The 55,688-nt window shown below is 72.1% G+C and carries 51 protein-coding genes and 1 tRNA gene (1 of these 52 running past the window's edge); 20 read left to right on the forward strand and 32 right to left on the reverse strand.

What is annotated here, in order from left to right:
* The 3 genes from ACTJK8_RS13265 to ACTJK8_RS13275 form a co-directional block, all read right to left on the reverse strand.
* The coding region (locus ACTJK8_RS13265; RefSeq protein WP_440762057.1) for a polysaccharide biosynthesis/export family protein at positions 1-1,129 on the reverse strand (1,129 nt) is incomplete at its 3' end.
* Positions 1,130-1,322: 193 nt separating this feature from the next.
* Positions 1,323-2,813, reverse strand: a complete 1,491-nt coding sequence (locus tag ACTJK8_RS13270) for an LTA synthase family protein (protein WP_076730137.1) — start codon at positions 2,811-2,813, stop codon at positions 1,323-1,325.
* A 229-nt stretch (positions 2,814-3,042) separates the two neighbouring features.
* Positions 3,043-4,545, reverse strand: coding sequence for a capsular polysaccharide export protein, LipB/KpsS family (locus ACTJK8_RS13275; RefSeq protein WP_440762058.1), 1,503 nt, complete (start codon positions 4,543-4,545; stop codon positions 3,043-3,045).
* A gap of 337 nt (positions 4,546-4,882) precedes the next feature.
* On the opposite strand from ACTJK8_RS13275, the gene ACTJK8_RS13280 reads away from it, so the two are divergent.
* From ACTJK8_RS13280 to ACTJK8_RS13295, 4 genes are all read left to right on the forward strand, one after another.
* Entirely contained in the window at positions 4,883-6,190 is a 1,308-nt protein-coding gene (locus tag ACTJK8_RS13280; protein ID WP_012317950.1) for a capsule biosynthesis protein, read from the forward strand.
* A 115-nt stretch (positions 6,191-6,305) separates the two neighbouring features.
* On the forward strand, positions 6,306-7,073 hold the full coding sequence (locus ACTJK8_RS13285) for an SDR family NAD(P)-dependent oxidoreductase (protein ID WP_012317949.1): 768 nt from the start codon (positions 6,306-6,308) through the stop codon (positions 7,071-7,073).
* Entirely contained in the window at positions 7,073-7,933 is an 861-nt protein-coding gene (locus ACTJK8_RS13290; RefSeq protein WP_440762059.1) for a formyltransferase family protein, read from the forward strand. The genes ACTJK8_RS13285 and ACTJK8_RS13290 overlap by 1 nt, the downstream gene beginning before the upstream one ends.
* Before the next feature lie 62 nt (positions 7,934-7,995).
* Positions 7,996-8,406 (forward strand): flagellar basal body rod protein FlgC, encoded by a 411-nt coding sequence (locus ACTJK8_RS13295; protein WP_012317947.1) that lies wholly within the window; start codon positions 7,996-7,998, stop codon positions 8,404-8,406.
* On the opposite strand, the gene ACTJK8_RS13300 is transcribed toward ACTJK8_RS13295, so the two are convergent.
* From ACTJK8_RS13300 to ACTJK8_RS13310, 3 genes are all read right to left on the reverse strand, one after another.
* Entirely contained in the window at positions 8,399-9,793 is a 1,395-nt protein-coding gene (locus tag ACTJK8_RS13300) for an amino acid permease (protein WP_012317946.1), read from the reverse strand. The two genes, ACTJK8_RS13295 and ACTJK8_RS13300, sit on opposite strands and share 8 nt — an antisense overlap.
* Before the next feature lie 114 nt (positions 9,794-9,907).
* Positions 9,908-10,582: a hypothetical protein gene (locus ACTJK8_RS13305; protein WP_053620703.1), complete on the reverse strand. Its 675-nt coding sequence runs from the start codon at positions 10,580-10,582 to the stop codon at positions 9,908-9,910.
* On the reverse strand, positions 10,575-12,575 hold the full coding sequence (locus ACTJK8_RS13310) for a hypothetical protein (RefSeq protein ID WP_440762060.1): 2,001 nt from the start codon (positions 12,573-12,575) through the stop codon (positions 10,575-10,577). Before ACTJK8_RS13310 ends, ACTJK8_RS13305 begins: the two co-directional genes overlap by 8 nt.
* Before the next feature lie 302 nt (positions 12,576-12,877).
* Between ACTJK8_RS13310 and rpsO the strand changes: the two genes are divergently transcribed.
* The 3 genes from rpsO to ACTJK8_RS13325 all read left to right on the forward strand — a co-directional run bounded on the left by rpsO (position 12,878) and on the right by ACTJK8_RS13325 (position 15,983).
* Positions 12,878-13,147 (forward strand): 30S ribosomal protein S15, encoded by a 270-nt coding sequence (rpsO, locus tag ACTJK8_RS13315; protein WP_012317943.1) that lies wholly within the window; start codon positions 12,878-12,880, stop codon positions 13,145-13,147.
* Between the two features lie 221 nt (positions 13,148-13,368).
* The gene (gene pnp, locus ACTJK8_RS13320; RefSeq protein ID WP_012317942.1) at positions 13,369-15,588 is read left to right on the forward strand and encodes a polyribonucleotide nucleotidyltransferase; all 2,220 of its coding nucleotides are present in this window, start codon (positions 13,369-13,371) and stop codon (positions 15,586-15,588) included.
* Between the two features lie 173 nt (positions 15,589-15,761).
* Positions 15,762-15,983 carry a YgaP-like transmembrane domain gene (locus tag ACTJK8_RS13325; protein WP_020093742.1) on the forward strand — a complete coding sequence of 74 codons (222 nt, stop codon included), beginning with the start codon at positions 15,762-15,764 and terminating at the stop codon, positions 15,981-15,983.
* A gap of 78 nt (positions 15,984-16,061) precedes the next feature.
* Here ACTJK8_RS13325 and ACTJK8_RS13330 read toward each other — a convergent pair whose 3' ends face one another.
* Positions 16,062-16,325 (reverse strand): GlsB/YeaQ/YmgE family stress response membrane protein, encoded by a 264-nt coding sequence (locus tag ACTJK8_RS13330; RefSeq protein ID WP_012317940.1) that lies wholly within the window; start codon positions 16,323-16,325, stop codon positions 16,062-16,064.
* A 182-nt stretch (positions 16,326-16,507) separates the two neighbouring features.
* On the opposite strand from ACTJK8_RS13330, the gene ACTJK8_RS13335 reads away from it, so the two are divergent.
* Both ACTJK8_RS13335 and ACTJK8_RS13340 read left to right on the forward strand, forming a co-directional pair.
* Positions 16,508-16,864, forward strand: coding sequence for a RidA family protein (locus ACTJK8_RS13335; RefSeq protein ID WP_024830885.1), 357 nt, complete (start codon positions 16,508-16,510; stop codon positions 16,862-16,864).
* On the forward strand, positions 16,861-17,988 hold the full coding sequence (locus ACTJK8_RS13340) for a polyamine ABC transporter substrate-binding protein (protein ID WP_012317938.1): 1,128 nt from the start codon (positions 16,861-16,863) through the stop codon (positions 17,986-17,988). Before ACTJK8_RS13335 ends, ACTJK8_RS13340 begins: the two co-directional genes overlap by 4 nt.
* Positions 17,989-18,010: 22 nt before the next feature.
* On the opposite strand, the gene ACTJK8_RS13345 is transcribed toward ACTJK8_RS13340, so the two are convergent.
* The 4 genes from ACTJK8_RS13345 to ACTJK8_RS13360 all read right to left on the reverse strand — a co-directional run bounded on the left by ACTJK8_RS13345 (position 18,011) and on the right by ACTJK8_RS13360 (position 21,619).
* Complete coding sequence (locus tag ACTJK8_RS13345) at positions 18,011-18,682, reverse strand: ankyrin repeat domain-containing protein (RefSeq protein ID WP_440762061.1); 672 nt, start codon at positions 18,680-18,682, stop codon at positions 18,011-18,013.
* Between the two features lie 205 nt (positions 18,683-18,887).
* Positions 18,888-19,301, reverse strand: a complete 414-nt coding sequence (locus tag ACTJK8_RS13350) for a DUF3597 domain-containing protein (RefSeq protein ID WP_012317936.1) — start codon at positions 19,299-19,301, stop codon at positions 18,888-18,890.
* Between the two features lie 121 nt (positions 19,302-19,422).
* Complete coding sequence (locus ACTJK8_RS13355) at positions 19,423-19,746, reverse strand: hypothetical protein (protein ID WP_024830887.1); 324 nt, start codon at positions 19,744-19,746, stop codon at positions 19,423-19,425.
* 22 nt (positions 19,747-19,768) lie between these two features.
* Positions 19,769-21,619, reverse strand: coding sequence for a DEAD/DEAH box helicase (locus ACTJK8_RS13360; RefSeq protein ID WP_083460928.1), 1,851 nt, complete (start codon positions 21,617-21,619; stop codon positions 19,769-19,771).
* 240 nt (positions 21,620-21,859) lie between these two features.
* Between ACTJK8_RS13360 and ACTJK8_RS13365 the strand changes: the two genes are divergently transcribed.
* Positions 21,860-21,943, forward strand: a tRNA-Tyr gene (locus ACTJK8_RS13365).
* Positions 21,944-21,960: 17 nt separating this feature from the next.
* On the opposite strand, the gene ruvC is transcribed toward ACTJK8_RS13365, so the two are convergent.
* Together ruvC and ACTJK8_RS13375 are read right to left on the reverse strand one after the other, a co-directional pair.
* Positions 21,961-22,584 carry a crossover junction endodeoxyribonuclease RuvC gene (gene ruvC / locus ACTJK8_RS13370; protein WP_012317933.1) on the reverse strand — a complete coding sequence of 208 codons (624 nt, stop codon included), beginning with the start codon at positions 22,582-22,584 and terminating at the stop codon, positions 21,961-21,963.
* Between the two features lie 128 nt (positions 22,585-22,712).
* Complete coding sequence (locus ACTJK8_RS13375) at positions 22,713-23,033, reverse strand: YnfA family protein (protein ID WP_012317932.1); 321 nt, start codon at positions 23,031-23,033, stop codon at positions 22,713-22,715.
* Between the two features lie 104 nt (positions 23,034-23,137).
* Between ACTJK8_RS13375 and ACTJK8_RS13380 the strand changes: the two genes are divergently transcribed.
* On the forward strand, positions 23,138-24,118 hold the full coding sequence (locus ACTJK8_RS13380; protein WP_440762062.1) for a tyrosine recombinase XerC: 981 nt from the start codon (positions 23,138-23,140) through the stop codon (positions 24,116-24,118).
* A gap of 153 nt (positions 24,119-24,271) precedes the next feature.
* Positions 24,272-25,129 carry a response regulator gene (locus tag ACTJK8_RS13385; protein WP_012317930.1) on the forward strand — a complete coding sequence of 286 codons (858 nt, stop codon included), beginning with the start codon at positions 24,272-24,274 and terminating at the stop codon, positions 25,127-25,129.
* Between the two features lie 156 nt (positions 25,130-25,285).
* On the opposite strand, the gene lpdA is transcribed toward ACTJK8_RS13385, so the two are convergent.
* The 10 genes from lpdA to gloB form a co-directional block, all read right to left on the reverse strand.
* Positions 25,286-26,689 (reverse strand): dihydrolipoyl dehydrogenase, encoded by a 1,404-nt coding sequence (lpdA, locus tag ACTJK8_RS13390; RefSeq protein ID WP_012317929.1) that lies wholly within the window; start codon positions 26,687-26,689, stop codon positions 25,286-25,288.
* Between the two features lie 67 nt (positions 26,690-26,756).
* The gene (locus ACTJK8_RS13395; RefSeq protein ID WP_012317928.1) at positions 26,757-27,512 is read right to left on the reverse strand and encodes an SDR family oxidoreductase; all 756 of its coding nucleotides are present in this window, start codon (positions 27,510-27,512) and stop codon (positions 26,757-26,759) included.
* Positions 27,513-27,519: 7 nt separating this feature from the next.
* A complete protein-coding gene (gene odhB, locus ACTJK8_RS13400; protein WP_209649985.1) occupies positions 27,520-28,839 on the reverse strand; it encodes a 2-oxoglutarate dehydrogenase complex dihydrolipoyllysine-residue succinyltransferase in 1,320 nt (439 codons plus the stop codon).
* Between the two features lie 47 nt (positions 28,840-28,886).
* Complete coding sequence (locus ACTJK8_RS13405; RefSeq protein WP_440762063.1) at positions 28,887-29,186, reverse strand: YciI family protein; 300 nt, start codon at positions 29,184-29,186, stop codon at positions 28,887-28,889.
* 10 nt (positions 29,187-29,196) lie between these two features.
* Complete coding sequence (locus ACTJK8_RS13410) at positions 29,197-32,184, reverse strand: 2-oxoglutarate dehydrogenase E1 component (protein ID WP_012317925.1); 2,988 nt, start codon at positions 32,182-32,184, stop codon at positions 29,197-29,199.
* A gap of 172 nt (positions 32,185-32,356) precedes the next feature.
* Positions 32,357-33,241 (reverse strand): succinate--CoA ligase subunit alpha, encoded by an 885-nt coding sequence (gene sucD / locus ACTJK8_RS13415; protein ID WP_012317924.1) that lies wholly within the window; start codon positions 33,239-33,241, stop codon positions 32,357-32,359.
* Positions 33,242-33,243: 2 nt separating this feature from the next.
* A complete protein-coding gene (gene sucC / locus ACTJK8_RS13420) occupies positions 33,244-34,440 on the reverse strand; it encodes an ADP-forming succinate--CoA ligase subunit beta (RefSeq protein ID WP_012317923.1) in 1,197 nt (398 codons plus the stop codon).
* A gap of 112 nt (positions 34,441-34,552) precedes the next feature.
* Entirely contained in the window at positions 34,553-35,515 is a 963-nt protein-coding gene (gene mdh, locus ACTJK8_RS13425; RefSeq protein ID WP_012317922.1) for a malate dehydrogenase, read from the reverse strand.
* Between the two features lie 402 nt (positions 35,516-35,917).
* Positions 35,918-36,493 carry a TetR family transcriptional regulator gene (locus ACTJK8_RS13430; protein ID WP_012317921.1) on the reverse strand — a complete coding sequence of 192 codons (576 nt, stop codon included), beginning with the start codon at positions 36,491-36,493 and terminating at the stop codon, positions 35,918-35,920.
* 348 nt (positions 36,494-36,841) lie between these two features.
* Positions 36,842-37,618, reverse strand: a complete 777-nt coding sequence (gene gloB / locus ACTJK8_RS13435) for a hydroxyacylglutathione hydrolase (protein ID WP_024830893.1) — start codon at positions 37,616-37,618, stop codon at positions 36,842-36,844.
* A 160-nt stretch (positions 37,619-37,778) separates the two neighbouring features.
* On the opposite strand from gloB, the gene ACTJK8_RS13440 reads away from it, so the two are divergent.
* From ACTJK8_RS13440 to ACTJK8_RS13455, 4 genes are all read left to right on the forward strand, one after another.
* On the forward strand, positions 37,779-38,513 hold the full coding sequence (locus ACTJK8_RS13440) for a class I SAM-dependent methyltransferase (RefSeq protein WP_012317919.1): 735 nt from the start codon (positions 37,779-37,781) through the stop codon (positions 38,511-38,513).
* 5 nt (positions 38,514-38,518) lie between these two features.
* The gene (locus tag ACTJK8_RS13445) at positions 38,519-39,232 is read left to right on the forward strand and encodes a MarC family protein (RefSeq protein WP_012317918.1); all 714 of its coding nucleotides are present in this window, start codon (positions 38,519-38,521) and stop codon (positions 39,230-39,232) included.
* Positions 39,233-39,919: 687 nt separating this feature from the next.
* The gene (locus ACTJK8_RS13450; protein WP_012317917.1) at positions 39,920-40,753 is read left to right on the forward strand and encodes a nucleotide-binding protein; all 834 of its coding nucleotides are present in this window, start codon (positions 39,920-39,922) and stop codon (positions 40,751-40,753) included.
* Positions 40,750-41,193, forward strand: a complete 444-nt coding sequence (locus ACTJK8_RS13455) for a hypothetical protein (RefSeq protein ID WP_012317916.1) — start codon at positions 40,750-40,752, stop codon at positions 41,191-41,193. Before ACTJK8_RS13450 ends, ACTJK8_RS13455 begins: the two co-directional genes overlap by 4 nt.
* A 22-nt stretch (positions 41,194-41,215) precedes the next feature.
* Here the strand turns inward: ACTJK8_RS13455 and pbpC are convergent, their stop codons facing one another.
* From pbpC to ACTJK8_RS13475, 4 genes are all read right to left on the reverse strand, one after another.
* Complete coding sequence (gene pbpC / locus ACTJK8_RS13460; protein ID WP_440762064.1) at positions 41,216-43,348, reverse strand: penicillin-binding protein 1C; 2,133 nt, start codon at positions 43,346-43,348, stop codon at positions 41,216-41,218.
* Positions 43,349-43,457: 109 nt separating this feature from the next.
* Positions 43,458-43,673: a hypothetical protein gene (locus tag ACTJK8_RS13465; RefSeq protein ID WP_012317914.1), complete on the reverse strand. Its 216-nt coding sequence runs from the start codon at positions 43,671-43,673 to the stop codon at positions 43,458-43,460.
* 151 nt (positions 43,674-43,824) lie between these two features.
* On the reverse strand, positions 43,825-47,238 hold the full coding sequence (locus tag ACTJK8_RS13470) for an acyl-[ACP]--phospholipid O-acyltransferase (RefSeq protein ID WP_012317913.1): 3,414 nt from the start codon (positions 47,236-47,238) through the stop codon (positions 43,825-43,827).
* A 160-nt stretch (positions 47,239-47,398) separates the two neighbouring features.
* Positions 47,399-47,668: a hypothetical protein gene (locus ACTJK8_RS13475; protein ID WP_012317912.1), complete on the reverse strand. Its 270-nt coding sequence runs from the start codon at positions 47,666-47,668 to the stop codon at positions 47,399-47,401.
* A gap of 179 nt (positions 47,669-47,847) precedes the next feature.
* Between ACTJK8_RS13475 and ACTJK8_RS13480 the strand changes: the two genes are divergently transcribed.
* Positions 47,848-48,858 carry an SDR family oxidoreductase gene (locus tag ACTJK8_RS13480; protein WP_012317911.1) on the forward strand — a complete coding sequence of 337 codons (1,011 nt, stop codon included), beginning with the start codon at positions 47,848-47,850 and terminating at the stop codon, positions 48,856-48,858.
* A gap of 206 nt (positions 48,859-49,064) precedes the next feature.
* Positions 49,065-49,940: an MBL fold metallo-hydrolase gene (locus tag ACTJK8_RS13485; protein WP_012317910.1), complete on the forward strand. Its 876-nt coding sequence runs from the start codon at positions 49,065-49,067 to the stop codon at positions 49,938-49,940.
* Here the strand turns inward: ACTJK8_RS13485 and ACTJK8_RS13490 are convergent.
* From ACTJK8_RS13490 to nthA, 3 genes are read right to left on the reverse strand one after another with little or no spacing between them, the layout of a single operon-like run.
* Positions 49,928-50,251 carry a nitrile hydratase accessory protein gene (locus ACTJK8_RS13490; protein ID WP_012317909.1) on the reverse strand — a complete coding sequence of 108 codons (324 nt, stop codon included), beginning with the start codon at positions 50,249-50,251 and terminating at the stop codon, positions 49,928-49,930. The two genes, ACTJK8_RS13485 and ACTJK8_RS13490, sit on opposite strands and share 13 nt — an antisense overlap.
* Positions 50,248-50,907 (reverse strand): nitrile hydratase subunit beta, encoded by a 660-nt coding sequence (gene nthB / locus ACTJK8_RS13495; RefSeq protein ID WP_012317908.1) that lies wholly within the window; start codon positions 50,905-50,907, stop codon positions 50,248-50,250. The genes ACTJK8_RS13490 and nthB overlap by 4 nt, the downstream gene beginning before the upstream one ends.
* Positions 50,904-51,563, reverse strand: coding sequence for a nitrile hydratase subunit alpha (gene nthA / locus ACTJK8_RS13500; RefSeq protein WP_024830902.1), 660 nt, complete (start codon positions 51,561-51,563; stop codon positions 50,904-50,906). The genes nthB and nthA overlap by 4 nt, the downstream gene beginning before the upstream one ends.
* Positions 51,564-51,765: 202 nt before the next feature.
* Between nthA and ACTJK8_RS13505 the strand changes: the two genes are divergently transcribed.
* Positions 51,766-52,470: a sigma-70 family RNA polymerase sigma factor gene (locus ACTJK8_RS13505; RefSeq protein WP_012317906.1), complete on the forward strand. Its 705-nt coding sequence runs from the start codon at positions 51,766-51,768 to the stop codon at positions 52,468-52,470.
* Between the two features lie 188 nt (positions 52,471-52,658).
* The gene (locus ACTJK8_RS13510; protein ID WP_024830903.1) at positions 52,659-52,946 is read left to right on the forward strand and encodes a hypothetical protein; all 288 of its coding nucleotides are present in this window, start codon (positions 52,659-52,661) and stop codon (positions 52,944-52,946) included.
* Positions 52,947-53,005: 59 nt separating this feature from the next.
* On the opposite strand, the gene ACTJK8_RS13515 is transcribed toward ACTJK8_RS13510, so the two are convergent.
* A complete protein-coding gene (locus tag ACTJK8_RS13515) occupies positions 53,006-54,397 on the reverse strand; it encodes an amidase (protein WP_024830904.1) in 1,392 nt (463 codons plus the stop codon).
* A gap of 5 nt (positions 54,398-54,402) precedes the next feature.
* Positions 54,403-55,688, reverse strand: the 3' portion of a protein-coding gene (locus tag ACTJK8_RS13520) for an ABC transporter substrate-binding protein (protein WP_012317903.1). 316 nt of this gene lie beyond the right edge of the window; the window shows 1,286 of its 1,602 coding nt (coding positions 317-1,602); its start codon lies beyond the right edge, outside the window; its stop codon occupies positions 54,403-54,405.

The raw sequence follows: 55,688 nt of genomic DNA on the forward strand, positions 1-55,688 counted from the left end.
TGAAGGCGGTGAGGACCTTCTGGACCTCGGTGAAGGGCGCGTTCGACACGTAGATCAGGTCGCGGTTGCGCATCCGGAACGCCTGCGACACAAACAGGCTGTTGGGGTCGCGCATGTCGATCCGGTAGACCACCGGCACCAGAGGCGTGCCGAGCAGCTTCGAGCCGGGGCTGAGACGACGCACGACGCTGGCCGGCTCGAACCGGAAGATGAAGGTGCCGGCCGGGTCGGCGGCGAAGTCCGACAGGCCGCGCGCCTTGGCCAGCGCCTGCGCCAGCGTGATCCCGTCGGCCTGGAACGGCAGCTCGGTGCTGTTGCCCAGCGCGCCCACCGCGATGAAGGTCTGCGGGTCGCGCACCAGGGTCAGCACGTCGTTGGGCCGCAGGTAGATGTTCTCACGCGGGTTCGACACCACCGTGGTCAGCGGCACGGTCGCGGTCACCGGCCCGCGCGAGAGCCGCACGAAGGTCTCGTTGACCGGCGCGCGGTTGCCGCCGGCGGCGGCGATGACGTCGAGGATGCGGTCGCCGTGGCCCGAGAGCGGCAGGCGGGCGCCGGCGGCGCCCTCGCCGGTGACGGTGACGGCCTGGGAGATCGGGCGTGTGACCGAGACCAGCACCTGCGGCTGGATGGCCTTGCCGGCGAGCTCGTTCTCGATGAGCGCCTGGACGTCCTGGGTGCGGCGGCCGGCGACCTTGATGCGGCCGGCGTAGGGCACCGAGATGGCGCCGTCGCGCCCGACGGGCTGCTCCGGGATGAGGGCGGACTTGGAACCTGCGGAGAAGCGGTCGGCGACGAGGGGCCCGGAGAACAGGCCGCCGGACCCGGCTTCCCAGACGGAGACCGAGACCATGTCGCCGATGCCGATGACCGGCTCGGAGGAGGGGCGGTGGTCGCCGAAGGAGGCGAGCAGGCTGTCCAGCGGCCGGCCGCGCAGGGCCTCGACCACGGAGGGAGTGACGTCGATGATCTCGTAGCGGGCGAGCAGGCCTCCGTCGGCCGTGGCGACCTCAGCCCCGGCCTGAATCGCGCTCGCCGTCGGACCCGCCGCGGGCAGGTACGTGCAACCGCCGGCAGATCCAGCCGCCAGGGCGGCCATCAGGGCGGTGCACGCCGTCTTACGCAGCATCACAAAGATTTCTCCTCGCCGAGCCCGCGCCATCGCTGGCCCGGGCCGGGACACCCAGTTTGACCGCCAAACGCTGCGATCGCTTTAACGGCCGCGCCGGAGCGGCGGCCGTCGCGTGGCCGGTCGCGCTATCCGCGGGCAATGCGTCACCAGCGTGGCACGGCCACGCTTATGCCGCGCAAGCTTAACCTTATCATGTCCCCGCGGCGATGTCCGCGGGCGCGGTCGCGAGACTCGCACGCAGCGCCCGCCCGAGCTCGTCGGCGGCGATGTCGGCGCGCTGCGGGGCCTCGTGCGGGCGGCCGAAGCGGAACAGGGCGTACTCGGTGGTCCGCCCGCCGAAACCGGGTTTGCAACTCGGCAGCGACGGTGCGTGGTCGCCGAACACGCAGAGCGTGATGGTCTGGCCCCGCTCGCGGGCGATGGCGTCCAGGCCGGCGACGAGATCCTCGACCATCTGCCCGGTATGGGCGACGTGATGGAGATACTGCGCCTGCGGGTCGTCGATCCCCGGCAGCCGCCCCGGCTTCCAGGGACCGTGGTTCTCCATGGTCACGCAGAACAGGAACAGGGGCGCGCGGCGGGCCCGCACTTCCGCGAGGAGGCGCGCGCCGAGGGCGACGTCCCCGACATAGGGCCCGACGCGCGGCGCCTCCGCGAAGGCCTCCCCCATCACGAGATCGGCGAAGCCGAAGGCCTCCATCACGCGCGCCCGCCGGAAGAAGTCGCGGTGGAACGGGTGCAGGAACAGGGTCCCGTAGCCCTGCCCCCCGGCCAGCCGGGCGAGGCTCGTCGGCTCGTCGCCGCTGCGGGACGTGTAGGGGTCGAAGCGGCCGAAGCCGAGGCTCTCGGACGGTCGGCCGGTGAGCACCGCGTGCTCGCTGCGCATCGTGTAGGCGCCGTGCGCCGGCACCCGCAGGCGCCCGTACTGCGCGGCCCGGGTGCGGAACAGGTCCATCGCCGGCAGTTTCGGGCCGCCGAGCCGCTCCGGATCGACGAAGGATTCGAGCTGGATCACCACGACGACGTCGTCGCCCGGGCCCTCCGGCAGCGCCGGCGCCGCCGGCACCGGCACGCCGCCGGCCATCGCCCGGGCGGTGTAGCCCAGGAGGCTAGCCGGGAGGCCGACCCGGGTGACATCCGCCTCCAGATCGGGTTCGGGGAACCAGCGGGCGATCAGCCGGGCGAGCGGCGGGCGCGGGGCCGCCCGGACCAGCAGCCAGAGCGCGAGCGGGAGGCCGAGCAGGCACAGCACCCGCGGCAGGGTCGCGACGGGCAGCACGCTCGGCTCGATCCAGTACCACAGCGCGGTGACCGCCAGGGTGAGCAGGACCGGCACGGAGATGCGCGGGTCCCACAGGGGCGGGATGTAGTAGAGCTGCGGATGCCGCGGCACCTGGGGCAGCAGGGCGAAATCGCTGAACAGCAGCGGCTCGCCGATCACCGAGCGCTTCGCGCGGCTGACGACGATCAGGATCGCCACGGTGATCACGCAGGTCAGCCCGGCGAGCCAGGGCCGCCAGGAGAACTCGAACCAGAACAGCAGGATCAGCAGGTAGCCGAGCAACCGCAGGCCGAGATCCCGCGGCGCGAGGCTCGCCCGCGCGATCGAGTCGCCCGCGAACACCTCCAGGGCGAGGCACGCGGCGAGCGCGAGACCGGTGGCGATGAGGAACGTCGTCAAGACACGGACACTCGGCGTGGGGCGGGCCTGCTCGCCGCCGGGATCCGGTCCGGCGGGAAACAGCGCGCGGGAGCAAGGCGTTACGGGCCGTTCCTGATCCAGAACGATCGGAATCGGCCCGGGGACGGGCGGCTGCGGGCGGACTCTAGCAGCGCGCGCTATCGCTTTGGTGTCACATCAGGGTCTCGCGGAACGGGATTCGCGCCGCGCGCCCCGCCCTAGCGCCGCCCTAGCGCGGCCCGCCGCCGGCCTCGCGGCCGACGCCGCGCCGGCTGCGCAGGGCCCGCACGACGGGATTGAGGAGGCCGTAGCGGGCGCGCATCACCAGATGGGCCGTCCGGCCGAGGGAGAGGGCGTTGCGCGGCGCCGCCGCCCGGGCCGCGCTGAGGCGGTCGAGGAGCTGCTCCGGGGTGCACGGCTTCATCGCCACCGGGTCGAGGTAGCGCGCGTAGAGGATCATGGCGCCGGCCACCAGCTCGTCGAGGCTCAGCCGGCGGCCGCGGTCGGCCCCCGGCGCGAGATCCTCCGACAGGCCCCAGCCGGAGTAGAACGGCCGGCCGTGGGTCGCCACGGTGAGGCCGCGGATCAGGGCCTCGAACCCGGCCAGCGACGTCATGGTCTCGACGTGATGCACCCGGTCGAGGAGGTCGACGATGCTGATGCCGCCCACGATCCGGTCGGCAAGAGTCAGGGCCTCCGCCTCCGGGATGATGCCGGGACGGAACCCGGCCTCCACGTCGGGATGCGGTTTGTAGAGCAGGAACGCGTCCGGGTTGCGCCGCCGCGCCGCTTCCAGCAGCGCCCGGTTCGAGCGGACCAGCGGCGAGCCGTGGCGCACTGAGGCGTCGTCCTCGACCTGGCCGGGCACGAGCACGATCCGCCGGCCCGGCGGCCAGTCGAGCGCGGCGGCGTCGAGGCCGACATTGTACTTGCTGAGCCGACGCGCCACGACCTCCTCGCGCAGGCGCCGCGCCCGGGCGACGAGGTCCGGGGTGAAGTCGGCCTCGGCGAGCAGCCGCTGCAGGCGGCTCTCCCGCCGCGGGTCGTAGTAGATGCCGAGGTCGTCCACCACGATGGAGGCGCCGGGCTGCAGGCTGGCGCCGAGCCCCACGGAGCGCAGGAACCCGTCCTCGACCCGGGCCAGCGGCAGGCCGGCCCGCGCGCAAGCCTCCTCGAGCTGGCCCGGTGCCCGCGTCGCCCAGGCCAGGATGCGGCCGCCGTGGCGCTGCCCCGCGGCGATCGCGGCCTCGGTGGTCATGGTGTGGATCGGCCGGCCGGCGGGCCCGGCGCCCAGGACGTCGAGGGAGGGCCGCTTCCAGCGCGACATCCCGACATAGATCACCCGCCGGTCGTTCTCGGCGAAGCGCGCGGCGAGCCACGCCACCCGCTCGGCGCAGGCCGCGCGGTCGATCGGCGCCCGGCTCCAGGGATCGAGGTAGTGGACGCCGCCCTCCCCGCCCAGGGGCGCGCCGTCGAGGCTGATCCGGAGGGACGCGAAGCCGGTCTCCGGCGAGTCGTAGGGGCTCAGGACCGGCCCGGGCGCGACCACGAGCCGGCGCCGCCCCGTCAGCGCCAGCAGGCGCCCCGCGAGGCTGCCCGCGCCCCAGGCCGCGCCGACGGCGCCGGGGCGTGCCGGACCGAAGGCGAGGCCCGTCGCGGCCTCGATCTCCGCCCGCAGGCGGCGGATCGTGCGGCCGGTCGCGTAGAGCGACGGGGTCGGGTCAGCGGGCATGGTCGGTGCGTCCGGCTCCGGTCGGGTCGAGGTGCGGAAGCTGCCTGTAGCGCATTTTCGTCGGCATGGGATGGTGATGCAACGCGGGGACAACCTGAGCGCGCGTCGCCGTCGCCACGTCCTGGAAAGGATTTGGACATATCGTCGCCGCGATTGCCCGCCTAATCCGGAGGCTGAGCCGCAGGCGCGGGACCGTTGCAGACGGGCCACGCTGGCGCGGAAATGCCATGCCGCGGCGTGGCTTCGGATTGCGGGGCCGCCGGGCACCGTGCCACCTCAAGAGTCTCTCGCCGGTGCGGTTCATCCGGCCCAGGGTCAAGGACAGAAGCGCCGCGGAATGCAACAGCCCGCCCCCGACGCCCTCCGCGACCGCCCCGCGACCTTCCTCTTCCTGCAGGGCATCGCGACGCCGTTCTTCTCCGATCTCGGAAAGGCGCTGCGCGCGCGGGGACACAGCGTCCGGCGCATCAATCTCTGCCCCGGCGACTGGCTGTTCTGGAGCGGCGAGGCCGACAATTACCGCGGCCGCCGCGAGGCCTGGGGCGAGTATCTCGAGGCCTATCTGGACCGCGAGAGCGTGACCGACATCGTGCTGTTCGGCGATTGCCGGCCGTTCCACAAGGCGGCCCGCATGATCGCCGAGTATCGCGGCCTGCGGGTGCACGTGTTCGAGGAGGGCTATATCCGCCCGAACTGGATCACCTGCGAGCTGGGCGGCGTGAACGGCTTCTCGTCGCTTCCCCGGACGGCCGCCGAGATCCGGGCCCTGGCGCGGCGCCTGCCGCAGCCCGGCCGGGCGATGCCCTCCACGGGCGACATGGCCCGCCGCAGCGTCTGGGACGTCGGCTACAACCTCGCCAACGTGCTGTTCCCCTACCTCTTCCCGCATTTCCGCAGCCACCGGCCGACCCATATCGCGGCCGAGTATGCCGGCTGGATCAAGAAGTTCGCGCGCCGCGCCCATACCCGCCGCGAGGCGGCCCGCTGCGACGAGATCTACCGCGCGGTCGGCTGCGACTACTTCCTGCTGCCGCTGCAGCTCGACAGCGACTACCAGATCCGGGTCCACTCGCCGTTCCTCGGCGTCGAGGGCTTCATGGACCGGGTGATCAAGTCCTTCGCGGACGGCTCGTCGGCGCCGACCCGGCTGCTGGTGAAGCTGCACCCGCTCGACAGCGGACTGATCAACTGGCGCAAGTTCGCCCGCGCCTCGGCCCGGCGCCACGGCGTCAGCGACCGGCTCGACTTCATCGACGGCGGCGACCTCCCGGCCCTGATCAAGGGCGCGCGCGGCGTGGTGATCGTCAACTCCACGGTGGGGATGCTGTCCCTCGAGATGGGCTGCCCGACCCACGCGGTCGGCACCGCGATCTACAACATGGCCGGCCTGACCCATCAGGGCGATCTCGACAGCTTCTGGAAGAATCCGACGCCGCCGGAGATGGACCTGATGGCGGATTTCCGCCGCGTGGTCCTGCACCGGACCCAGGTCAACGGCGGCTTCTTCTCCAAGGAGGCGATCGACCGCGCGGTGGCCGGCTCGGTGCCGCGGATGGAGGCGGCCCTGCCCGACGCGATGCTGGCGGCGGCGCGGGCGGTCAGCGAGGTGGCCGAGCGCGACGGCGAGCTCGCGCCGGTCTACTGACCGGACTCGCCGAACTCCGGGACCGTCGCCGTTCGGCGGCCTTTGAAGCGCGTTTCACCGCCGGTGAGCCTTTCCCGGCCTTGATCTTTCCCCGCGCGGCGGCGTAACCCGCCCCATGCCCCGTATCCTGATCACCGGCGCGTCGAGCGGCATCGGCGCCGCGCTGGCGCGCCACTACGCGCAATCCGGCACCAGCCTCATCCTGGTCGGCCGCAACGCCGAGCGGCTGGAGATCGTCGCCCGCGACTGCCGCGCCGGCGGCGCGACCGTCGAGACCGCCCGCCTCGACACCCGCGACCGGGCCGCCACCGTGGCGCTGGTGCACCGGTCGGATGCCGAGGCCCCCCTCGACCTCGTCATCGCCAACGCGGCGGTGAACGGCGGCAATCAGGAGGGGCAGGTGGAGGCCGAGGACGTGGCCTTCGAGACCGCCGACATCAACTACACCGGCACGCTCAACGTGATGCTGCCCACCCTGACGCTGATGCTCCAGCGCGGGCGCGGTCAGATCGTGCTGCTGTCGTCGCTCGCGGCCTACGCGCCGCTCCAGGACGCGCCGGCCTACAGCGGCGCCAAGGCGGCCCTGGTCGCCCACGGCCTCGCCCTGCGCCAGAAGGTCGCGCCCCGGGGCGTGAAGGTCAACGTCGTCACCCCGGGCTACGTGAAGACGCCGATGGGCGGCGAGCTCAAGGGCTGGCGGCCGCTGGAGATCAGCGCCGAGGAGGCGGCCGTGCGGATCGCCAAGGGCATCGCGGCCAACCGCGACGTGATCGCCTTCCCGTTCATCCTCACGGCGCTCGCCCGCACCGTGCTGCTCCTGCCCGAGAACGTCCGCAAGGCCGGCCTCTACGCCTTCCGGTTCCAGCGGCGGAAGCGGCGCTGATGGCGCGGCCCCGGATCGCGCTGTTCGTCCTGGAGGCGCTGCCGAACGCCCGCGCGGTGCGCCGGCTCGTCGCCGATCTCCGGGCCGACATCGCGCTGGTGGGGCTCTCGAACGCCGAGCGGCCGTCGAGCGGCGGTCTGACGGGGCAGATCCGGCGGCACCTCGCGCGCTCGGGCACCGGGATCCTGCCCTACCTCGCGGTCAATTTCGGCCTGCCGGACCTGCTGCGGCCCCTGGCGCCCCTGACCCAGGCGGCGTCCGGAAGCGGCGACGCGCCGGAGGCGACGCCGCTCAGGACCCTGTGCCGCCGCCTGGGCATCCCGACCCTGACGGTCGACAACGTCAACGGCCCGGACGTCGCGCGGGCATTGCGGGACGCCGCACCGGACCTGATCCTCACCTACCATTTCGATCAGATCCTGAAGCCCGAGATCATCGGCCTGGCGCGGCTCGGCGGCGTCAACGGGCATCCCGGCCTGCTGCCGCGCCACCGGGGCCCTGTGCCGACGATCCATGCCCTGGCCGACGGGCCCGGGCAGTTCGGCATGACCCTGCACCGGCTGGCCGCCACGATCGACACCGGCGCGATCCTCGCCCAGGAGGCCGTGCCGCTGCCCGAGGGCACGACCGCGACCCGGGCCTCGGTGGCGCTCCACGCCCACGGGCGCGCGATGCTCGACCGGCTCCTCGACGAGGTCGCCCGGACCGGGGCGCTGCCGGAGGGGCGGACCGCGCCGGTTCTGCCGTACTGTCCGTTCCCCGACCGCGCGCTGCTCTCCGCCCTCCGCCGCCGCGGCCTGCGCCTCACCGATGGCCAGGATCTCCGGGACGCGCTGAGCCTGTCCGCGCGGCCCTCTTAACCCCCGGTTAAGGCTGTTCGGCGAGGACTCGGTCAGATCGTCGCCGTCGACAGGGCCCGCGCATGCCGGACACCAGCGCCCTCCACTCGGCCTCCGCCGCCCTGGCCGCCGGCCGGCAGGTGCAGAGCGGACGGATCCGCGCGATCTCCGAGAACCTCGCCAACGCCGATTCGGTCCCGACCACCCCGGGTGGGGCCCCCTACGCCCGCAAGATCGCGGTGTTCGCCCCCGTGGCGGCGGACAGCCCCCGCGACCCGGTCGGTCGGATCGCCCGCGACACCACCGGCTTCCGCACCCGCTACGACCCGACCAGTCCCGGGGCCGACCCGAGCGGCTATGTCCGCCTGCCGAACGTGAACAGCGCGGTCGAATCGGCCGACCTGCAGCGGGTGGTCCGGAACTACGAGCTGAGCCTGAGCGCCTCGGCCTCGATCAAGACGCTCGCGCAGGCCACCATCAACCTGATCAGCTGAGCCGACCGTGCCGCCGGCCGTAGCCGGCGTAGATCGCGAGGCCGATCGCCAGCCAGACCGCGAGGCGGATCCAGGTGTCGGCCGGCAGCGAGGCCATCAGCGCGAGGCAGGACAGGATCCCGAACCCCGCCGTGAGCGTCACCGCCGGCACGCGGAACGGGCGCGCCCGGTCCGGATCGGTCCGGCGCAGGATCAGCACCGTCGCGCAGACGAGGCAGAACGCCAGGAGCGTGCCGATGCTGACGATCTCGCCCAGGACGTCGATGGGCACGAGCCCCGCCACGGCCGCCGTGAACAGGCCGATCACCAGTTGGCTCGCCACGGGCACCCGCGTCACCGGATGGACCCGGCAGAAGATCCCCGGGAGGAGCCCGTCGCGGGCAATGGCGAAGAAGATCCGGCTCTGCCCGTAGAGGGCTGTCAGCGCCGAGGTGGTCAGGCCGATCAGGGCGCCGGCCTTGATGATCGTCGAGAAGCCCGGCAGGCCGATCACGTCGACCGCCTTGGCCACCGGGTCGGCGACGTCGAGGTCGCGGTAGGGCACGAGGCCGGTGAGGACGGCCGCCACGGCGACGTACAGGATCGTGGTGATCAGCAGGGACCCGATCAGGCCCACCGGCGCGTCGCGCTGCGGTGCCCGGCACTCGCCCGCGGCCGTCGCCACGGTCTCGAAGCCCACGAAGGCGAAGAACACCACCGCGGCGCCGCGGAACACGCCGCTCCAGCCGTAGGCGCCGAAGGTCCCGGCATTCTCCGGCACGAACGGGTGCCAGAGGTCCGGCCGGAGATGGGCCACGCCGACGCCCACGAAGGCCAGGATGATCGCGACCTTGCAGGCGACCAGCAGCCCGTTGACCAGGGAGGCCTCCTCGGTGGCGCGCATCAGCAGGGCGCTGAGCAGCAGCACGATCCCGGCCGCCGGGAGGTTGACGAGGCCGCCGTCGCCGGGCGCCCCGGCCAGGGCCCGCGGCAGATGCAGGCCGAACTCCGCCGCGAGGGACTGCGCGTAGCCCGACCAGCCCACCGCCACGGTCGCCGCCGCCACGGCGAATTCGAGGACGAGGTCCCAGCCGATGATCCAGGCGGGAAACCGCCCGAGGCTCGCGCGGGTGTAGGTGTAGGTGGATCCCGGCTCCGGGATCATGGCGGCCAGCTCGGCGTAGCACAGGCCCACGAGGCCGCAGGCGATGCCGCCGATCACGAAGGAGAGGCTGAGCGCCGGGCCCGCGTACTGCGCCGCCGCCGTTCCGGTGAGCACGAAGATGCCGGCGCCGATCGTGGCGCCGAGGCCGATGGCGACGAGGCCCGGCGCGGTGAGGCTCCGGGCGAGGTCGCGCCCTGCCCCCGCACCCGCCCGCTCACCCGTGGTCACCGCGGACTCCGCCATCGCGTCCGTTCCCCTCGCCCGGATCGTCACCCGGCATATTCCATGCCCGGACGGCGGCCTCCGGGAAACCGTCCCGGCCGCTGCCGCACCGCTCGGCGCCCGAAACGGTACCGCCTACCGCCGCACCGCACCGCCCCCGTCGGGCGCTCCCGGATCGACCGCGCCCGGCGGGGGCGGTGCGGCGGCCGCGCCGATCATCCGGGTGTCGGTCCGGAACGCCCGGGCGACGAGGCCGCAGAAGCGGATGAAGGCGCTGCCCTGCGGGGTGATGACGTAGCCGTCACCCGCCCGCGCGACGTTGCCGGAGGCCTGCTGCTCGGTCAGGCGCCGCTCCATCTGCCGGAACTCGCCGAGATAGACCCGCTCGAACACCGCCCGCGCCCGCTCCGGGGTGAAGCGCTCCCCGGGATGGGCGGCCATCTGGCCGAGCAGGAACACGCTGATCGAGCGGTCGACCGTCACCGGCAGGATCACGAAGGCGCTCAGGTTCAGGGACAGCGACAGGACGCAGGCGCCGAGGGCGTCCCGCCGGCGCAGCCCCCAGGACCGGCCGAGCCCGGCCAGGGCCGCCGTGACTGACAGCGTCAGCAGGAAGGCGACCGCGAGCAGGATCAGGCCGCGGTAGAACAGGATCGTCACCCCGGACCAGAGATCCGTCTGGAACAGCAGCACGAAGCAGCCGAAGCCGAGGAGGACGGCGCCGGCCTGCAGCAGCGCCTGGGCGCAGAGCCAGCGCAGGGCCTGCGCGGCGCGCGGGTGGGCGGGTGCCCTAGGACCGGCTTCAGTCATGGAGATCCTCGACCCGCAGGATCCGGACGAGCGGATCGGCGTAGACCGCTTGGCTGCGCCAGACCCAGGAATCCGGGCCGCTCCAGGGCGCGTCCTGCGCGGTGACGACCAGGGCGCCGATCCCGGCCGCCTCGGCGCGCCGCCGCACCTCCGCGCCGTCCAGGCGGTCGCGGAAGATCGGCGCGACGTCGGCGAGCCGCGACGCCACGGCCTCCGGCGGGGCGCCGAACAGCCGGGCCTCCGCGTCGGCCACCCCCGTCGGCTGGAGGCCGTAGAGCCCGAAATCGAACACCCGCCGCGGCACGGGCGATTGCTGCAGCACCAGGTCCCGGGGCAGGTGCGTGCCGGCCCAGGCGTAGGCCGCACGCAGCGCCCGGTCGATGTCGGGACGGCCGGCGAGGCGGGCGAAGGCGGGCCGGTCGGAGGCCGTATAGGCGCGCATGCCGACGAAGCCGTAGAGGGTCGTCGCGTAACCGAGGGCGAGCAGCGCGGCGAGGAGGCCGGGGAACCGGAGCCGCCGCGCCTCGCTGAGGCGGGTCAGGGCCACCACGGTCCAGACCAGGGTCGCGACCTGCGCGAGCAGGACCACGCGCGCGCCGAGGTCGTTGTTGAGGATCGCCGAGCGCAGGACGCCGCCGAGGAGCAGGCTGGCCGCCGCGCAGAGGGTGAGCAGCCGCCCGGCCTCGCGGCCGTGGGCCTCGCGGCGGGGCACGAGGCGCCAGAACAGCAGCGCACCGGCGGCGCAGACGCCCAGGGCCGCGTAGTAGTTCAGCGGCAGGAGGACCAGGCGGAGCGCGCTCAGGGCCGGCTCGTCGACGAGGCCGTCGAGCGGCCCGAATCGCCGGATCGAGAACCGGATCGGCGCGCCGCCGTCGGTCCGGTTGGCCAGCACGCTGAGGAGGTAGGGGGCGGCCAGCGCGGCGCTGAGCAGGCCGGCAGCCGCCAGCCGGGCCGCGGCGCGCCAGCGGCGCTCCAGGCCGAGCAGCGTCAGCCAGATCCCCGCGGCGCCCGCCGTGCCGAGGCAGACCCAGACGGACAGGCCCGCACAGGCCGCGAAGGCCAGCCCCGCGACGCCGACCGCCGCCGCCTCCGCGCGCCGGTCCGGTCGCGTCCGGTCCGCGACCTCCGCCAGGGCCAGGAGACCGAGCCACCCGGCCAGGGCGCCGGCGACGTGGTGCGGCACCCAGACCAGCGAGGCGGGCCAGTTGAGGACCTGCTCGTTCAGCCATTCCGGGATCGGCAGCCACGTCCCGGAGGTGGCCCGGTCCGCGACGACCAGCAGGATGTCGAGGCTTCCGGCCGGCAGCAGCAGGAGCACCGCGCGGCGCACGAGCCGGGGGGCGGCGTCCGCGACGAGGCCGGTCGCGGCGAGGAGCCGGTCGAGCAGGCCGAGGAGCGCGAGGCCGGTCCAGAAGGCCAGGCCCGCGAAGGCGCTCCGGCCGTCGACCAGCCGGCCGCCCGCCCAGTCGACCAGGGCAGTGAGGGTGTAGAAGCCGTAATAGTAGCCCGCCCGCTCGGGCCGGGCGAAGAACGGGTCCACCGGCGGCAATCCGTGCTCGACGATCGCGCGCGTGAGGGCGGCGTGCTTGACGAGGTCGATGACCGTCACGGGCCGGTAGAGGGCGGTGCCGGTGTCGACGTCGATCAGCGCGTAGGCCACGACGCCGAGCCAGAGCAGCGCGAGGGCCAGCGCCGCCCGGTCGCGGGAATCCCGCAGGTCGCGCAGGGCCGGCCGCAGCGCGACGAGCCCCGCGGCGCCGGCGGCGAGCGCCGCGGCCGGGACGCCGGCCGCCTCGATCAGAAGGCTGTCGAGGGCCGGCAGGAGCCCGATTCCGAGGAGCGCCCCGCACAGGAGGCGGTCGCCGGGCACGAGCGCGCGGAATCCGAGGATGCCGGTCAGCCTGCCCAGGGCGTAGCCCGGGAGGAGAACGAGGGGGATGCCGAGCAGCGTCGCGACGACGACGCCGCACGCATCCGAGAAGGTGCCGTTCATCGCCGGGCCGCGTCGCGTGAGCGGCTCCGGGTAGCACGGGGGCGTTAACCGTTCTTTCGGGCGACTCGGGGTGAGGCCGGACCGCCGCGACGCGCAGCCGCCGCGGCTCGCCCGGCTCGGGACTGGCATAACCGTCGGTTTCGTGTATGGATCGCGCGGCCTCGACCCGGGTTTCCGGGCGGGGCTTGAGCCGCTTGGCGCTGTGACCGTGCTGGACGACATCCCGGCACCGGCCGAACGCCGAGCCCGCGCGCGCCCGTTGGGGGCGCCGCATCCGACCAGCACAACCCGAGAGGCACGCGATGTCGATCACGGCAGAGCGCAAGACCGCGCTCATCAAGGAACACCGCAAGGACGCCAAGGACACCGGCTCCCCCGAGGTCCAGGTGGCGATCCTCACCGAGCGGATCACCAACCTGACCGGCCACTTCAAGACCCACGGCAAGGACAACCATTCCCGCCGCGGCCTCCTGAAGCTGGTCTCGCAGCGCCGCTCGCTGCTCGACTACGTCAAGCGCAAGGACGAGGCCCGCTACCGCGCCCTCATCGAGCGTCTCGGCATCCGCCGCTAAGGCGCACTCCGCGCGGTTCCGGGCCCGGCCCGGGGCCGCGTTTCACCATCGCGGGCTGCCGGAATGGGTCCGGCCTCCCGGCAAACGGGCCGCTTCGAGGCGCCAGCGTCGGGGCAGGATCGCGAGACACTTCGCCGAGGGTTCTCAGGCGCAGTGTCTCGCCGTCTTGCCCCCGGGCGGCGCCGGGCTTGGGCCCGCCGCAGGCAAGGAAGAGATTGAGAATGTTCGACGTTCAACGCGAAGAGCTGATGTGGGGCGACCGCAAGCTCGTCCTGGAGACCGGCAAGGTCGCCCGCCAGGCCGACGGCGCCGTCATCGCCACCTACGGTGAGACCTCGGTGCTCGCGACCGTGGTCGCGGCCAAGGAGCCGAAGCCCGGCATCGACTTCATGCCGCTCACCGTGAACTACCAGGAGCGCGCCTACGCCGCCGGCCGCATCCCGGGCGGCTACTTCAAGCGCGAGGGCCGTCCCTCCGAGAAGGAGACCCTGGTCTCCCGCCTGATCGACCGCCCGATCCGCCCGCTCTTCATCGAGGGCTGGCGCAACGACACGCAGGTCGTCGTCACCGTCCTGACCCACGATCTCGAGAACGATCCCGACATCGTCGCGATGGTCGCGGCCTCCGCGGCCCTGACCCTGTCGGGCGTGCCGTTCATGGGCCCGATCGGCGGCGCCCGCGTCGGCTACATCAACGGCGGCTACCGGCTGAACCCGCTGGTCACCGAGACCAAGGAAGAGTCCAGCCTCGACCTCGTCGTCGCCGGCACGCAGGACGCGGTGCTGATGGTCGAGTCGGAGGCCAAGGAGCTCTCCGAGGACGTGATGCTCGGCGCCGTGATGTTCGGCCACAAGCACTTCCAGCCGGTGATCGAGGCGATCATCCGCCTCGCCGAGAAGGCCGCCAAGGAGCCGCGCGACTTCAAGGCCCCCGAGAACGCCGACGTCGAGAAGGCCGTCCTGGAGGTCTGCGAGGCCGAGCTGCGCGCCGCCTACACCAAGACCGTCAAGCAGGAGCGCTACGCCGCCGTCGACGCCGTGAAGGCGAAGGTGATGGCCGCCCTCTGCCCCGAGGGCGCCGAGAAGTTCCCGGCCGAGAAGGTCAAGGCCGCCTTCAAGGAGGCCCAGTCGAAGGTGGTCCGCTGGAACATCCTCGACAGCGGCGCCCGCATCGACGGCCGCGACGTGAAGACGGTCCGCTCGATCCTCTCCGAGGTCGGCGTTCTGCCCCGCGCCCACGGCTCGGCCCTGTTCACCCGCGGCGAGACCCAGGCGCTGGTCGTGGCGACGCTGGGCACCGGCGAGGACGAGCAGTTCATCGACGCGCTGGAAGGCACCTACAAGGAGCGCTTCCTGCTTCACTACAACTTCCCTCCCTACAGCGTCGGTGAGACCGGCCGGATGGGCTCGCCGGGCCGTCGCGAGATCGGCCACGGCAAGCTCGCCTGGCGGGCGATCCGTCCGGTCCTGCCGCCGGCCCACGAGTTCCCCTACACGATCCGCGTCGTGTCGGAGATCACCGAGTCCAACGGCTCGTCCTCGATGGCCTCGGTCTGCGGCGGCTCGCTGTCGCTGATGGATGCCGGCGTGCCGCTGCGCCGTCCGGTGGCGGGCATCGCCATGGGCCTCATCCTCGAGGGTGAGCGCTTCGCGGTCCTGTCCGACATCCTCGGCGACGAGGATCACCTCGGCGACATGGACTTCAAGGTGGCCGGCACGGACGAGGGCGTGACCTCGCTCCAGATGGACATCAAGATCGCCGGCATCACCGAGGAGATCATGAAGATCGCCCTCGCCCAAGCGAAGGACGGCCGCGCCCACATCCTGGCCGAGATGGCCAAGGCCCTGACGGCGGCCCGTCCGGAACTCGGCGAGTACGCGCCGCGCATCGAGACGATGCAGATCCCGACGGACAAGATCCGCGACGTGATCGGCACCGGCGGCAAGGTGATCCGCGAGATCGTCGAGAAGACCGGCGCCAAGATCAACATCGAGGATACCGGCGTCGTGAAGATCGCCTCGGCCGACGGCAAGGCGATCAAGGCGGCCTACAACTGGATCCGCTCGATCGTGGCGGAGCCGGAGGTCGGCGTGATCTACGACGGCACGATCGTGAAGTGCATGGAGTTCGGCGCCTTCGTGAACTTCTTCGGCGCGAAGGACGGCCTGGTCCACATCTCGGAGCTCGCCGCCCAGCGGGTCGCCAAGGTTCAGGACGTCGTCAAGGAAGGCGACAAGGTCAAGGTGAAGTTCCTCGGTCAGGACGACCGCGGCAAGATCCGCCTGTCCATGAAGGTCGTCGACCAGCAGACGGGCGAGGACATCACCGACAAGATCAAGGCGCAGCGCGACGCCGAGCGGGCCGAGCGCGGCGACGAGCCGCGCGAGCCCCGCGAGGGCGGCCGCCACCGCGGCGAGCGCCGCCGCGAGGCCGGCGAGTAAGCAGGGGAACACCCGCGCCGGCTGCGGTCGGCGCGGGGTGACTCAGACGGGCGCGGTCCTCCGGGGCCGCGCCCGTTTTCGTTCCGTCGCGGGAAGGGGCCCGCGCCGGCCGCCGGCCGGGAACGGGGCGCCCGATGCCGCGTTCCCCCGCGACTTCCCAACCGGAGACCCTCATGGCCAACGACATGATGCACGACATCTTCAGCGGGCAACCGAACCTGTCGACGACGGAGCGCGCCGTCTCGGTCGCGCTGGGCCTCGGCATCGCCGCCGCGGCCGCGCAGCCCCGGCCGAACAAGCTCCTGAGCCTGCTGGCCCTCGTGGTCGGAGTCGGCCTCGCGGTGCGCGGCGCCACCGGTCACTGCGCCGTGAAGGCCGCGTCGGAGCATCTCTGAGATCCACGGCCGGTCGCGGCCACGAAAAAGGGGCGCCCCTCGGGGCGCCCCTCGTCGTTTCCGGACCGGCCGGAGAGGTCAGTAGGTCGTGGTGCGGCGGCCGGCGATCAGGCCGTAGATGAACAGCACGACCACGGCGCCCACGATGGCGCCGATGAAGCCCGCGCCCTGGTTCGGCCCGTACCAGCCGATGGCTTGGCCCAGGAAGGTCGCCACGAAGGCGCCGACGATGCCGAGGATCGTGGTCAGGATGAAGCCGGCGGGCTCGTTCGGGCCCGGCATGAGGAACTTGGCGATGACGCCGGCGAGAAACCCGATGATGATGGTCCAGAGAATACCCATGACTGACCCCAAGGCGTGATTGTCGATGGCGGCAGAACGCTTCGAGACCCGCGACGGTTGCCCGCACCCTGGCCGCCGATGACGATTTTCCTCGGGTTCAAGCCTCGCGTGCGCGCGCGGCCCTTTACGGCCAGGCCGGTGCGGCGGCAGATACGCCGGTTCTCGAGGATGTGGAGACGGGTATGGACATTCAGCGTATCGAGCCGGGCAAGCGGATGTCGCAGGCCGTCACCTTCGGCGACATGGTCTACCTCGCCGGGCAGGTCGCGTCCGACACGGTCGGCACCGGGGTCACGATCCAGACCCAGCAGATCCTGTCGGAGATCGACCGGCTCCTGGCCGCGGCCGGCAGCGACAAGGCGCGGATCCTCTCGGCCACCGTCTATCTCGCCGATATCGCGACCTTCGCGGAGATGAACGCCGCCTGGGACGCGTGGGTCTCCCCGGAGAACCCGCCGGCCCGCGCCACGGTCGAGGCCAAGCTCGCCGCGCCCGAGTACCTGGTCGAGATCGTGGTCGTGGCCGCGAGGAGCCGGTGAACGGCGCGCGCCGGACCGTCCTGGCGGCCGCTGCGGCCGTTCTCGCGGGAGGGCTCCTGGCGGCCCTGCCCCTCGTGCGGCCGGCACCGGCCGCCGAGGAGCGGGTCGTCAACATCTACAACTGGTCGGACTATATCGACCCCACGGTGCTCGAGGCCTTCACCCGCGAGACCGGGATCAAGGTCGTCTACGACACCTACGACAACAACGAGATCCTGGAGACCAAGCTGCTCGCCGGCCGGTCGGGCTACGACATCGTCGTGCCGTCAGGGCCCTACCTGCAGCGCCTGATCCGGGCCGGCGCCTTCCTGCCCCTCGACAAGTCCAGGCTGAAGAACCTCGGCAATCTCTGGCCCGAGGTGACCAGCCGGCTGGCGGCCTACGATCCCGGCAACACCTACGCCGTCGACTACATGTGGGGCACGACCGGCATCGGCTACAACGTCGCCGCCGTCCGCGAGCGCCTGGGCGCCAACGCGACGGTGAACTCGTGGTCCGTCGTCCTCAACCCCGCCTCGGCGAACAAGCTGAAGGAGTGCGGGATCATGATGCTCGACAGCCCCGAGGACCTGATCCCCAGCATGCTCCCGGCCTTCGGCGCGAAGGCGGATTCCAAGCGCTGGGACGACATGACCCTGGTGACCGACGCCCTCTACAAGGTGCGCGGCGCCGTGCGGAAGTTCCACTCGTCGGAGTACATCCAGGCGCTGGCGAACGGCGATATCTGCCTGGCCGTCGGCTACTCGGGCGACATCATGCAGGCGAAGCGCCGCGCCGAGGAGGCCAAGAACGGGATCGACATCGCCTACGTCGTGCCGAAGGAGGGCGCGCTGATGTGGTTCGACACCTTCGCGATCCCGAAGGATGCCGCCCACCCGGCCGAGGCGCTGGCCTTCATCGACTACATGATGCGGCCCGAGGTGGCGGCGGCCAACACCAACTTCGTCTCCTACGCCAGCGGCAACCTCGCGGCGAAGAAGTTCGTGAAGCCCGAGATCCTGAGCAATCCCGGCATCTACCCGGACGAGGCGACGATGCAGCGCCTGTCCATCAACACCGCCTGGGACGACCGCACCCAGCGCTTCGTCACCCGCCTCTGGACTCGGGTCCGCACCGGGCGCTGACGCGGAGCCCGGCCGGGTCTCGTCAGCGCCCCGCCTCCGCGGGGACGCCGTGCCGGACGAGCCACGCGCGGACCGCCGCGCGGGTCTCGCGCGCTTCGTCGTTGAGCAGGCGATCCGGCGTCGCGAAGAAGTACGGCTGGAAGGTCTTTCGCTGCGCGTTGCGCAGGGTCGGGTCGATCCCGGCCTCGAGCAGCCGCAGCACCCAGGGATTGGCCGCGCCGACCTGGGCGGCCACGTGCAGCAGCGAGTTGCCGGTAGCGTCGACCCGGCTCAAATCCGCGCCGGCTCGCAGCAGCAGCACGATCTGCGCCTCGCGGCGGTTCTGGACGGCGCGGAACAGCGGCGTCCACCGAGCGCGCGGGCTCACCGGGTCGACCGGCGCGCCGTGCCGCAGCAGGATCTCCAGGTAGGTCGGCTCCTCGACCATCGCCGCCATGTGCAGCGCGGATTCCTGATCGAGCCCCGGCACGGACGGGTCCGCGCCCGCGTCGAGCAGGGCCGACACCGCGCGCGGCCGCGCGTTCCAAATCGCCCATTCGAGCAGCGTGAGGTTCCGGTCGCCGCGGAAGGAGAGATCCAGGCCGGGCGCCAGCGCGGCGATGCGTGCCACGTCACCGCGGGCGACCGCCGCGGCGATCGCGGCGAGAGGGGACGCCTCGAAGGCGCCGCTGCGGTCCCCGGTCGGGCTGTCCATGACCGTTCGCTCCTCGGCGCCGCCTGATTCGGCGCTGCGTGACGCGGGCCATGTGACCGAGAAAGACCGGGGCGCTGCAAGGGCTCGTCTGCAGGTGTCGCCGTCGGCGTGAACCGCCGGCGCCCGACGGGCCCGAGAAGCGACATCGCCGCGGCGACGGTCGAGACCGTCCGCGGCGATGCCCGTCGATCGCGGGGTCGGCGCTCTAGTGCTTCAGATCGTCCGGAACCTTGCCGCCGTTCTCGGCGAGCTTCTGCATGACCTGCTTGTGCAGCCAGATGTTCATGCTCGCCGAATCGTCCTTGTCGCCGGTGTAGTGGAGCTCGTCGGCGAGCTGCTTGCGCGAGGCGAGGCCGGAATCGAGGCCCAGCAGCTTCATCAGGTCGACGATCGAGTGGCGCCAGTCGAGCTTCTGCGGGTTCTTCTCGGCGAGGCTGGTGAGCACCGCCTCGACGTCCACCGGCTCGCTGCCGCCGGCCGTGCCGGGGGCCGACGGGGTCGAGGGCGTGCTCGTGCCGGCCGGGCCGCCGGAGCCGGCGTTGGGCGCGGGGGCGGCGTCCGCGGTGCCACCACCGAACGGATGGAGGATCTTGCTGACGATGCTGCCGAGGAGGCTCATGGATCCGCTCCGATAATCGAGGCCCGATCTCCGCGCCGGGCGGCCATTCAACTGGCTGTGAGCCTTGGCGTTCCGCGGTCCGGCGGGCCCGGGACGGTCGACGCGGCGCCGCCCGGAGCGGTCAGGACGGTGCCCAGAGGGCGGCGATGAGCGCGGTCCGCTCCTCCGCGAGCGTGCCGTTCGGGACCGGGCGGTCGGCGCGGGCGTACCAGTAGCGCGCATTGCCGTCGTCGCCCTCGATCCGGTGGAGATGGGCATGGACCCAGGCCGCGTCGGGTCCCCCGGCGTCCTGGACGAGGCGGTGCGCCCGCTCCCAGGCGGCGGAGGCCGGTCCGGAGCCGTCCCGGGCGAGCCACCAGAGCGCGGCGAGCGGGGCGGCCCAGCCCCTGGGCGGCTCGGACGCGGTGAGTGTCGCGGCGAAGGCGGCGGGCAGGCTCTCGGTCACGGCGGTCTCCTTCCCGAGCGATTCAGCGGCCGGCGGCGCGCTCCGGCTGCCAGCGCCCGCGGCGCTGGCGGGCGGACCACGCGTAGCGGGCGTCGCCGTCGAGGCGGTCGAGATGGTCGGAGAGGCGGTTGCGCTCGAGCCAGGACAGGGCCGCCTCCAGCTCCGGGAGGGTCATGGTCGCGCGGCCCTTGCCGAGCACGCGCTTGAGAACGGCGTTGTAGCGGTGGGCGAGATTGCCGCCGCGGGGGACGCGCAGAGAGGTCTCGTCCTCCACCGCCTGGGCGGCCACCGCGGCGGCGAGCCGCTGGCGCAGGGTCCGCTCGGTGACGGAGGGCGGTTCGGGCGCGGGCGCCGCGGGGACCGGTTCGGGGAGGCGCGGGCGCAGCAGGGCGTAGCGCATCCCGATCGCGTTGCTCTCCAGGGGCGTGATCCCGCCCGGCTCGTCGTCGCGCCAGCGGGTCCGCTCGGGCACGACGGCGCTCGCCGGCCGCTCGCGGGGCGGCCGGACGCTGCTGCCCTGCTCGGTCTCGAGCTCGAGGCGGAACCGCGCGAAGAGCGGGTCGTCCGGGTGGAAGATCAGCGCCTGCTGCCCGTCGTAGGGCCCGGCATGGGGATCGACCCGGGTGGCCCGGGCGAGCATCTGCTCGAGCCAGGGCCGGGAGCGGATATGGGTCAGGGCCGCGACCACCGCGACCTCCGGGGCGTCGAGGCCCTCGTAGGCCATCGCCACCGTCACCAGCACGGCCGGTTCCGGCGTGAGCCGGAACGCGGCCAGCGCCGCGTGGGCGTCGCCCTGGCCGGAGGTCGCGAGGCGGACATCGCGCTCGCCCTGCCCGGCCGGCATCCAGTCCCGCAGGGTCCCGAGATAGGCCCGCGCGCTCGCCTGATCGGGCGCCACCACGAGGAGCTTGCCGAGCCCCCGGGCCGGCTCGCCGGGCGGGAGCTCGCGCTCGGCCCGGCGCCGGGCGCGCAGGCGCTTCGTGGCGAAGAACGCCTCGCTCAGGAGGTCGCGGGCGAACCCGGTCCGCAGGGCGGTGAACAGCGCCGGCCGGGTGGTGATCCGGACCGAGCCCGCGCCGAGCCGGTGCGGTCCGACGCGCGGGCTGTCGCCCGCGATCCGGCCGCCCTCCAGCCAGCTCGCCTCGCCGTCGATGGCGCCGAACGTCACCGGCAGCACCGCCCGCTCGGCCAGCGCCTGCGCCCGCGAGTAGCCGATCACCGCGAGGCCGGGAGCGTCGAGGTCGAGCTCCGGACCGCGGCCGGGCCCGGCGGGTCGGTAGGGCAGCCCGAGGATCCGCCGCCCGTCCGCCCGCTCCAGCGTTCCGGACAGGTACAGGCGCACGGTCGCCGCCTCCATGACGGGCAGCATCGCGCGGGACCACGCCCCGGCCTCGGCATCCTCCGCGGAGGGGTCGTCGGCGCCCGGGCGGCCGGGGACCGGCAGGTGATGGACCTCGTCGACCACCAGCAGGGTGCGGTGCGCCCGCGCCTCCGCGAGGTGGAGCGCCGGGGCGGCGGCGACCGCCTGATAGGTGGTGACGTAGCCGGCCAGACCCCGCGCCGGGTCGCGCTCGTTGTCGGCCGCCCGCACGCTGAGGGCGTGCCCGAAGGCCGCGCGCCAGAGCGGATCGGCGAAGGCCTCCTCGGCCTGCAACCGCAGCGAATCCCGCGGCACCACCCAGACCACGCGCTCGACGAGCCCCGCGGCGATCAGCCGGTGCGCGGCGATGACCGGCAGCAGCGACTTGCCGCCGCCGGGGGTGACCGCGGCCAGGATCTTCCGGACATGGGCCGCCTCCCCGCTCGCCATGGCCGCGACCAGGGCCATCAGCGTGCGCTGGTGCGACCGCAGAGACGGGGCGGGACGGGTCAAGGGCCGGCGAAGCAGGGCGACATCGGCGCACCGTGGCCGATCCGGATTCCTTTGTGAATCCCCGCAGTCGCGGAACGTTCGCGTTTTCGTCCCGGCGGCGGAGCCGCGGGCGCGGCGCTTTCGGGCGAAACCGCCCCGCTCTCCACGATTGCCGCACCCGCCGGGCCGGATCGGTGCACCATAAGCGTTGACACCCGGCCCACCCCTCACCATAAGGGCGCCGCGGGCGATGCCCGCCTTGGGGGAATGTCCCGAGCGGCAAAGGGGGCGGACTGTAAATCCGCTGCGTAAGCTTCGTAGGTTCGAGTCCTACTTCCCCCACCAAGTCCTTCCCGATCCCGTCAGCCTTGTTTCGCCAGCGCGGCTTCGATGCGCGCGGCGGCGGCGGCGGAGAATCCCTTCCCTGCGAGCCCCTGTCCCGCGGCCGCCTGACCGGTGAGCGAGCGGCGCTTGCCCCCCGGCAGATGCGCCTGCCGCAGCGCGTGGGCGTCCCGGTGACTGGCATGGGTGATCGCGATGGCCAGCGCGTCGGCGGCGTCCGCGACGCGGAACTCCGCCTTCGGCAGAAGGAAGCGGACCATCGCCTGGATCTGCACCTTCTCGGCGTGACCGGAGCCCGCCACGGTCTTCTTGATCAGGTTGGGGGCGTACTCGAACACCGGCAGGCCGGCGAGGGCCGGCACGAGCAGCGCCATCGCCCGCGCGTGGCCCAGCTTGAGCGTCGCCTGGGCGTCCTTGTTGACGAAGGTCTCCTCCACGGCGACCTCGTCGGGCCGCACGGCCTCGACGATGCGGCCGATCCCCTCGAACAGCTCCCGCAGGCGCAGGGCCAGCGGAAGCTCCCCGTCCGAGGTCACGACCCCGCAATCGCCGTAGGTGAGCTTCGTACCCTGCGCGGTGATCAGGCCCCAGCCGGTGCGGCGGAGTCCGGGATCGATGCCGAGAATGCGGACGGGGCTGGTCATGGGGCTCCACGGCTCGGTGAACGGCCCGAGGCTGCCGTACGTATCGTGAACGCTTGGTTTCACCAAGGTTCCGGCCGCGGAGGTTGCCACCTGTGGCCGTCCCGGCACGGTGCGCTGCCGCGCCGCTGTCACCCCCGGCGGCCGAGGAGGATCAGCGCCGTTCCGGCGAGGCAGACCGCGCTGCCCGCGAGGTCCCAGCGGTCGGGCCGCTGGCCCTCCGCGAGCCACAGCCACAGGACCGAGGCCGCCACGTAGACGCCGCCGTAGGCCGCGAAGGTGCGCCCCGCCGCCGGGCTGTCCACGAGGGTCAGCAGGGCCGCGAAGGCCGCCAGCGAGGCGAGACCCGGAAGCGTCCACCAGGCCGACCGTCCGAGCCGCATCCAGGCCCAGAACGCGAAGCAGCCGGCGATCTCGGCGAGGGCGGCGGCCGCGTAGGCGAGGAGGCTCATCGGGTCAGCTTGGCACGGCGCGCCGCGCGGCACGAGCCCGGCCCTGGGGGCGGACGGCGACCGGCATTAAGCTCCCGGCAACGCGGATCCGGTCGAGTGTCGCCATGAGCACGCACGCGAGCACGCACGAGACCCAGGGCGACCGGCTGCTGTTTCCGGGTGACGCCCGCCTTCGCGACGCCGTCCTGGCCTGGATCGAGGCGCTGGCGCGGGAGCGGCGGATGTCGTCCAACACCGTCGAGGCCTACGGGCGCGACCTTCGCCAGTTCCTCCACCACCTCGCGTCCCGTCAGGGGACACCGACGATCCCGATGCTGATCGGGCTCAAGGTGCGGGACATCCGCGGCTTCATGGCCGCGCGCCGGGCCGACGAGGTCTCGGGGCGCTCGCTGATGCGCATGCTGGCAGGCCTGCGCTCCTTCGCCCGCTTCCTCGAGCGCGAGGGCTTCGGCACCGTCTCGGCCCTGGGCGGCGTGCGCTCGCCCAAGGTTCCGCGGCGGCTTCCACGCCCCCTGCCCGTCTCCGCCGCGGTGGCGCTGACCGATACCGCGATCCGCGCCGGCGAGGAGCGGGAGCCCTGGGTCCTGGCCCGGGACGCCGCCGTGCTGGCGCTGCTCTACGGCGCGGGGCTGCGCATCTCCGAGGCGCTGGGCCTGAGTCGCCGCGACGCCCCCCTGCCGGGCGTCGATCAGGTCACCGTGCTCGGCAAGGGCGGCAAGCAGCGCATGGTGCCGATCCTGCCCGTCGTGGCGCAGGCCGTGGCCGACTACGTCGCCGCCTGTCCCATGCCGCTGCCGCCGGAGGGGCCGCTGTTCCTCGGTGCCCGGGGCGGCCCGCTCTCGCCGCGCATCATCCAGTACACGGTCGCGCGCGCCCGCGGCGCCCTGGGCTTGCCCGAGAGCGCCACGCCGCACGCCCTGCGGCATTCCTTCGCAACCCATCTGCTGGCGCGCCAGGGCGAGCTGCGCGCGATCCAGGAACTCCTGGGCCACGCTTCCCTGTCCACGACGCAGCTCTACACGCAGGTCGACGCCGCCCGTCTCATGAGCGCCTACGCGGCGGCCCACCCGAGGGCCGGCCATTGACCAAGATTGCTAAAAACTTGGACTTCGAGAGAGCTCATCGGCGGCTATAGGCGCGTCATCCGTTTCGCCTAGTGCATAGCCGCGCTCTTTAAGAGCTTCGTCACGATCCTCGGCCATTATGGGCAACGAACGGGATCGGCTTGGGCGGGCGTCATGGATCTTCAGGATGGGAGGGCGCCGGCACGTGTCGTGATCGCGGACTGCGATCCGGGGCGCCGCGTCTCCCTGAGGGAGATCGTCCTGCGGTTCGATCCCGGCGCCGTGATCGACGAGGCGACCTCGGGTCAGGCCCTCTGCGACATCCTCCTCCGCCACCGTCCGACCCTGGCCTTCGTCGGGCTGCAGCTCGACGACCTCAGCGGTCCCGAGGCGGTCGCCGTCGCGCGTCGCGCGGGTGCGGAGCCCCCCTGCCTGGTGCTGGTGGCGACCCGCGTGCTGCCGCACTGGCAGGAGATCGCCACGAGCCTCGGGGCCTACGAGGTGCTGAAGACGCCCCTCGACCCGAGCCATATCGAGCAGCTGCTCCACGCGGATGCCCGCCGTCGCGCGCCGACACGGGCCCTGCTCGCCTGCTCGACCCCGGCCGGGCGTTCGGCGATCAGCCGCGTCGTGGCGCGCAGCGGCTTCGCGATCGAACTCGACGAGACGGATGACGGCCGCCACGCTCTCAAGCAGCTGAAGCTCGCCGCCTACGACTTCGCCTTCATCGACGTGAAGCTCGGCGGCATCGACGGGCTCGAACTGGCCTGCCAGATCCAGCCCCTGGGCCTCCCGACCCGGATCACCCTGCTGACCACGTCCGAGCTGGAGCCCGTCGCCCAGGCCGGCCGCTACTTCGGCGTCGACGCCGTGCTGCGGATGCCGTTCTACGCCCGCGACATCGATCTCGCCCTGCACAACGCGCTGGGCCTGCGCCGGCCGTACCTCCTGAACGCTCTGACGGCCCCGCCCGCGCCGAGCGCGCTGCTGCGGATCGCCGACCTGCCCAATCCCCGGCGCAAGATCGCCTGATCCCGCGCCGGGGCTTCCCCCGACGGGCCGCGCAGGGGCGAGGCCCGCGGCCCTTCGAGCTGACGGCTCAGCCTGCCGAGCCATCGAACGCGTGCCGCCGTGGGCCTTCGCCCGTCAGACGTGGTCCGTCAGACGTGGTCCGTCAGACGTGGCCCGTCAGACGTGGATCGCGCGCTTGTTCACCGCCAGCGCGGCTTCCTTGACGGCTTCGGTCAGCGTCGGGTGCGCGTGGCAGGTGCGGGCGATATCCTCCGACGAGGCGCCGAACTCCATCGCTACCGCCACCTCGGCGATCAGGTTGCCGGCATCCGCGCCGACGATGTGCACGCCGAGCACCCGGTCGGTCTGGGCGTCGGCGAGCACCTTCACGAACCCGTCCGTGGTGCCGTTCGCCTTGGCCCGGCCATTGGCCGTGAACGGGAACTTGCCGGCGTTGTAGGCGATGCCGTCCTTCTTCAGCTCCTCCTCGGTCTTGCCCACCGAGGCGACCTCCGGGAACGTGTAGACCACGTTCGGGATCACGCCGTAGTTCACGTGGCCGGACTGGCCGGCCAGCATCTCGGCGATCGCCACGCCCTCGTCCTCGGCCTTGTGGGCGAGCATCGGGCCGGCGATGACGTCGCCGATGGCGTAGATCCCGGTCACGTTGGTGGCGTAGTGGGAATCGGTGAGGACCCGGCCCTTGTCGTCCCGCTGGACGCCGACCGTGTCGAGGCCGAGGCCCTCCGTGTAGGGCGTCCGGCCGATGCAGACGAGGACCACGTCCGCCTGAAGCGTCTCGGCGGCGCCCCCCGCGGCCGGCTCGACCGTGACCGTCGCGCCGCCCTTCTTGCCGACCTCGACGCCGGTCACCTTGGTGGACAGCTTGAAGGCGATGCCCTGCTTGGTCAGGATCCGCTGGAACTGCTTGCCGACCTCGCCGTCCATGCCGGGCAGGACCCGGTCGAGGTACTCGACCACGGTCACCTCGGAGCCGAGCCGGCGCCAGACGGAGCCCAGCTCCAGCCCGATCACGCCGGCGCCGATGACGAGGAGCTTCTTGGGCACTCGGTCGAGCTCGAGGGCGCCGGTGGAGGAGACCACGACCTTCTCGTCGATGGTGACGCCGGGCAGGCGCGCCACGTCCGAGCCGGTGGCGATGACGATGCTCTTGGTCTCGAGCATCCGGTTGCCGCCGTCCTCGGCGATGACCTCGACGCGGCCGGCGCCCGCGATCCGGCCGGTGCCGTGGAAGGTGTCGACCTTGTTCTTCTTGAGCAGGAACTCGACGCCCTTGGTGTTGCCGGCGACGCCCTCGGCCTTGAACGCCATCATCTTCTTCAGGTCGAGCTTCGGCGTGCCGACGTCGATGCCGAGATCGGCGAAGTGCGTGTTGGCCTCCTCGAAGGCCTCGGACGCGTGCAGCAGGGCCTTGGACGGGATGCAGCCGACGTTGAGGCAGGTGCCGCCGTGCGTCGCGCGCTTCTCGACCACCGCGGTCCGCAGGCCGAGCTGCGCCGCGCGGATCGCGCAGACGTAGCCGCCGGGACCGGTACCGATGACGACGAGATCGTAGGACATGAGGCTTCGCTTCCGCTCGGTCGTGCCGCGTGTGGGACGGGCAGGGAATGTCAGGTCGGGCTGAGGCTCAGCGGCCGCCGCCGATGTCGAGGATGGCGCCCGTGGTGTAGGAGGCCTCCTCCGAGAGCAGCCACACGATCGGTGCGGCCACCTCCTCCGCGGTGCCGGCCCGCTTCATCGGGACGCCCGGGCCGAGGCGCTCCACCCGGTCGGGCTCGCCGCCGCTGGCGTGGATCTCGGTGGCGATGATGCCGGGCGCCACCGCGTTGACCCGGATGCCCTCGGCGGCGACCTCGCGGGCGAGCCCGACCGTCAGCGAGTCGATGGCGCCCTTGGAGGCGGCGTAGTCCACGAACTGACCGGGGCCGCCGAGGCGCGCCGCCACCGAGGACAGGTTCACGATCGCGCCCCCCGCCCCGCCGCGCTTGGTCGACATGCGCCGCACCGCCTCCCGCGCGCAGAGGAAGCTGCCGACCACGTTGGTGGTCATCATGCGCTGCAGGCGGGTGACGCTCATGTCGGCGACGTCCGACTTCACGTCGACCACCCCGGCATTGTTGACGAGCGCCGCGAGGCGGCCGAGGCCGTCGGCCGCCTTGAACAGGGCGATGACGTCGGCCTCGTCGCCGACGTCGCCCTTCACGGCGAGCGCGTGTCCGCCCTGGGCCGCGATCGCGTCCACCACGTCCTGCGCCGCGGCCGCGTCCGACACGTAGCTCAGGCACACGGTGTAGCCGCGCTCCGCCAGGAGCAGCGCCACCGCGCGGCCGATGCCGCGGCTGCCGCCGGTGACGATCGCGACCCTGTTCTCAGCGCCCGACATGGCTGCCTCAGAGGTCCAGCACGAGGCGCGCCGGATCCTCCAGCGCCTCCTTGACCCGCACCAAGAAGGTCACGGCCTCCTTACCGTCGACGATGCGATGGTCGTACGACAGGGCGAGGTACATCATCGGCCGCGCCTCGATCTTGCCGGCGCGGACCACCGGGCGCTCCTCGATGCGGTGCATGCCGAGGATGCCCGATTGCGGCGCGTTGAGGATCGGCGTCGACATCAGCGAGCCGTAGATGCCGCCGTTGGTGATCGTGAAGGTGCCGCCCTGCATCTCCTCGATGGAGAGCTTGCCGTCGCGGGCCTTCTTGCCGAAGCCGGCGATCTTCTTCTCGATGCCGGCGATCGACAGGTCGTCGGCGTCGCGCACGACCGGGACGACGAGGCCCTTATCGGTGCCGACCGCGATGCCGATGTGGTAGTAGTTCTTGTAGACGAGGTCCTGCCCGTCGATCTCGGCGTTGACCGCCGGCACGTCCTTGAGGGCGCCGATCACCGCCTTGGTGAAGAAGCCCATGAAGCCGAGCTTCGTGCCGTGCTTCTTCTCGAAGATGTCCTTGTACTGGCTGCGCATCGCCATCACGGCCGACATGTCGACGTCGTTGAACGTCGTCAGCATCGCCGCCGTGTCCTGCGCGTCCTTGAGGCGGCGCGCGATGGTCTGGCGCAGCTTCGTCATGCGCACGCGCTCCTCGCGCGCGGCGTCGTCCGGCGCCGAGGGGGCCCGCGGCAGGGTCGGGCGCGCTTCCTTGGCAGGGGCGGCGGTCGGTGCCGGGCCCTTGGCGATGGCGCCGAGCATGTCGCCCTTGGTAACGCGGCCGTCCTTGCCGGAGCCGTTCACGCTCGACGGATCGACACCGGATTCGCGGGCGAGCTTCGCCACCGCCGGGCCGTTGTCGCCGACCGGGCGCTGCTGGGCCGCGGGGGCGGCGTCGCCGTGGTTGCCGTAGCCGGCAGAGGATTCCTGGGCCGGCGCCTCGGCTTTGGCGGGCGCTGCGGCCTTCGGGGCCTCGCTCCGGCTCTCGGCCTTGGTCTCGGCGGCCTCCTTCGGGGCGGCCTTCTTGCCGGCGCCTGCACCGGCACCGGCCTCGACGATCGAGCCGAGCAGGGCGCCGGGCTCCACGGTCTCGCCGTCCTTGACCAGGATCTCGCCGAGCTGGCCAGCCGCCGGGGCGTTCACCTCCAGCGTGACCTTGTCGGTCTCGAGCTCGACGATCGGCTCGTCGGCCGCGACCGTGTCGCCGGGCTTCTTGAACCAGCGGCCGATGGTGGCCTCGCTCACGGATTCGCCGAGGGTCGGGACGAGGATGTCGGTTGCCATGCTCTTCTGCCCCGCGGGGGGCCTCCTCTGGATGTCGGGCCGCGACGTCAGCGCCGCAGGATCAGGGATGGAACGGGCGAGACGGTGTACCGGAAGCCTGCCTGCGCCATCAGGACGGGATCTGCTTCGCCGAGCGCCTCGGCCCCGGCCGCGTCGTCGGCCTCGACCAGGGCCAGGCCCCAGGTGCCGCCGGACTCGAAGACGGGCCCGACCGCGATGGCGGCTCCACGGGCCGTCTGCTCCATCCAGTAGCCGGAATGCGCCGAGAACAGCGCCTTCTCGGCCTCCGTCGCGTCGAACGGGAAGCTCGGGCGGGGCGGTTCCAGACGGAGCAGGAAGTAGGCCATGGCCGGACGATCAGACCGCCAGGGCCTCGTTGAGGAAGGCCTGGAGCTGCGCCTGGTGCTTCGACATCTGGCCGACCGCCGTGGAGGCGGAGGCCGGACGGCCGACGTAGCGGGCGCGCTTCACCGCGGAGCCGGCCTGGCCGAGCACCCACTCGAGGTAGGGCTCGACGAAGGACCAGGCGCCCATGTTCTTGGGCTCCTCCTGGCACCAGATCACGTCGGCGTTGCGGAAGCGGCCCATCTCGTTGGCCAGCGCCTTCAGCGGGAACGGGTAGAGCTGCTCGACGCGCATCAGGTAGATGTCGTTGAGGCCGCGCTTCTCCCGCTCCTCCAGGAGGTCGTAGTAGACCTTGCCGGAGCAGAGCACGACGCGGCGGATCTTGTCGTCGCGCACGAGCTTGTTCTGCGCCCCCTCCTCCTCGGCGTCGTCCCACAGGACGCGGTGGAAGGTCGAGCCCTCGGCGAGCGCGTCGAGGTTCGAGACGGCGCGCTTGTGGCGCAGCAGCGACTTCGGCGTCATCAGCACCAGCGGCTTGCGGAAGTCGCGCTTCAGCTGCCGGCGCAGGATGTGGAAGTAGTTCGCCGGCGTCGTGACGTTGGCGACCTGCATGTTGTCCTCGGCGCAGGCCTGGAGGTAGCGCTCCAGCCGGGCGGACGAGTGCTCGGGCCCCTGCCCCTCGTAGCCGTGCGGCAGCAGCAGGACGAGGCCGGACATGCGCAGCCACTTGCGCTCGCCGGACGCGATGAACTGGTCGATCACCACCTGGGCGCCGTTGGCGAAGTCGCCGAACTGGGCTTCCCAGAGGACCAGGGCGTTCGGCTCGGCGAGCGAGTAGCCGTACTCGAAGCCGAGCACCGCCTCCTCGGAGAGCATCGAGTTGATGATCTCGATCGAGGCCTGCCCCTCGCGGATCGAGTTGAGCGGCGTGTAGCGCTGCTCGTTCTCCTGATCGATCACCACCGCGTGGCGCTGCGAGAAGGTGCCGCGCTCGACGTCCTGGCCGGACAGCCGGACCCGGTTGCCGTCGAGGAGCGTTGCCCCGAAGGCCAGGGCCTCGGCGGTCGCCCAGTCGACGCCGATCCCGGTCTCCACCGCCTTGGCGCGGTTGTCCATGAAGCGCTGGATCGTGCGGTGCAGGTGGAAGCCCGGCGGCACCTGGGTGATCCTGCGGGCGATCTCCTGCAGGGTCTCGGCCGGAACGGCGGTGCGGCCGCGGCGCGGATCGTCCACGTCCTCGTGCACGGCCTTCACGCCGGACCAGCGGCCGTCGAGCCAGTCGGCCTTGTTGGCCTTGTAGTTGTTGGCGACGTCGAGCTCGCTGTCGAGCATCCCGCGGAACTCGGCCTTGCGGGCGTCGAGCGCCTCCTGGGTCACGGAGCCGTTCTCGACCAGCTTGCGGCCGTAATTCTCCAGCACCGACGGGTGCTTGCGGATCCGCTGGTACATCTTCGGCTGGGTGAAGGCCGGCTCGTCGCCCTCGTTGTGGCCGAAGCGGCGGTAGCACAGCATGTCGATCACGACCGGCTTGCCGAACTTCTGGCGGTACTCGACCGCGACCTTCGCCGCGAAGGTGACGGCCTCGGGGTCGTCGCCGTTGCAGTGGAAGATCGGCGCCTCGACCATCTTGGCGACGTCGGACGGGTAGGGCGAGGAGCGGGAGAAGCGCGGATCGGTCGTGAAGCCGATCTGGTTGTTGATGATGAAGTGGACCGATCCGCCGGTGCGGTGGCCCTTCAGGCCCGACAGGCCGAAGCACTCCGCGACCACGCCCTGGCCCGCGAAGGCCGCGTCGCCGTGGATCAGGAGCGGCAGCACCGTGCGGCGCTCGATGTTGGGCTTGGCCCACTGGTCCTGCTTGGCGCGGACCTTGCCGAGCACGACCGGGTCGACGATCTCGAGGTGCGACGGGTTGGCGGTCAGCGACAGGTGGACGTTGTTGCCGTCGAAGGCGCGGTCCGAGGACGCGCCCAGGTGGTACTTCACGTCGCCCGAGCCCTCGACCTCGGCCGGGGAGGCCGAGCCGCCCTTGAACTCGTGGAACACCGCCCGGAACGGCTTGGCCATCACGTTGGTGAGCACGTTGAGCCGGCCGCGATGGGCCATGCCCAGCACGATCTCGCGGACGCCCAGCGCGCCGCCGCGCTTGATGATCTGCTCCAGCGCCGGGATCATCGACTCGCCGCCGTCGAGGCCGAAGCGCTTGGTCCCGGTGTACTTGAGGTCCAGGAACTTCTCGAAGCCCTCGGCCTCGATCAGCTTGTTGAGGATGGCGCGACGGCCCTCGGGGGTGAAGGAGATCTCCTTGTCCTTGCCCTCGATGCGCTCCTGGATCCACGCCTTCTCGGCGGGGTCGGAGATGTGCATGAACTCGACGCCAAGCGTCTGGCAGTAGGTCCGCTCCAGGATGTCGACGATCTCGCGGATCGTCCCGAACTGGAGGCCGAGCACGTTGTCGAGGAAGATCGGGCGGTCCCAGTCGCTCTCCTGGAAGCCGTAATGCTGCGGGTGCAGCTCCTCGTGGTCGCCGCGCGGCGCGAGACCCAGCGGGTCGAGCTTGGCGTGCAGGTGGCCGCGCATGCGGTAGGAGCGGATCAGCATGATCGCCCGCACCGAGTCCTTCGTCGCCTGCTCCACCGAGACGCCGGTGGTCGCCGTGACGCTGTCCTGCGGCTTGCCGGGCTTGGCGTCCTTGCCCTCGCGGGCGACGATCTTGTCGCCGATCGCCTTCTCCAGGGCGCCCCAGTTGCCGTCCAGCGCCGAGACCAGCTCGCCGTTGAGCGGCACCGGCCAGTTCGGCCGCTCCCAGGAGGCGCCGGCGGCGTTCTTCTCGACCAGGGTCTCGTCCTCGCCGAGCCCCTTGAAGAAGGCCTGCCACTCCGGATCCACCGAGGACGGGTTGCGGGCGTAGGCCGCCTGCAATTCCTCGATGTAGGCGGCGTTGGCGCCGTAGAGGAACGAGGTTTCGAGGAGCGCTTCGTTCACGTCCTGGCGTGCCATGGTGCGTCCATCCTGATCGCGCGGGCAGGCTCCCCTGCCCTCCGGGCTCCCCGTCCGCGCGGCGGATCGCCCTCAAACCGAAACGGGGCGGGTGACCGCCCCGCTGAAATCGTCTGCACGCCCGATATGGGCGTCGCGGCCCTGCGATGGCCGCAACGCAGGCGCGCTTGCCTCAGCCCTTCAGGACCTCGACGAGCGTCGAGCCCAGCCGGGCCGGCGACGGCGACACGCGGATGCCCGCGGCCTCCATGGCGGCGATCTTGTCCTCGGCGCCGCCCTTGCCGCCCGAGATGATCGCGCCGGCATGGCCCATGCGGCGGCCCGGAGGCGCCGTGCGGCCGGCGATGAAGCCGACCATCGGCTTCTTCCGCCCGCGCTTGGCCTCGTCCTTCAGGAACTGCGCGGCCTCCTCCTCGGCCGAGCCGCCGATCTCGCCGATCATCACGATCGACTCGGTCTTCGGGTCGGCGAGGAACAGCTCCAGCACGTCGATGAACTCGGTGCCCTTCACCGGGTCGCCGCCGATGCCCACCGCCGTCGTCTGGCCGAGGCCGGCATTGGAGGTCTGGAACACCGCCTCGTAGGTCAGCGTGCCCGAGCGGGACACGATGCCGACGGAGCCCGGCCGGAAGATGTTGGCCGGCATGATGCCGATCTTCGACTCGCCGGCCGTGACGATGCCGGGGCAGTTCGGCCCGACGAGGCGCGACTTCGAGCCGGTGAGCGCCCGCTTCACCCGCACCATGTCGAGCACCGGGATGCCCTCCGTGATGCAGACGATCAGCGGCACCTCGGCGGCGATCGCCTCGCAGATCGCGTCGGCGGCGCCGGGCGGCGGCACGTAGACCACCGAGGCCTCGGCGCCCGTGGCCTCGCGGGCCTCCGCGACCGTGTCGAACACCGGCAGGCCGAGATGGCTGGAGCCGCCCTTACCGGGGCTCGTGCCGCCGACCATCTTGGTGCCGTACGCGATGGCCTGCTCGGAGTGGAAGGTCCCGTTCTTGCCGGTGAAGCCCTGGCAGATGACCTTGGTGTTGGCGTCGATCATCACCGACATGGTCAGGCTCCCTTCACGGCGGCGACGATCTTCTGGGCGGCGTCGTCGAGGTCGTCCGCCGGGATCACGTTGAGGCCCGAGTTGCGGATGATGGCCTTGCCCTGCTCGACGTTGGTGCCCTCGAGGCGCACCACCAGCGGCACCTGCAGGCCCACCGCCTTCACGGCCGCGATCACGCCGTTGGCGATCACGTCGCACTTCATGATCCCGCCGAAGATGTTGACGAGGATCCCCTTCACGTTCGGGTCGGCGGTGATGATCTTGAACGCCGCCGTGACCTTCTCCTCCGAGGCGCCGCCGCCGACATCGAGGAAGTTCGCCGGCTCCTCGCCGTAGAGCTTGATGATGTCGAGCGTCGCCATGGCGAGGCCGGCGCCGTTGACCATGCAGCCGATCGTGCCGTCGAGCGCGATGTAGGCGAGGTCGTACTTCGACGCCTCGATCTCCTTGGCGTCCTCCTCGGTCTCGTCGCGCAGGGCGACGATGTCGGCGTGCCGGTAGAGGGCGTTCGAGTCGAAGGCCATCTTGGCGTCGAGGCACTTGAGGTGCCCGTCGGCGGTCAGCACCAGCGGGTTGATCTCGAGGAGGCTCATGTCCTTGGCCACGAAGGCCGCATAGAGCTTCTCGGTGAGCGCGGCGGCCTCCTTGGCCTGGGCGCCCGACAGGCCGAGCGCCTTGGCGACGGCGCGGCCGTGGTGGGGCATCACGCCGGTGGCCGGATCGACCGCGATCGTGTGGATCTTCTCGGGCGTGTCGTGGGCGACCGCCTCGATGTCCATGCCACCCTCGGTGGAGACCACGAAGGCGACGCCGCCCGTGGCGCGGTCGACCAGCATCGAGAGGTAGAATTCCTCGGCGATCTGGGCGCCTTCCTCGATGTAGAGGCGGTTGACCTGCTTGCCGGCCGGGCCGGTCTGGATGGTCACCAGCGTCTGGCCGAGCATCTCGCCGGCGAACTGCTTGACCTCGTCGATCGACTTGGTGACGCGCACGCCGCCCTTGGCGCCCTCGGGCGCGCCCTTGAAGGTGCCCTTGCCGCGGCCGCCCGCGTGGATCTGGCTCTTCACGACCCAGACGGGACCGCCGAGCTCCTTGGCGGCGGCCTCGGCCTCCGACGGGTTGAAGATGGCCACGCCGCGGGAGACGGGCAGGCCGAACTCCTTCAGCACGGCCTTGGCCTGATATTCGTGGATATTCATCGGAGCCTCGTAGGGAGGAGCGAATAGGTGGCAGCGGGCGGCGCGTAGAGGTATCGAGCGATCGAGAGTCGAATCTCCGAACGCTACGCGCTGCCCGGTATCCGCTTACCGGTCAGGCGAGGTTGCTGTCGACGCCCTTGCAGGCCTCGATGAGGCCCGTCACCGAGGCGACGGACTTGTCGAACATGGCCTTCTCGGCGTCGTCGAAGGTCACCTCGAGCACGCGCTCGACGCCGTTCGCGCCGATCACGATCGGCACGCCGATGAACATGCCCTTCACGCCGTACTGGCCGTCGAGGTAGGCGGCGCAGGGCAGGACCCGCTTCTTGTCGCGCAGGTAGCTCTCGGCCATGGCGATGGCGGAGGCGGCGGGCGCGTAGAAGGCCGAGCCGGTCTTGAGCAGGTTGACGATCTCGCCGCCGCCCTTGCGGGTGCGCTCGACCATGGCGTCGAGCTTCTCCTGGGTGGTCCAGCCGAGCTTGACGAGGTCGGTCAGCGGCACGCCCGCCACCGTGGAGTAGCGGGTCAGCGGGACCATGTCGTCGCCGTGGCCGCCGAGCACGAAGGCCGTCACGTCCTCCACCGAGACCTTGAACTCCTCGGCGAGGAAGTGGCGGAAGCGCGCCGAATCCAGCACGCCGGCCATGCCGACGATCTTGTTGGTCGGGACGCCGGAGAACTTCTGCAGCGCCCAGACCATGGCGTCGAGCGGGTTGGTGATGCAGATCACGAAGGCGTTCGGCGCGTGGGTCTTGATGCCCTCGCCGACGGCCTGCATCACCTTGAGGTTGATGCCGATCAGGTCGTCGCGGCTCATGCCGGGCTTGCGCGGCACGCCGGCGGTGACGATCACCACGTCGGCGTCCTTGATGGCGGCGTAGTCGCTGGCACCCGCGTACCGCGCGTCGAAGCCCTCGACCGGGGCGGCCTCGGCGATGTCGAGGGCCTTGCCCTGCGGCACGCCGTCGACGATGTCGAACAGCACCACGTCCCCGAGATCCTTGAGGCCGGCCAGAAGGGCCAGGGTGCCGCCGATCTGGCCGGCACCGATGAGCGCGATCTTGTTGCGAGCCATGTCGGATGTGTCTCCGCTGCGTTCGACTTCGGTGATGCGTTGCGCGAGGCCGGGGCTGCTCGTCCGTCAGGGTCCGAGGCCGGATTCGCCACTCTGAAATCTGCGCGGCTGTGTGGCCGAAAAGCACCGTGGCTTCAACCCGATGCGGGCCGCGCGGGCGACCCGTCCGGGACGCCGGAGCGCCACCGGGGAGCCCGACGGTCCTTCGGAAACGTCAACGTCGCGAAGGTTTTAGGTGCAGTGCACCCTGCCGCGCGGCCCCTCCCAAGGCGCGATGACAGATCTGAAAACCTGTCAGTTCGGTCCGCGCCGGGCGTGCCGAAGCGCGTCGGGCCGCGCGAACGACGAAGGCCCGGACGGGGTGTCCGGGCCTTCGGAATATCCAGTTCTGGGAGCGGCGGATCAGAGGATGCCGGAGCGCAGAACCCGCTGGATCGCGTGGATGACGGCGCCGAACCGGGCCTCGATCAGGTCGCGCGGCACCTCGGCATCGTGCTGGATCGCCAGGGGATGGGTGAAGCGGTAGCTCGCGTCGAAGATGTAGGCGATCGCCCGCTCCCGGTCCCGGGCCGAGAAGATCCCGGAGGTGATCCCCTCCTCGACCACGCGCTCGACGAGGCTGCGCAGGCGCACGCGGTGCCGCCGGGCGATCGGGCGGGCCGACACGGTGGCGTCGAGATGGACCGCGAACAGGTTCGGCTCGTCGAACAGGGCGTCCCGCTGGACCGTCGCCAGGGCGGTCAGGAGCCGCTCGATCTTGTCGTCGGCGGGGTCGGGCGCGTCGGCGATGCCGGCGAGCCGGGCCTCGACCTCGCGGAGCCAGCGGCCCGCCACCGCGTCGAGGAGCGCGTCCTTCGACGGGAAGTAGCGGTAGACGTTCGCGTGCGTCATGCCGGCCTCGGCGGCGACGGCCACGACCGTCACGCGCTTGGGACCGAGCCGCGAGAGATGCTCGGTGGCGATCCCGAGCAGCCGCACATCGGCCGCGACCGGCGCCCGCGGGCGGGCAGGACTGACCGCCTCACCCGTCTCGCGGAGTGTGCCGGATTCGGCGTCGGCGACGGTAATCTTGGCCTTGGCGCTGAGCGCCTCCTCCTTGGACCCGTCGGACTCTGGCTTGAGGAAAGGAAGCGGAAGGCGGGAAGTGGACAGGTGGTAGGGCGAGACGGACCCCCATCATACCGGCTGAAGCGTCCCGGCGCTTCGCGTTGACGTTACGGCTTCCCCCCGGGAGCCCGGTTACCTGAGCGGATTAGGACCGCTTAAACACCCCTATGTGTCAGTTTGCCTTGAGAAGGCAACAAATTTTTCTCGTTATCACCTGCGTCAGAAGCGGTTCTTCCACGCCCGCAAGGCGACGAACACGGCCTCGGGATCGCTCTGCGGCGGCAGGTCGACGGATTTCGCGAGGGCCGGCTGCCCGCTCCGCAGGAACGGGTTGGTCGCCCGCTCCGCACCCATGGTCGAGGGGATGAGGAAGCGGCCCTCGGCCTGGGCGCGCTCGGCCTCGGCGAGGCGCGCCCTCAGGTCCGGGTTGTCGGGATCGGCCGCCAGGGCGAAGCGGGCGTTGGAGAGTACGTAGTCGTGGCCGCTGAAGACCTGCGTCGCGTCGGGCAGGTCGTCGAAGCGGCGCAGCGAGCGGTAGAGCGTCTCCGGCGGGCTCTCCATCACCCGGCCGCAGCCCAGGGTGAACAGGGTGTCGCCGGCGCAGACGAGGCCGGCCTGCGCGAACCAGTAGGTCACGTGGTCGGCGCAGTGGCCGGGCGTCTCCCAGACCTGCGCCTCGAGGCGGCCGACCGTGACCGTGTCGCCCTCCCGCACGGTCACGTCCACCTGCGGGACCGCGTCGCCGGCCTTGGCGGGGGCGACCACCCGGGCGCCGGTCGCCCGCTTCACCTCCGGGATGCCCTCGACGTGGTCGCCGTGCCGGTGCGTCACGAGGATGTCGGTCAGCCGCCAGCCGGTCTCGTTCAGGGCCCGGAGGACCGGTCCGGCTTCCGGCACGTCGATCGCCGCGCAGGCGCCCGTCTGCGGATCGCGGATCAGCACGCCGATATTGTCGCTGCGGCAGAGGAAGGTGCGAATCTCGGTCTCGGCGGCCATCGGACGGAGTCTCCCAGGAGCGCGAACGGGCGCGGGGCGGCGCGAAAACTGTTGCCGTGAACAGGTGATGGTCCGGCCGGGTTCCTCCGGCGCTTGCCGCGGCGCGCGCGGCTCACCATTGAGTACGACGACCGTTCCGTCCGCGATCTCCTGTTCTCTCATGCGTCTCGACGTCAACGGCTTGCGGGCCTTCTACGCCAGCCCTCTGGGCCGCACGACGCACCGCGTGGTCGGCCGCGCGCTCCACGACTTCCTCGGCTCGGTCTCGGGGCTGCGCGTCCTCGGGATCGGCTACGCCACGCCGTATCTCGGGCCGGTCCACTGCATCGCCGAGCGCACCCTCGCCTTCATGCCGGCCTCGCAGGGCGTGGTGAACTGGCCGAGCACCGGGCGCTCCTGCGCGGCGCTCGCCGATCCCACCATGATGCCGCTGCCGGAGGCCGCCATTGACCGGGTCATCCTGGTCCACGCCCTCGAATCGGTGGAGAGCCCGACGGAGCTGCTGCAGGAGGTCTGGCGGACCCTCACGCCGGGCGGCCGCATGATCCTCGTGGTGCCCAACCGCCGGGGCGTCTGGGCCCGCCGGGAGGCGACGCCGTTCGGCCACGGGCAGCCCTACAGCCGCTCGCAGCTCGGGCGGCTCATGCGCGAGACGCTGTTCTCGCCGGTGAGCTGGGCCGAGACCCTGTACATGCCGCCGGCCCGCTCGCGCCTGATGCTGCGCACCGGGCCCGCCTGGGAGTGGCTCGGCACCGGCCTGTCCCTGCCCTTCGCGGGCCTGCACGTGGTCGACGCGACGAAGCAGCTCTACCGGCCGGTCGCCGTGCAGCAGGTGCGGCGCGCCCGCCGCCTCGCGCCGGCCCGGGTGCTGGTGCCGGCCCCCTCCCCGGGTTGACCCCGATGAGCCTCGACTTCACCACCCAGCAATTCCTGCTGGCCCTGTCGGCCCTGTTCTCGATCGTGAACCCGATCGGGGGCGCCTTCATCTTCGCCCAGGTGGCGGGCGCCTTCAGCCACGCCGAGCGCGTGCTGCTGTCGCGCCGGATCGGCGTCTACGCCGCCCTGGTGATGCTCGGCGCCCTCTGGGCGGGCACGCCGATCCTGAACTTCTTCGGCGTCACCCTGGGGGCGCTGCGCATCGCCGGCGGCCTCGTGGTGATGTCGTCGGCCTGGACCCAGTTGAACCGGCCCGAGGCACGGGAGGCGCGCAAGCAGGCCGAGGCCTCGGGCTCGGCGGGCCGCGGCGCGGCTCCGGCGGAGCCGCCGGGCGATCCCGCGCCCGGTCCCCTCGCCGACATCGCCTTCTTCCCCCTGACGCTCCCGTTCACCACGGGGCCGGGGACGATCGCGGTCGCCATCACCCTGGGGGCCAACCGGCCGGCGGCCTACGCGGAGCGGTTCGGCTTCTACATCGGCGTCACGCTGGCGGCCCTCGCGGTCGCCGCCACGGTCGCGGTCCTCTACGCCTCCGCCGACCGGGTGGTGGCGTTCATCGGCCCGGCCCGCGCCCGGGTGATGGGCCGCCTCTTCGCCTTCCTGCTCCTGTGCGTCGGCACGCAGATCCTGGTGAACGGCCTCGTTGACGTGTTCGCCCCCCTCGCCGCGGCGCGCTGACGTCCGGAAGACTGCCGGAGACGGCCGACCGCGACCGTCGGCCTGTCGAGCAGATCGGGCCTGAGGACCACGGCGCGGCACGCGTTCCCGTTTTCCGGCCAGGCGAATCGCTCGAATTGCCCGGTACGTCCGCGATGTTCCGTATTAAATCGCAGATACTGGCCAATATCGGCTAATATTATCGAGTTTTACAAATATATAAGTTTGTTAAGGATCTCATTTTAGAGCATACGCCGGGATCAAATCTGATCTGATCGGGCTTGCGTCCGGCAAGGGACCGGGCAACATCTTGCCGGTACTCGGCCGCAGTGGGGAAAGCTTCCGGCCGATCCGCCGGCGAAGCAGATCCAGCAACGGAGTGCAGATCGTGGCGACGGACGTCATCGCGAGCCCCCATCGTCGGCGGTCCGCGCCCGGGCCCCGACCGAGAGGCGGCCGAACGGCCGCGACGCCGTCGGCGGTCGATCGGCAGGCCCGCGACCGCGGCCCTGCCCGTGCCGGCCCGGGCCCGATCGGATTCCGCGCTTGAGAAGACCCGGGAGCCCCGTGCGCGATCGCGCCGTCGAGGATTCCGGCCCGCCGCCGCGGACCGTGCGTCCGGGCCCGGCCCCGTGAGCCCTCGAGATCCCGCAGGCCGGTGCCGCGCGCGCCGCGGCCAACAGGCACGTATCAGCAAGGAGACACCGCATGACCGACACGACGCAGATCAAGGTTCCGGCCTGGTACAGCCCGGACGAGATCCAGGACATCCAGCGCGATCTTCTGGGCGCCGCCGCGAAGGTTCTCGTGCTCTGCCTCGGCGGCAAGGGCGGTGTCGGCAAGACGACCATCGCCCTCCAGGTGGCCGATCTCTGCGCGGAGGTCGGTCCGGTGCTGGCGATCGACACCGACCCGGCCAACCGGCACTTCCACACCGCGCTCATGCAGGAGACCATCCCCGGCAGCGACAACTTCGTTCCGCGCCGCCCCGGACTCACCGCCGTCCGGCAGCGCCTGCGCGCCGAGGACAGCACGGGCCGCGTCGACCCGACCCTGTGCCAGGACCTGATCGAGCGCGTGACCGAGGCGGCCGAGCGCTTCGTCGTGGTCGACTTCCCGGCCGGCGACACCGAGACGACCCGCCGCTGCACCGAGATCATCGTGGAGAGCTGCCGGGAGGCGAATGTCCGCCTCGCCGTGGTGGTCGCGGCCGGCGCGGTGGATCCCACAGCCCTGGAGGTCCTGCGCGAGCTCCGGCCCATGCTGATCGAGTGCGACCGGGCGATCCTGGCGAAGAACACCGCCCAGGCGACCAATTTCGACTATCTCGAATCGTCCGACCTCGTGCGAGCTCTGCGGAAGCAGTCGAACTTTCGCGTCATCGAGATCGAGCGGATCGGCGAGCGGCTGATCGAGGCCCTGCGGGTCCAGAACATGACCTGGCAGGCCTTGGCAAACAGCGCGCCGATGCGCCTGCGGGTCGAGGGCCGCCGCCTGCGGCGCAACTTCCACACGGCGTGGCGGGATGCCCTCCGGCCGTGACCAACCTCGAGCGGTTCTACCGGTCGGTCCACGGCCGCGATCTCCAGCCCTGGGAGCGTCAGCTCGCGGTGCGGATCGCGGCCGCCTTGAACACCACGACGGACGACGACTTCGTCGTCCACCTGTTGCTGGTGTACATGTCCACCAACGCCATCACGAACATGTACAACGAGCTGGTGGCGGCGCGGAACGGTCTCGCCGAACACAACCGGGACCTCATCCAGGCGCTGACGGCCGATCTGCGGCGCAACCGGCTGGTCACCGCCGTGCTGCTCGGCGCGGCAGCCCTCGGCGTGCTCGTGAGCGTCGGGATCCTCGGCACCGTCCTCAACCTGTCTTACGGGTCCGCCGCCAGCGCGGCGCGCCTCGCCGCGGCGCTGGAATCCTGCGAGTCGCGCGGCCCGGCCGGCGCCCAGCGCGGCCTCGGGATCGGTCGCTGAGCCGAGGGACCCCGCCGTCGGCTCACTCGAGCCGGACGGACACGCTGTCGCTGGCGCCGGTCGCGTCGAGGACCGAGATCCGCGCGAAGCCCGCGCCGCCCGGGGCCCACTCGGCCCGGCGCCGCGGCGTCTGAACGACCGGCTGACCGTCCACCAGCCACGTGAGCGGCGGCACGCCGCCCAGGGCCTTGAGGGCGAGGCCCGGGCCGCCCTCCGCGGCGCCGTGCCGATCCGCCGCGAGGCCGAGATCGATCCGCGCTCCGTCCGGCGGATAGGCGATCCGCAGCGCCGGTCCCGCCGCCTCGGCCGCCTCGCGCCGCAGGTGCCGCAGCGGCGGCGGCAGGCTCCCCGTTCCGACCACCAGCGCGTCCCGCGGCTGGGGGACCGGCTCGGGCTCGGTCCCGAGGCGCGCGAAGGCGTCGAACAGGATCGGCGCCGCGACGGTGCGGCCCACGAGCCCCGGCACCGCGGCCCCGTCCGGGCGCCCGGCCCAGACGACGACCGTCGCGTGACGGTCGAAGCCGGCCGCCCAGGCGTCGCGGTACCCGTAGGAGGTGCCGGTCTTGTAGGCGATGCGGTTCGGCAGGGCATTCTCCGGCGGCGGCGTGCCGCGCAGGATGTCGGCGACGTACCAGGCCGCGACGGGCTCCGCGACGCGGTGCCGGGATTCGGCCGCGGCCCCGTCGGCGCGGCGGAGCAGGTCCGGAACCGCGCCGCCGCGCGCGAGTCCGGCGTAGAGCCGCGCGAGGTCGGTGACCGTGATGCCGAGGCCGCCGAGCGCGACCGGCAGCCCCGGGGCCGCGTCCCGCGGGAGCTGGATCCCGGCACCTGCGGCGCGCAGCCGGGCGATGAAGCGGGCGGGACCGACCGCATCCATCAGTTCGACCGCCGGCACGTTGAGCGAGAGCTGCAGGGCTCGCCGGGCCGTGACCGTGCCCTGGAAGGTCAGGTCGAAATTCTCCGGCGCGTAGCTCGCCGAGAAGCGCGCCGGGCGATCCTCCAGCAGGGTCTCGGGATGCGCGAGACCGTCCGCGAAGGCCATGGCGTAGACGAACGGCTTCAGCGCGGAGCCGGGCGAGCGCACCGCCAGGGTCATGTCGATGGCGCCGCGCCGGGCAGGGTCCAGGTAGCCGGCGCTGCCGACCTGGGCGAGCACCCGACCGTCGCGGTTGTCGAGGACGAGGATCGCGGCCGAGAGGTCCGGACCGGCGGCGGCGGCGCGCTCGGCCGCCAGGACCTCCAGCCGCTCCTGCAGGCGCCCGTCGATCGCGAGGCGGATCGTGGCGGCACCGGGATCGGCCGCCACCGCCTCCTCGGCGGCGTGCGCCGCGAGCATCGGGAACGGCCTGCGCGCCGTCGGCACCGGCTCGGCCCGGGCGGCGTCGGCCTCCGCCGCCGTGAGGATGCCCCGCGCGACCGCCACCGCGAGGACCCGGTCGCGGGCGGCGCGGGCGCGCTCGGGGAACCGGTCCGGACGGCGGGTCTCGGGCGATTGCGGCAGGGCGACGAGCAGGGCCGCCTGCGCGGCGGTCAGCCGGACCGGCTCGCGCCCGAAATACGCGACGCTCGCCGCCCGGACGCCCTCGAGCGGGCCGCCATAGGGGGCCAGCGCCAGGTAGAGATCGAGCAGCCCGGCCTTGCCGAGGCGCCGCTCCAGCGTGACCGCCCGCACCATCTGGCGGAGCTTGGCCTCGAGCGACCGCTCGCGCCGCGGCTCGACGAGGCGTGCCACCTGCATCGACAGGGTGGAGGCGCCGGACACGATGCGGCCGCGCGTCAGCCACTGGCCGGCGGCGCGCAGCACCGCGGCCGGGTCGATGCCGGGATGCGCGGCGAAGCGGCGATCCTCGTAGGCGAGCAGCATCGCCCGGTAGCGCGGATCGACCGCCTCCGCGGTGACCGGCAGGCGCCAGCGCCCGTCCGCCGTCGCGAAGGGGCGCAGCAGCGTGCCGGACCGGTCCAGCACCACCGTCGAGCGCGATTCGGCCCCGGCCAGGTCGAGCGGCGGCAGCGTGCCGGCGTAGCGCCAGAGCGCAACCGCGCCGGCCCCCAGCAGGCCGAGCCCGAGCGCCGCCGCTCCCAGCGCCGCGCGCAGGCCCCTCGCCCGCTTCCGAGGAGGCGCCGGCGCGCGCGGATCCGACCCGTCCTGCGGCACGCATCCTCCCGGTCTCGGCTCCGACAGCGCAGGATCCCGTGTTCCCGCGCGATCGACAAGCCCCCGGACCAATCGGCGTCCCGGGCGCCGGCCCGGCTGCGGCCGGACCCTACGCCGTCCCGACGCCCCGCAGGTCCTCGAAGGCGGCGCGATCCGGGCGATTCACCCGGACCGGGAACGGCACGACGTTCGAAGGCATCGGGGCGGTCGCTGTCTCAGGGGGCTGCGCCGCCTTGTGCGCCTTGCCGGGCTTCGCCCACCGCTCGATCCGCTTGAAGTAGGTCCGCCTCGCCAGCCAAGCCGGAACTCGCCTGCTCTTCTGCATGATCTGTCCCTCGCCGTTGCGTACCGAGTCCCCCGCAGACCCGCGCCCCGAACGCGTCAAGCGGTTCGAATCACGGCTGTATTCACGATACGAGCGGATCCCGGGGAGCCCCGCATCCCCCGTTTGGGTGACGCGCGCGCGGGCGCGACCGTCAGGCCGCCGCGTTCTCCTTCGCCCGCTCCAGCGCGAGCTTCGTGACGGCCACCTGGTCGACCTTGCCGGTGCCGAGCATCGGGATCGCGTCCAGCACCGCCACCTCGGCGGGGATCGCGACGTCGGAGGCGCCACGACCCTTGGCGAAGCTCTGGTAGGCGGCCCGGGTCGCACCCTTCTCCTGCGTGAACAGGATCAGCCGCTCGCCCTTGCGCGCGTCCGGCACCGCCGCCACCGCGCTCGGACGGTCGGGCCAGAGTTCGGCGGCCAGCGCCTCGATGCCGGCGAGCGACACCATCTCGCCGGCGATCTTCGCGAAGCGCTTGGCCCGGCCCTTGATGGTGACGAAGCCCATCGCGTCGATCGCCACGATGTCGCCGGTGTCGTGCCAGCCGCCCGGCGGCGGCTCCAGCACGCCGGGCTTCTCGGCGCGCAGGTAGCCCAGCATGATGTTCGGCCCGCGCAGGGACAGGCGGCCGCCCTCGTCGATCCCCGGCACCGGCTCGAGGCGGGTCTCGATGCCGGGCAGGATCCGCCCGACCGTGCCGAAGCGGTTGAACATCGGCGTGTTGAGCGCCACGACCGGCCCGCACTCGGTGACGCCGTAGCCCTCCAGGATGCGCAGCCCGAACTTCTCCGCCCAGGTCTTCCGGGTGGTCTCCTTCACGGCCTCGGCGCCGGCCACGACGTAGCGCAGGGAGCGCAGGTCGTAGGAATGGGCCGCGCGGGCGTAGCCCGTCAGGAACGTGTCGGTCCCGAACAGCACCGTGCTGTTCGAGCCGTAGATCAGCTCCGGCACGATCCGGTAGTGGAGCGGTGACGGGTAGAGGTAGACCGGCACCCCCGAGACCAGGGGCAGGACCAGCCCGGCCGTGAGCCCGAAGGCGTGGAACACCGGCAGGACGTTGAACACCTTGTCCATCGGTCCGAAATCGATCCGGGCCGCCACCTGCGCCACGTTGGCGAGCATGCAGCGGTTGGCGAGCACCACGCCCTTCGGCGTGCCCTCGCTGCCCGAGGTGAACAGGACCGCCCCCGGATCCTCGCCGGAGCGCGCCACCAGGGGACGGCGCGGCGCCAGGAGGCCGCGGATCTTGTCCCCCATCGTGATCCCGGCCCGCACGTCCTCCAGGTAGATCAGCTCGACCGATCCGCGGATCGCCTCCACGAGCGGCCCCAGGCGCCCCTTCTCGATGAAGGCCCGCGAGGTCAGGATCTTGCCGACCTCCGCTGCCCGGCAGGCCGAGAGCACGTTGGCGGGGCCGGCGGAGAAGTTGATCATCGCCGGCACCCGGCCCGCGGAGGCCAGGGCGAACAGCGTCACCGCGGCGCCGTTGGCGTTCGGCAGCATGACGCCGATCCGGCCGCCCACGGGCGCCAGCGGCATCAGCTTGCGGCCGAGCACGTTGGCGCCCATCACGAGCCGGCTGTAGCTGAGGCGGCCGCCGACCGGGTCCTCCAGGGCGTTGCGGCCCCAGCCGTGGCGCTCGCCCGCTTCGATCAGCGCCGCCATCAGGCCGCGGTCGATGTCGGCGGTGCGGAACACGAGGTCCGACATGATCCCGTAGAGGGCGGCGCCCGCCGCCTGCCGCCGCGCCTTGCCCTTGAGCGCGGGGTCCACGGTCAGCCGCACCGGCGGCATCACCGTCACGGTCACCTTGGGCCACCAGCGGCGGCGCACCTGCCCGCGCGACAGCCGCGAGAAGACCGTGCGCTCCAGGCCGTCGAGCTTCACCGGGACGACCATCGCGCCCGACTTGTCGGCGATCAGCCCGGCGCCGTCGTAGACCTTCATCAGGCTGCCGGTGACCGTGAGCCGGCCCTCCGGGAAGATGATCAGGGTCTCGCCGCCCTTGACCGCGTTGATCAGCGTCCGGGTGGCGAGCGGCCGGGTCGGGTCGAGCGGCATCGCCTTGGTGACGCGCAGGAACGGCCGGACCCACCAGCGCTGCGCGATGCCGCTGTCGATGGCGAAGACCGGCTCCTGGTCGAGGAGCGACAGGGCGAGCGGCGCGTCGAGGAACGAGACGTGGTTGAGGGCCACGATGGCGTTCGGCCCGGCCGCCGCGAGGTTGTCGAAGCCGCGCACCTCCAGCCGGTAGAACGCCCGGAACAGGATCGACAGGGCGTCGCGGAACGGGCTGGTCGGCAGGGTCGCGAACACGACTGCGCCGACGATCAGGTTCAGCACCGCCACCACGGCGAGCAGGCTCGCGATCGTGAGGCCCGCGCCCTGCAGCGCCGCCAGTGCCAGGGTGCCGGCGACCATGAAGGCCGCCGTCATGACGTTGACCGCGCCGATGATCCGCGCGCGCATCGCCTTCTCGGCCCAGGCCTGCACGGCCGCGAAGGACGGGACGATGTAGAGGCCGCCGGAGATCGCCAGCCCGAGGAAGTCGATGCCGGTGCGCAGGCCGTGGCCGGTCTGCAGGAAGCCGAGGGGGCCGATCGGCTCGGCGGGCGGTGCCGGCAGGTGGCCGACCGTCCAGGCGAGGTCGAGGCCGAACAGGCCCATCAGCACCGCGCCGACCGGCGTCGGCAGCAGCACGATCCGGCCGCTGGCGAGCCACGAGGCGAGGCCGGACCCGACGGCGATGCCGATCGAGAACAGCGCGAGCAGCAGCGTGATCACCGTCTCGGTGCCGTTGAAGGCGCCCCGCACCAGCACCGGCAGCAGCGACAGCACCACCACGCCGACCAGCCAGAACCAGCTCACGGTGAGCGAGCCGCGCCACAGCCGCGTGTCGGCCCAGAGGTCGCGCAGCAGCGCGTAGGTCGAGCGGGCGACGTTCGGGTCGACGCGCAGGTCCGGCGCCCCCTCCCCGGTCGGCGGGATCATCCGGGCCGAGAGCCAGCACAGGACGGCGAAGCCCATCACCAGGGCGCCGAACAAGAGGCCCGAGCCGCCCATCGCCGAGGCCGCGCCGGCCGCGATCGTGCCCAGCAGGATCGCCAGGAAGGTCGCCGCCTCCACGAGGGCGTTGCCGGCGGGCAGCTCCTCGCGGCGGAGATGGTCCGGCAGGATCCCGTACTTGATCGGGCCGAACAGCGCCGCGATCGTCCCGAACAGGCCCAGAGCCACGAACAGGACCGGGATCGAGTGCAGCAGGAAGCCGAGCACCGCGGTGCCGGCCGCGAAGATCTCGGCGAACTTGAGCCGCCGCGCCATGAGGGCCTTGTCGTAGCGGTCGGCCCACTGGCCGCCGAGACCCGACAGGATGAAGAACGGCCCGATGAACACCGCGCTCGCGAGCGTCACCAGGACACCGGCATGGGCGTCCGCCTGGCCGCCGATCCCGAACAGGATCAGGAAGGCGAGCGCGTTCTTGAGGAAGTTGTCGTTGAACGCCGAGAAGAACTGGCACCAGAACAGCGGCGCGAAGCGCCGCGCAGTCATCAGGGTACGGAACATGGCGATCTCTCGGTTCCGAACCTGACTGGCCCACGAGAGACGGTCAGGTCAAATCGGACCGAGACGAACGCACAGGGATCGCGGGCGTCGCGTGGTCGAGCCGTGCGGGCCGGCACCGCCGGCCGCCGCGCCGCCCGGCCGCGGATCGGCGCCCGCGCCGTCAGGCCTTGTGGACGAGGCGGCCTCTCCGCGCGGCGGCGGCCCCGGCGTGCCGGGCGATGAACGTGTGCAGGGCGGCGCCGAGATCGTAGGACCAGTAGACGTGGGCCGCGACGGCCGAGATCACGAGGAGCGCGGCACCGACCGCGCAGGCCGGCACGAGCAGCAGGCCGGTCAGGACCATCCCGACGGCGGTCCGCTCGGCCAGGGACGCCTGCGGCCACGGATCGATCGGGAGCGAGAGCAGGGAGAAGCGTCGTCCAGTGCGCATGGCTGCGACCCTCGATGGTTCGGCATGACGCGGTACGACCAGTCAACAGCGGCCACCGTCGGACGTTGCGTCCCGGACCGCGAAATCGGCGGCCCCCGTGACGTTCCGGACCGGCCCGGCGGCGCAACCGAGCGCGCCGCACCGGGTTGCCGGTTCGGTCTCTCGAGGATGAGGTGGGTATGGCACGGGTTGCGGTCGTTACCGGGGGCACGGCCGGAATCGGTCTCGCCACCGCGCATGAATTCGCCGCGCGCGGCTGGTCGGTGGCGGTGATCGCGCGGGATCCTGGCCGTCTCGCCGCCGCCGAGCGGGCGCTGGCCGCCTACGGCCAGCCGGTGCTGGCGATCGGCGCCGACGTCGCCGAGCCGGAGGCCGTGGACGCCGCCGCCGAGCGGGTGGAGCGCGAACTCGGCCCGATCCGCGCGTGGGTCAACAACGCCATGTCGACGGTGGTGAACCCGGCCGACCGAATCACTCCGGACGAGTACCGGCGGGTCACCGAGACCACCTATCTCAGCCAGGTCTACGGGACGCTCGCCGCCCTGCGCTTCATGAAGCGCCGCGACCGCGGCGCGATCATCCAGGTCTCGTCGGGACTCGCGATCCGGGCGGCGCCGCTGCAGGCACCCTACTGCGCGGCGAAGTTCGCGGTCTCGGGCTTCACCGACGCCCTGCGCTGCGAGCTGCTGCACGACCGGGTCAATGTCAGCCTCAGCGTGATCTACCTGCCGGCGGTCAACACGCCCCAGTTTAACTGGGCGCGCAACCGCACCGGCCACCGCCAGTACGCGCCGGATCCGGTCTTCGACCCGCGGCTCTGCGCCGAGGCGATCCTGTACGCGGTCGAGCACCCGCGCCGCGAGGTCTGGGTCGGACGGTCGTCGGCGATGATGGCGGCTGCCCAGGCGCTGGCGCCGGCGCTCGCCGACCGCAAGGCCGCCTCCATGTGGGCGGCGCAGCTCTCCGACGAGACCATCCCCGAGATGGACGGCAACCTCTACGAAGCTGTGCCCGGCCCGGTCGGGATCGACGGGCGCTTCATCGGCCGGACCAAGGCGAGCCGCGGAGAGTTCGTCACGAGCCGGACCCGCGACGTCGTGGTCGGCGGCCTCGTCGGGCTGGCCCTCGTCGGCCTCGCCGGCACCGTCCACGCCGCCCGCTCGGCGCGCCGGCGGCCGGAGCGGATCTGACGGCTGCGCCCGTGCGCGCCGCCTGCTAAGCCCGTTCCGATCGATAGGCCCGCCGCCGTCGTCGCGAGCGGTGCGAAGCCATCCCGTTGCGCCGCCCCCGCCGAGGTCGCGCTGCCCTGGGTCGCTTCGCTCCGCTCGCGGCGGCGGAGAAGGCGACTGAGACTGCGGCCGCATCACACGCGCCGCCCCCGAAGAGGTCCACGACGATGCCCGGCTATCTGCCCTTCGCGGGCGCCCTGAAGCTGCCCGCCTATACCTGCGACAATTGCGGGTTCTGGCAGCGGCACTTCGAGGCGCCGGCCGCCTGCCCGATGTGCCTCGACGCCCGCCACGTCGTGCCGCAGGACGGGTGGCGCTTCCGCACCGCCCGCGAGGCGCAGGAGGCCTTCCCCTGCCACTGGCAGGAACTCGAGCCCGGCGTCTGGCGCTTCTGGAACGAGCCGGTCTCCGGCATCGGCCCGTCCGCCTACCTGATCCAGACCGAGCACGGGAACATGGGCTTCGAGGGCTGCCCGGTCTTCAGCGAGGCCGCCCTCGACCAGATCGAGCGGCTCGGCGGGATGACCGTCCTCTCGGCCTCGCACCCGCACTCCTACGGGGCGCTGCCGCAGCTCCAGGACCGGTTCGACCCGGAGCTGTGCCTGCCGGCGGCCGACTTCACCTGGAGTGCCGCGCTCCAGGTGAGCTGGCCCTACGACGATTTTCTGGAGCCGCTGCCGGGGTTGGAGCTGCACCGCACCGCGGGTCATTTCGATGGCCACGCGATCCTGTACGACCGTGGGCGAAAAATCTGCTTCTGCGGCGACGCGCTGAAGTTCGAGCTCGACCCCGCGGATTTCCGCCGGGCCACCACGATCTCGGCCCACAAGGCCTTCGTGCGCGGGGTGCCGCTCACGCCGAGCGAGCTGCGCCGCTACCGCGACGTGTTCGAGCGCCTCGACTTCGCCCAGACCTGGACGCCGTTCGAGCCCGCCCGGAATTGCGGGCGGCCCGAGGTCCTGGCCCTGCTCGACCAGCTGATGAGCGGCCGGTCGCACGCCGCGCCGGTGCCGCTCGACAGCCTGCGGGTTCAGGGCCGGTAGAGCGGGTCGTTCTCCAGGCGGATCGGCTGGCCGTGGGGCGTCGCCTCCGCGGCCCGCAGGAAGGCCTCGGTCCGCGCCGCGACGCTCTCGGGTCCCGCCACGCCGCGCTCGGCCAGGAGCGCCTCCAGCGTCGCGAGCCACGCGCCGTAATCGGCCGCCTGCTCGGGAGACTCGGCCGGCCGGATCTGCCGGCCGAGCCGGTCCGCCCATTCCGACCACGTGAACAGCCCGGATTCGCGCAGGGAGACCACCAGCGCGAAGACCTGCGCCTCCCAGGGCGCCGCGAAGGGGCTGGGCGACGGCGCGGTCACGCGGGGTCCAGGTACGGTTCGAAGGCCGCCACCGTGACGACGCCCCCCGGGTCGCCGCTCTCGCCCCATAGCTCCCGCGCCGTGAAGGCGACCGTGTAGAGCCAGGTCGGGTTCTCGCCCGCCCCGTAGGCGTTGGTGTCGGGGAAGACGAAGACCCCGTCGACGCGCACGATCCGGCCGCGCTTGCCGCGCACGTAGCGGGGCAGCCGCGTGTGGCCGGTCGGGTGGATGTTGCGGGCCAGGACGGCGTCGTCCACCGCGAAGCGCGCCGGGGCGTCGGCGGCGCGGCTGCTCGGGAAGCCGGCCCGGAAGCGCTGTTCCAGGCCCTCGCGGGCCAGGACCCGCGCGACGGGCTTGGCCGGCTCCGCGGAGCGGCCGGACTCGATCTCGGCCGGCGTCGCCAGCCCCGTGGCGACGACCTGCTTCTCCAGGGCCTTGAGCCAGATCTCGTAGTAGCTCGACGCGAGGTATTCCGCGGGCGGCAGGGATTCGCGGTTGGCCCGGCTGCCGTCGAGGTTCCAGGCGCCCGTGTAGCCCATGGCCATCGCCAGCGCGAAGACGCGGCGCTCCCACGCGGCGTGGAAGACCGGCTCGTCCGGCTCCGGCACCACCGGCCCGAAGCCGTGCGCGCCGCCGAGATCCTGGGCCCCGTTCATACCGGCATCTCCGCGGGGGCGGCCGGGATCGCCTCGGGCAGCCCCGTGCCGATCATGGAATCGCGCGTGACGAGGGCGGCCAGGGCCTCCTCTGAGAAGCCGTCGGTCCCGGCCGGCCGCATCGGCAGGACCATGTAGCGGGTCTCGGCCGTCGAGTCCCAGACGGTGATGCGGGTCGTTTCCGGCAGCGTCACCCCGAACTCGGCGAGCACGCCGCGCGGGTCGATCACCGCCCGGGCCCGGTAGGGCGGCGCCTTGTACCAGACCGGCGGCAGGCCGAGCACCGGCCACGGGTAGCAGGAGCACAGGGTGCAGACGACGAGGTTGTGGATCTCCGGCGTGTTCTCGACGACCACCATGTGCTCGCCGCCGCGGCCGCCGATCCCGAGTTCGGCGATGGCCGGCGTGGCGTCGGCCAGGAGCCGCGCCCGGAAGGCGGGATCGGTCCAGGCCCGGGCCACGACGCGGGCGCCCGCGTGCGGGCCGACCTTGGTCTCGTAGAGCTCGACCAGGGCATCGAGGGCCGCCGGGTCGACGTAGCCCTTCTCGGTGAGCAGCGATTCCAGGGCGCGCACCCGGGCCTCGACCGGCGACAGGTCGCTGCCGTGGTGGTGATCGTGATGATCATGCGAGTGCTGCGCGTGATCGTGACTCATCCCGCTCTCCTGACTGCCCGCAATCTGCATCGCCCGGCCCGCCGCCGCCAGCCCGGGAAGGCGGATCCGGCCGGCGTTGTCACCTCGGGCACTCTGCCTAAATTCCCTGTCACACTCGGGAGCGTTTGGCATAGGTTCAGAATTTTATCGCTACCGACGTTAGAGCTATTCTAGTATGCCAGCGTGGGAGGCGGAAACGTTCATGACTGAGGACGTTGCGGACCGGCCAGATGCAACTGCGGGCACCCGGGACGGGGCCGGCTACGCCGCGTCCATCGGCCAGCACCTCGCCCTGCCGATCCGGGAGTATTTCAAGGTCGTCGAGCTGGAGCCCCTGCCGGCGCAGCTCGCCGCGCTGGTATCGCGCTTCGAGGCGGCGGTCACGGCGCACGGGGAGACGGTGCCCTTCGACTTCCGCGGCGACATCATCAAGGCGCTGCCGGCCCTGCGCACCTTCGCCCTGTCGCTCGTGGGCGACGTGAGCCGCGCCGACGACTTGGTGCAGGAGACCTTCGTGAAGGCCTGGGCGAACCAGGAGCGGTTCCGGCCCGGCACCAACTTCACCGCGTGGCTGTTCACGATCCTGCGCAACCAGTTCTACACCGATCTGCGCAAGACGCGGCGGGAGGTGGAGGACGTGGACGGGACGCATGCCGGTCAGATGACCAGCCCGTCCGACCAGGAGGATGCCAGCACCCTCAAGGTCGTCTGGGAGCGTCTCGGCGACCTGCCGTCGGCGCAGCGCCAAGCGCTGCTGCTGGTGGGCGCCGAGGGCCACACCTACGAGGAGGCCGCGATCATGCTCGGCTGCCAGGTCGGCACCGTGAAGAGCCGCGTGAGCCGGGCCCGGTCGTCGCTCCTCGATACCCTCGGTGTCGTCGTGGCTGGGCAGGCTCCGGCCGCGTGATCGGCCGAGCCCCCGGCGGCACGGCCTGACGCGGCCTCGTTCCGGCGCGGGGCGCGACGCGTTCCGGCGCCGCCGCACCCTGGACGTGGATCAACCGCAGGACCTGCGCCGGTCCTGTGCGCGTCCTCACGATGGCCGGAAGTCGCGGCCTGTAGGATCGATGTCAGTCATCGATTCGAGGTGGGCCCATGCAACACTTGTCAGCAGAGAACGGCCGGGTGGCGGCGTGGTGCGCGAAGCATCCGGTCTTCCTCGCCTTCGGTCTGTGCGCCTTCGGCCTCGCCGTCGCCGCCGCGGTCTGGGGGCTCGGGATCCTCTCGTCGGCCACGGCCACGGTTGTTGCCGCCCTCTATGGTGTCTTCCTCGGCGCCTTCCTCATGGAGTACTTCAGGATCAACGAAATCGTCAGAGCGGTGCGATCGATCTGGTCCGCACTGACGGGCATCTGGTGGCTGTTGACCTTCTGGCGGGCGTGACGGGACCGCGGATCCCGCCTCACCATCGGCGGACGCCGGAGGCGAGAGCCTCGCGAGTCTCAGACCGGGGGCCGACGCAGGTGCCAGTCCGTCACCCTCTGGTAGGCCTGTCCGATCCGCAGGGCCGTCGTCTCCTCGTAGCCGCGGCAGACGATCTGCAGCGAGAGCGGCAGCCCGGACGCGGTGAAGCCGTTCGGCAGCGCCAGGGCGCAGAGGTCGAGCAGGTTGCCGAACCGGGTGAAGCGCGACGGCAGGTGCGCCTCGTCGACGGCGTCGAGCGCGACGGCCGCGCTCTCCGTGGTCGGCGTCAGGAGGGCGTCGATGCCCGCGAGGGCGGCGTCGTACTGCTGCTTCATCGCGGCCCGGCGGTGGAGCGTGCCGAGATACTCCTGGGCCGAGACGTTCGCGCCGGCCAGGATCCGCGCCCGGACGGCGTCGCCGAGCTCTGCGGAGGGATCCTCCGCCAGGGTCCCGTTGACGAAGTAGGCCTCCGCGTTGGTGATCTGGCTCATGGCCACGCAGTCGCTGAAGCGGAACGGCAGGGCGACGTCGACGATCTCGGCGCCCTGACCGGCCAGGAGGTCGAGGGCCGCGTCGTAGGCGGCCAGCATGTCGGGGGCGACCCCGTCCCGCTCCGAGTCCGGCATCCGGCCGAGGCGCAGGCCGCGGACTCCGCGGTTCAGCGCCGGCCAGGGCGCGTCCGGCGCCACCCCGCGGGTCGTCGGATCGCGGGGATCGGGGCCGGAGATCGCCTCGTAGAGCAGCGCGGTGTCCTCCACGGTGCGGGCCAGCGGCCCGGGCGTGTCGAGGGTCATCGAGAGCGGCACGATCCCCCAGGTCGAGACGCGCCCGACCGTCACCTTGAGGCCCGTCAGCCCGCAGAACGAGGCCGGCAGGCGCACCGAGCCGCCGGTGTCGGTGCCGATGCCCCAGGGCGCCATCCGGGCCGCCACCGACACGCCGGTGCCGCTGCTCGACCCGCCGGGGGTGCGCGGCGTCTCCGGATCCCAGGGATTCCACGGCGTGCCGAGATGCTGGTTCGTGCCCCAGCCGCCGTAGGCGAACTCGACCGTGTGGGTCTTGCCGAGCACGATCATGCCCTGGCCGATGAGGCGCCGGGCGATCGTCGCGGTGCGCTCGGCCCGGCGCGCCCGGTGGGCGGCCGAGCCGCCCATGGTGATCCGGCCCTCCAGGTCGATCAGGTCCTTGAGCACGACGGGGACGCCGTGGAGCGGCCCCACGGCGTGGCCCGACCGGATCGCCCGGTCGGCCCCCTCGGCGGCGAGGCGGGCGTCGGCGGCGAAGACCTCCGTGAAGGCCTGGAGCCTCGGCTCCAGCCGCTCGATCCGGCCGAGGAGGGCCTCGACGGCGTCGACCGGCGAGAGGGTCCGCGCCTGGAGCGACCGGGCGAGCTCGGCCGCGGAGGCATGTACGGGATCGATGTCGGACATGGGTTCTACTGCACGCTGACGAGGGTGAGGTCGACGAACCAGGATTGCGGCGAGACGAATCCCTGGACCTTCTTGGACATCCCGCGGGGATTGAGGTCGTGGACGACGAACAGCCACGGCGGATCGTCCACGAGGCGCTCGTGGGCGGCCTTGGTCTGCGCGTCGATCACCTTCGCGTCGGTGGTCTCGGCGAGCGCCTTGAGGGCGGCGTCGAACTGGTCGTCCTTCCAGGTGGGGAAGTTGAAGCCGTTCGGCGGGAACCGGTCGCCCGCGAAGTAGCGCGCCATCACGGCGGCGTCCGACGAGGGCGAGGAGACGTTGAGCGCCATCGCGCCCTGGAGGCTCGGGGCGTCGGGGAGAGCCCGGCCGGCGTTCAGGAGGACCTGCCACTCGACCACGTTGAAGGTGAGATCGACGTTGCAGGCCTGCTTCAGGTTCTCCTGCAGGTATTCGTTCATCGGCATCGGCAGCATCTGCCCCGAGCCGGAGGAGGAGATCATCACCTTGAGGCTCAGCGGCTTCTTGTCGGTGTAGCCGGCCTCGGCGAGCAGCGCCTTCCCCTTGGCGGCGTCGAAGGTGTAGCGATTCTTCGGGCTGCCGAAATTCGGGTCCTTGTCGTTCAGCCATCCGCTCGCCGGCTCGGCGGTGCCGTTGAGGAGCTCGACGATGCCGGCCCGGTCGATGCAGTAGTTCAGGCCCTGCCGGACGCGCACATCCTTCAGCGGGCTGTCCTTGGCGCCCATGTTGAAGAAGTAGGGCCAGACGTGCGGGTACGAGCCCGTGGTGATGGTGAAGCCCGCCTGCTTCAGCGACGGGATCGCGTCGGGCGCCGGCACCTCGATCCAGTCGACCTGGCCGGCCCGCAGGGCGGCGACGCGGGCATTCGCCTCCGGGATCGGCAGCAGCCGGACCTTGTCGACCTTGGCCATCCGGTTCGGATCCCAGTAGCCGTCGAACTTGGCGAGATCGACCGCCTCCCGCGGGGCCACGCGGGTGATCCTGAACGGGCCCGTACCGGCCGCCGGCAGCGCCGCGACCTTGCTCCAGTCGCGCCCGGCCTTCTCGAAGGAGGCGGGCGAGGTGAAGAGCAGGTAGACCACCATGTAGGGGAAGTACGAGGCGACCTGGGTGGTGGTGATCTGCACGGTCGAATCGTCGACCTTCTTGTAACTTCCGACCAGCGGCGCCCGGGCCCGGGAGATGCCGGCGCCCTGCGGCTCGAACTGCGGGCTGTCGTTCTTGAAGTAGCGGTCGAGGTTCCAGATCACCGCGTCGGCGTTGAACGGCGTCC

It is taken from the genome of Methylobacterium sp. 22177, assembly GCF_052045615.1.
GTDB classification, from domain to species: domain Bacteria; phylum Pseudomonadota; class Alphaproteobacteria; order Rhizobiales; family Beijerinckiaceae; genus Methylobacterium; species Methylobacterium radiotolerans.

Excerpts from the sequence above, each read along its gene's own strand:
- ACTJK8_RS13335 (WP_024830885.1), top strand. The coding sequence starts at position 16,508 with ATGGACATTCAGCGTATCGAGCCGGGCAAGCGGATGTCGCAGGCCGTC.
- ACTJK8_RS13375 (WP_012317932.1), bottom strand. The coding sequence starts at position 23,033 with ATGAGCCTCCTCGCCTACGCGGCCGCCGCCCTCGCCGAGATCGCCGGC.
- ACTJK8_RS13325 (WP_020093742.1), top strand. The coding sequence starts at position 15,762 with ATGGCCAACGACATGATGCACGACATCTTCAGCGGGCAACCGAACCTG.
- ACTJK8_RS13290 (WP_440762059.1), top strand. The coding sequence starts at position 7,073 with ATGGCGCGGCCCCGGATCGCGCTGTTCGTCCTGGAGGCGCTGCCGAAC.
- ACTJK8_RS13510 (WP_024830903.1), top strand. The coding sequence starts at position 52,659 with ATGCAACACTTGTCAGCAGAGAACGGCCGGGTGGCGGCGTGGTGCGCG.
- odhB (WP_209649985.1), bottom strand. The coding sequence starts at position 28,839 with ATGGCAACCGACATCCTCGTCCCGACCCTCGGCGAATCCGTGAGCGAG.
- mdh (WP_012317922.1), bottom strand. The coding sequence starts at position 35,515 with ATGGCTCGCAACAAGATCGCGCTCATCGGTGCCGGCCAGATCGGCGGC.
- ACTJK8_RS13385 (WP_012317930.1), top strand. The coding sequence starts at position 24,272 with ATGGATCTTCAGGATGGGAGGGCGCCGGCACGTGTCGTGATCGCGGAC.
- ACTJK8_RS13465 (WP_012317914.1), bottom strand. The coding sequence starts at position 43,673 with ATGCAGAAGAGCAGGCGAGTTCCGGCTTGGCTGGCGAGGCGGACCTAC.
- ACTJK8_RS13450 (WP_012317917.1), top strand. The coding sequence starts at position 39,920 with ATGACCGACACGACGCAGATCAAGGTTCCGGCCTGGTACAGCCCGGAC.
- ACTJK8_RS13505 (WP_012317906.1), top strand. The coding sequence starts at position 51,766 with ATGACTGAGGACGTTGCGGACCGGCCAGATGCAACTGCGGGCACCCGG.
- ACTJK8_RS13475 (WP_012317912.1), bottom strand. The coding sequence starts at position 47,668 with ATGCGCACTGGACGACGCTTCTCCCTGCTCTCGCTCCCGATCGATCCG.
- rpsO (WP_012317943.1), top strand. The coding sequence starts at position 12,878 with ATGTCGATCACGGCAGAGCGCAAGACCGCGCTCATCAAGGAACACCGC.
- ACTJK8_RS13295 (WP_012317947.1), top strand. The coding sequence starts at position 7,996 with ATGCCGGACACCAGCGCCCTCCACTCGGCCTCCGCCGCCCTGGCCGCC.
- ACTJK8_RS13275 (WP_440762058.1), bottom strand. The coding sequence starts at position 4,545 with ATGCCCGCTGACCCGACCCCGTCGCTCTACGCGACCGGCCGCACGATC.
- ACTJK8_RS13280 (WP_012317950.1), top strand. The coding sequence starts at position 4,883 with ATGCAACAGCCCGCCCCCGACGCCCTCCGCGACCGCCCCGCGACCTTC.
- ACTJK8_RS13350 (WP_012317936.1), bottom strand. The coding sequence starts at position 19,301 with ATGAGCCTCCTCGGCAGCATCGTCAGCAAGATCCTCCATCCGTTCGGT.
- pnp (WP_012317942.1), top strand. The coding sequence starts at position 13,369 with ATGTTCGACGTTCAACGCGAAGAGCTGATGTGGGGCGACCGCAAGCTC.
- ACTJK8_RS13330 (WP_012317940.1), bottom strand. The coding sequence starts at position 16,325 with ATGGGTATTCTCTGGACCATCATCATCGGGTTTCTCGCCGGCGTCATC.
- ACTJK8_RS13395 (WP_012317928.1), bottom strand. The coding sequence starts at position 27,512 with ATGTCGGGCGCTGAGAACAGGGTCGCGATCGTCACCGGCGGCAGCCGC.
- nthB (WP_012317908.1), bottom strand. The coding sequence starts at position 50,907 with ATGAACGGGGCCCAGGATCTCGGCGGCGCGCACGGCTTCGGGCCGGTG.
- ACTJK8_RS13310 (WP_440762060.1), bottom strand. The coding sequence starts at position 12,575 with ATGAACGGCACCTTCTCGGATGCGTGCGGCGTCGTCGTCGCGACGCTG.
- ACTJK8_RS13480 (WP_012317911.1), top strand. The coding sequence starts at position 47,848 with ATGGCACGGGTTGCGGTCGTTACCGGGGGCACGGCCGGAATCGGTCTC.
- ACTJK8_RS13345 (WP_440762061.1), bottom strand. The coding sequence starts at position 18,682 with ATGGACAGCCCGACCGGGGACCGCAGCGGCGCCTTCGAGGCGTCCCCT.
- ACTJK8_RS13485 (WP_012317910.1), top strand. The coding sequence starts at position 49,065 with ATGCCCGGCTATCTGCCCTTCGCGGGCGCCCTGAAGCTGCCCGCCTAT.
- nthA (WP_024830902.1), bottom strand. The coding sequence starts at position 51,563 with ATGAGTCACGATCACGCGCAGCACTCGCATGATCATCACGATCACCAC.
- ruvC (WP_012317933.1), bottom strand. The coding sequence starts at position 22,584 with ATGACCAGCCCCGTCCGCATTCTCGGCATCGATCCCGGACTCCGCCGC.
- ACTJK8_RS13285 (WP_012317949.1), top strand. The coding sequence starts at position 6,306 with ATGCCCCGTATCCTGATCACCGGCGCGTCGAGCGGCATCGGCGCCGCG.
- ACTJK8_RS13300 (WP_012317946.1), bottom strand. The coding sequence starts at position 9,793 with ATGGCGGAGTCCGCGGTGACCACGGGTGAGCGGGCGGGTGCGGGGGCA.
- sucC (WP_012317923.1), bottom strand. The coding sequence starts at position 34,440 with ATGAATATCCACGAATATCAGGCCAAGGCCGTGCTGAAGGAGTTCGGC.
- ACTJK8_RS13405 (WP_440762063.1), bottom strand. The coding sequence starts at position 29,186 with ATGGCCTACTTCCTGCTCCGTCTGGAACCGCCCCGCCCGAGCTTCCCG.
- ACTJK8_RS13470 (WP_012317913.1), bottom strand. The coding sequence starts at position 47,238 with ATGTTCCGTACCCTGATGACTGCGCGGCGCTTCGCGCCGCTGTTCTGG.
- sucD (WP_012317924.1), bottom strand. The coding sequence starts at position 33,241 with ATGTCGGTGATGATCGACGCCAACACCAAGGTCATCTGCCAGGGCTTC.
- gloB (WP_024830893.1), bottom strand. The coding sequence starts at position 37,618 with ATGGCCGCCGAGACCGAGATTCGCACCTTCCTCTGCCGCAGCGACAAT.
- lpdA (WP_012317929.1), bottom strand. The coding sequence starts at position 26,689 with ATGTCCTACGATCTCGTCGTCATCGGTACCGGTCCCGGCGGCTACGTC.
- ACTJK8_RS13380 (WP_440762062.1), top strand. The coding sequence starts at position 23,138 with ATGAGCACGCACGCGAGCACGCACGAGACCCAGGGCGACCGGCTGCTG.
- ACTJK8_RS13410 (WP_012317925.1), bottom strand. The coding sequence starts at position 32,184 with ATGGCACGCCAGGACGTGAACGAAGCGCTCCTCGAAACCTCGTTCCTC.
- ACTJK8_RS13440 (WP_012317919.1), top strand. The coding sequence starts at position 37,779 with ATGCGTCTCGACGTCAACGGCTTGCGGGCCTTCTACGCCAGCCCTCTG.
- ACTJK8_RS13305 (WP_053620703.1), bottom strand. The coding sequence starts at position 10,582 with ATGACTGAAGCCGGTCCTAGGGCACCCGCCCACCCGCGCGCCGCGCAG.
- ACTJK8_RS13445 (WP_012317918.1), top strand. The coding sequence starts at position 38,519 with ATGAGCCTCGACTTCACCACCCAGCAATTCCTGCTGGCCCTGTCGGCC.
- ACTJK8_RS13515 (WP_024830904.1), bottom strand. The coding sequence starts at position 54,397 with ATGTCCGACATCGATCCCGTACATGCCTCCGCGGCCGAGCTCGCCCGG.